This is a genomic window from Demequina silvatica (genome assembly GCF_000971215.1).
Lineage (GTDB): Bacteria > Actinomycetota > Actinomycetes > Actinomycetales > Demequinaceae > Demequina > Demequina silvatica.
In genome coordinates this window covers 56420-114090 of the sequence record NZ_BBMA01000008.1, presented here as the reverse complement: position 1 = coordinate 114090, position 57671 = coordinate 56420, and the positions used below count along the sequence as shown (strand labels likewise).

The following is a 57671-nucleotide window of genomic DNA, read 5'->3' as shown; positions in this document are numbered from 1 at the left end:
ACCGAGGCGACCGCGGAGCATCGCGCCCGCGAGATCCTGGTCGACGCGATGCAGCGCCAGGCGGCCGCCTCCTCCGCCGAGCACGCGACCGCGTGGGTGGACCTGCCCAGCGAGGAGATGAAGGGCCGGATCATCGGCCGTGAGGGTCGCAACATCCGCGCCTTCGAGGCGCTCACCGGTGTCACCGTGATCGTCGAGGAGGGCGTGAACGCCGTCCAGCTGTCCTGCTTCGATCCGGAGCGCCGCGAGATCGCGCAGGTGATGCTCGCCGCGCTCGTCGAGGACGGGCGGATCCAGCCGCAGCGCGTCGAGGCCGCCTACGCGCGCGCGGTCGCGGGGTCCTTCCAGCGCCACCGTGCCGCCGGGCTCGACGCGCTCACCGAGGCCGGGGTGTCCGGCGTGCCGTCCGAGATCGTCGACGTGCTGGGCCGCCTTCGCCTGCGCACGTCCTACGGCCAGAACGTGCTCGCCCACCTGGTCGAGACCTCCCGGATGGCCGCCGACATCGCCGCCGCGCTGGGCGCCGACGTCGAGCTCGCGCGCCGCGGCGCGCTGTTCCACGACCTGGGCAAGGCCTTCACCCACGAGCAGCAGGGCACGCACGCCGCGCTCGGGGCGGCCTTCCTCGCCGAGCACGGCGAGGAGCCGGCGGTGGTCAACGCCGTCGCCGCCCACCACGACGAGGTGCCGGCCGAGTCGCTCGAGGCCGTGATCGTCCAGGTCGCCGATGCCCTGTCCGCGTCGCGCCCCGGCGCGCGCCGCGAGGACCTCGACTCCTACATCAACCGCATGGAGAACCTCGAGCGGCTGGTGCTCGAGCACCACGGCGTCACCCGCGTGCTGGCCATGGCGGCCGGTCGCGAGGTCCGCGTGATCGTGGAGCCCGAGGAGATCGACGACCAGGGGACCCAGGCGCTGGCGCGTACAATTGCGGAGCACATCACCAAGGACTTCACCTTTCCCGGAGAGATCAAGGTGACCGTGATCCGCGAGCTACGCGCGGACGCCGTCGCCGGATAGCGCATGACTGACACCGCCCTCGCACCCACCTACCTGGTCAAGACCCTCGGGTGCCAGATGAACGTGCACGATTCCGAGCACATGGCCGGCCTCCTCGAGGGCGCCGGCTACAGCGCTGCGCCCGCGGGCGCGGACGTCGCCGACGTGGTGGTGATCAACACCTGCGCCGTGCGCGAGAACGCCGCGACCCGCCTGTACGGCAACCTCGGCCAGCTCGCGTCCGTCAAGGCGCAGCGGCCCGGGATGCAGATCGCGGTGGGCGGCTGCCTCGCCCAGAAGGACCGCGGGGAGATCGTCAACCGTGCCCCGTGGGTGGACGTCGTGTTCGGCACGCACAACATCGACGTGCTGCCGGTGCTGCTCGAGCGCGCCCGCCACAACGCCGAGGCGCAGGTCGAGATCGAGGAGTCGCTCAAGGTCTTCCCGTCGACCCTGCCGTCGCGCCGCGACGCGATCGCCTCCGGCTGGGTGTCGATCTCCGTGGGCTGCAACAACACCTGCACGTTCTGCATCGTGCCGTCGCTGCGCGGCAAGGAGCGCGACCGCCGGCCGGGGGAGATCCTCGCCGAGGTCGAGGCGCTCGTGTCCCAGGGGGCCGTCGAGGTCACGCTGCTGGGCCAGAACGTGAACTCCTACGGCGTCGAGTTCGGCGACCGCGGCGCGTTCGCGAAGCTGCTGCGCGCGTGCGGCGAGATCGAGGGCCTCGAGCGCGTCCGGTTCACCTCGCCCCACCCGGCCGCGTTCACCGACGACGTCATCGAGGCCATGGCGGAGACGCCGAACGTCATGCCCAGCCTCCACATGCCGCTGCAGTCCGGCTCGGACCGGGTGCTCCGCGCGATGCGACGCTCGTACCGCTCCGAGAAGTACCTCGGCATCATCGAGCGCGTGCGCGCCGCGATGCCGGACGCGGCCATCACCACCGACATCATCGTGGGCTTCCCCGGCGAGACCGAGGAGGACTTCCAGGAGACCATGCGCGTGGTCGAGGCCTCCCGCTTCACCTCCGCCTTCACCTTCCAGTACTCGCCGCGCCCCGGCACCCCGGCCTTCGAGCTCGAGCCGCTGCCCAAGGCGGTGGTGCAGGAGCGCTTCGAGCGGCTGCTCGCCCTCCAGGAACGCATCACCCTCGAGGACTCGCAGCGGTTCGTGGGCCGCGAGCTCGAGCTCATGGTCCTCGACGGCGGCGGCCGTAAGGACGGCGACTCCGCCCGCATGAGCGGCCGCGAGCCCGGCAACCGCCTCGTGCACTTCACCGTCCCCGACGGCGCCGACGTCCCGCGCCCCGGCGACATGGTCACGGTCCGCGTCACCCACGGCGCGCCGCACCACCTCATCGCCGACTCCGGCCTCGACGGCGGTCCCTACCGGGTGCGTCGCACCCGCGCGGGCGACGCGTGGGACGCCGCCCAGGCCGGCGATCACGACCACAGCGGGGACTCGTGCGGCACCGGCGCCGGCGCGCCCGCCGGCCCGGTCGCGCTCGGCCTGCCCTCGCTCCGTCGCGGGTGACCATGGACGACGCGCCGGTGATCATCGCGGTCGTCGGCGCCACCGCGACGGGCAAGTCCGCGCTCAGCCTCGAGCTCGCGGAGCTGCTCGACGGCGAGGTGGTCAACGCGGACTCGATGCAGTTCTACCGCGGCATGGACATCGGCACCGCGAAGCTGCCGGGCGCCGAGCGCCGCGGGATCCCGCACCACCAGATGGACATGCTCGACGTCCACGAGGACGCATCGGTGGCCCGCTTCCAGGAGGAGGCGCGCGCGGACATCGCGGCGATCCACGCGCGCGGCCGCCGGGCGATCGTGGTCGGGGGATCGGGGCTGTACCTGCGCGCGCTGCTCGACCGCTTCGAGTTCCCCGGCACCGATCCGGAGCTGCGCGCCGCGCTCGAGGCGCGCGCCGAGGCCGAGGGCCCGGGCGCGCTCCACCGCGAGCTCGTCGCCGCGGACCCGGCGGCGGCCGCGAAGATCCCGCCGCAGAACGTCAAGCGGCTGGTGCGGGCGCTGGAGATCATCGCGCTCACCGGGTCCACCCAGAGCTCCCTGCCGCGCCACGAGTACGCCGCGCCCGCGCTCACCATCGCGCTGGACCTGCCGTACGAGATGCTCGACCCCCGCATCGACGCCCGGGTCGACGCGATGTGGGAGGCCGGGCTGCTGGACGAGGTCCGTTCGCTCGAGGCGCACGGCCTGCGCGACGGCGTCACCGCACGCCGTGCCGTGGGCTACGCGGAGACGCTGCGGCACCTCGCCGGCGAGCTGGACGCCTCCGAGACGCGCGCGCTCATCGCGCAGCACACGCGCCGCCTCGCCCGCAAGCAGGCGCAGTGGTTCCGGCCGGACCCGCGCGTGCGCTGGATCGACGCGCCCCACGACCACGGCGACGTCGCGAGGGCCGCCGCCGACGCATCGTCCCTGGTGCGGGCGGCCGACGCTCACCGTCGGACCCCCTGACTAGGCTGGGCGCATGAGGTTCACCAAGGGCCACGGCACCGAGAACGACTTCGTCCTGCTGTTCGACCCCGACGGGCTGCTCGACCTGACCCCGGACACGGTGCGGTTCCTCAGCGACCGTCGCGCGGGTCTCGGTGGGGACGGCGTGATCCGCGCGGTGCGGGCGGGGGCGCTCGAGGCGGGCGCGGGCGCGGACCCTGAGGCATGGTTCATGGACTACTGGAACTCGGACGGCACCACCTCGGAGATGTGCGGCAACGGCGCGCGCGTGTTCGGCGCGTTCCTCGAGGCCGAGGCGGGGGAGGACCTCGCCGGCGGGCTCGACTTCGCGACGCGCGGCGGCCCCAGGCGCGTGACGTCGCTGGGCGACGGGCGCTACGCGATCGGCATGGGCGAGTACCGGATCGGCGACACGACCGACGGCTTCGACTCGGAGGTCGCCGCGCGCGGGCTCGACCCGGTGCGGCCCGCGCTCAGCGTCGACATGGGCAACCCCCACCACGTGGTCGCCCTGGCGGACACCGCCGAGCTCGAGGCCCTCGACCTCACCGTCGCGCCGCAGGTGCACCCGGTCCCGCCACAGGGGACCAACGTGGAGTTCGCCGTCGCCCTGGGCCATGCGGAGGTGGACGGCGTCAACCGCGGGCGCGTGCGCATGCGCGTGCACGAGCGGGGATCGGGCGAGACCCGGTCGTGCGGCACCGGCGCGTGCGCGGTGGCCCTCGCGATGCGCGCGTGGGGCGGTGCCGGTGCGCCCGACGTGTGGGACGTCGAGGTGCCCGGCGGCGTGGTGACCGTGCGCATCGACGGGGGATCCACGGTGCTCGAGGGGCCCGCGGTGCTGGTCGCGACGGGGACCGTGAGCCTGCCGGGCTGACCGTGCACCCCGTCGAGCCGGGCGAGGACGGCGTCCCGCGGGTGCATCCCGAGGACGCCGCGGAGTGGCACGCGTGGCTGGCCGCGCATCACGCCGCGGCGGCGGGCGTGTGGTCGGTGCGCTGGCGCGGGCCGCGCGCGGCCGCGGAGCTCGACTACGACGGCCTCGTCCGCGGCGCGCTGTGCTTCGGATGGATCGACTCGCGGCCGCAGAAGCTCGACCAGGACCGCACCATGCTCTACTTCTCGCCGCGCCGGCCGGGGTCCGGGTGGGCGCGCCCCAACAAGCTGCGCATCGTCGAGCTCGAACGTGACGGGCTCATGGCTCCGGCGGGCCGGGCGGCGATCGCGCGGGCCAAGGCGGACGGCTCGTGGACGCTCCTCGACGAGGTCGAGGACGCCGTCGAGCCCGGGGACCTGATCGCTGCGCTGGACGCGACCCCGGGAGCCCGCGAGGCGTGGGACGGCTTCCCGCCGTCGGCGCGCAAGGCGCTGCTCCAGTGGATCGTGCAGGCGAAGCGCCCCGAGACGCGCGCGCGGCGCATCGCCGAGACCGCGGACAAGGCGTCGCGCGGGGAGCGCGCCAACGAGTGGCGGCCGCGCGGCTGAGCGGCCCTCAGGCGCTGATGCGCAGGACGCGGAAGCCCTTCGAGCTGCCGATCTTCTCCACCGTGCCCCACCCCTGCGCCGCGATCCAGGCCGCGAGCGAGTCCGCGCCCAGGTTCTTCTGCACCACCAGGAACGCCTCGCCGCCGGGCGCGAGGCGCGGCAGCCACGTCGCGAGCAGCGCATGGAGCGCGTCCTTGCCGATCCTGATGGGCGGGTTGGACCAGACGGTGTCGAACGTCGCGTCCGCAGGAACCTCGTCGGGCAGCGCCGCGGTGACCGTGACGCCGAGCCGCGCCGCGTTGCGGCGCAGCAGGTCCAGCGCGCGCTCGTTGACGTCGACGGCCGTGACGGACGATGCGCCGCGCAGGGCGGCCTCGAGGGCGATGGGGCCCCATCCCGCACCGATGTCGAGGAGCCGGCCGCGCGGCTCGGGGACCTGGCGCAGCAGCACGCGGGTGCCGAGGTCGACATGGCCGGGGGAGAAGATGCCCGGGGCGGTCTCCACCTCGACCTCGCGGCCGGCGAGCGTGACGGTGATGGTGCGGCGCTCGTCCGCGGAGGCGGGGCGCGCGGTGAAGTAGTGGTCCTCGCTCACGCCCCCGAGCGTATCGCCCGCGATCGTGCCCGGGTGCCCGCCGCATCGTCCCTCCACAGCCGCTCGTGGCGGTCGGGACGGGGTGCGACAATGGAGGGGTATGAGCGACACAGCAGCAGACCACCAGGACACGCCCGAGACCAGCCGCGCAGACGCGGTGATCGACCGGGTGCTCTCGCGCGCCGGCACCGCCGTCGCCGAGGGCGGCACCGCCCGCACCGACTACGACGGCGACCAGTACGACCGCGAGGAGCGCGCGGCGTTGCGTCGCGTCCAGAACCTCTCCACCGAGCTCGAGGACATCACCGAGGTCGAGTACCGCCAGCTGCGCCTCGAGAAGGTGGTCCTGGTGGGGCAGTGGTCGCACGGCACCTCCGAGGACGCGGAGATCTCGCTGCGCGAGCTCGCGGCGCTCGCCGAGACCGCCGGCTCCGAGGTGCTCGACGGCGTGCTCCAGCGTCGCCCGCACCCGGACCCCGCCACGTACATCGGCAAGGGCAAGGCGCATGAGGTGCGCGACATCGTCGCCGCCGTGGGCGCGGACACGGTGATCGTGAACGACGACCTCGCGCCCAGCCAGCGGCGCGCGCTCGAGGACGTCGTCAAGGTCAAGGTCATCGACCGCACCGCGCTCATCCTCGACATCTTCGCCCAGCACGCGAAGTCCAAGGAGGGCAAGGCGCAGGTCGAGCTCGCGCAGCTCGAGTACCTGCTGCCGCGCCTGCGCGGCTGGGGCGAGTCGATGTCCCGTCAGGCGGGCGGCCAGGTGGGCGGCGCCGGCGCGGGCATGGGCTCGCGCGGCCCCGGCGAGACCAAGATCGAGCTCGACCGCCGCCGCATCCACACCCGCATGGCCCAGCTGCGCCGCGACATCAAGGCGATGGAGCCGGCGCGCCAGGTCCGCCGCGAGAAGCGCCTCGGGCTGCCCAACGTCGCGATCGTCGGCTACACCAACGCCGGCAAGTCGTCGCTGCTCAACCGCGTCACGGGCGCGGGCGTGCTCGTCGAGAACGCGCTGTTCGCGACCCTCGACCCGACCGTGCGCCGCTCCCAGACCCCGGACGGCCGCGAGTTCACCGTGTCGGACACGGTCGGCTTCGTGCGCGACCTGCCGCACCAGCTGGTCGCCGCGTTCGCCTCGACCCTCGAGGAGGTCGCGCACGCGGACCTCATGCTGCACGTGGTCGACGCCTCGCACCCCGACCCCGAGAGCCAGATCCGCGCGGTCCGCGAGGTCCTCGCGGACGTGCCCGGCGCGGACCAGGTGAAGGAGGTGCTGGTCCTCAACAAGGCCGACATCGCCGATCCCGAGACGCTCATGCGCCTGCGCGCGCGACGCGAGATCACCATCGAGGTGTCCGCGCTCACGGGTGAGGGCATCGAGGAGCTCATGGAGCTCGTCGGCCGCGAGCTGCCACGCCCCGAGGTCACCGTCGACGTGGTGGTCCCGTACACGCGGGGCGACCTCGTGAGCGAGGTGCACCGCCACGGCGAGGTGCTCGCCCAGGCCCACGTGGCCGAGGGGACGCACCTCACCGCGCTCGTCGACGCGGGCCTCGCGGCCCGCCTCGAGGAGGCCGGCGTGCCCTCGGCGTCGCTGTGACGGCGGAGCTCGACGCCTCCCACGATGCGGACGCGCTGCTCGAACGCGCGGTCGGCGCGCTGGGCGGCGAGCCCCGCGAGGGGCAGCTCGCCATGGCGCGCGCCGTCACCGACGCGCTCGCCGGCGACGAGCACGCGCTCGTGCAGGCCGGCACCGGCACCGGGAAGTCGCTCGGCTACCTGGTCCCGGCGGTCGCTCACGCGGTGCGCACCGGGACGCGGGTCGTGGTGTCGACCGCGACGCTCGCGCTGCAGCGGCAGATCTTCACCAAGGACCTGCCCCTCGTGGCGGAGGCGCTCGAGCCGGCGCTGGGCACGCGCGCCCGCATCGCCCTGCTCAAGGGTCGCGGCAACTACCTGTGCGTGCACAAGATGGCCGGCGGCTACCCCGACGAGCCCGACGACACCATGCTGCCCGTGGGCCCGACGAGCGACCTGGGACGGGAGATCGTCCGCCTCAACGAGTGGGCCGAGACCACGGAGACGGGCGACAGGGACGACCTGGTGCCGGGTGTGAGCGGCCGCGCGTGGGCGCAGGTGTCCGTCAACGGGCGTGAGTGCCTCGACCAGAAGTGCCCGGTGCTCGCCGAATGCTTCTCGCAGCGCGTCCGTGAGCAGGCCGCGCAGGCGCACGTCGTGGTGACCAACCATGCCGTGCTGGGCGTCCAGGCCACGGGCCACGACATGATCGGCGAGCACTCCGTGCTGATCGTCGACGAGGCCCACGAGCTCGTGAGCCGCATCACGTCCTCCGCGACCCACGAGCTCACCGTGACCGCCGTCGACCGCGCGGCCCGCGACGCCCGCCGCTGCGGGATCGCCTCCGAGGACCTCGACCGCGCCGCCCGCCACCTCGACGGCGCGCTGGGCGACTGCTCGCCGGGGCGCCTGCGCCTCGGGCTGCCCGACGCGCTGGCCATGGCAGTCGAGGAGGTGCGTGCGGCGGTGCGCGCGTGCGTCTCCGAGATCACCAAGCGCTCCGAGGAGCTCGGCGCCGGCGGCAAGGTGGCCGCAGCGTCGCTCGGAGCCGTCCACGACGTGTGCGAGGAGCTCCAGGGCGAGCACGGGCGCTACGTCATCTGGCTCGCGCCGCGCGACGGTGACTACGACTCCCAGGTCCCCGAGCGCATCGTCGCCGCGCCCCTCGACGTGGCCGGCCTCATCCGCGCCAAGCTGCTCGAGGAGAAGGCGTCCGTCATGACGTCCGCGACCCTCGCGCTCGGCGGGGACTTCGGCGCGATCTCGCGCCACCTGGGCGTCGACCACCCCACCACGCTCGACGCGGGCAGCCCGTTCGACTACCCGCGCCAGGGCATCCTGTACGTCGCGAAGCACCTGCCCAAGCCGGGCATGGGCGGCATCTCCGAGGAGGCTCTCGACGAGCTCGAGGCCCTCATCCGCGCCGCCGGCGGCCGCACGCTGGGTCTGTTCTCCTCGCACAAGGCGGCACAGGCCGCGACCGAGGCGATGCGCGAGCGGCTCGATGTGCCCGTGCTCTACCAGCTCGACGACCAGCTCCCCACGCTGGTGAAGCGGTTCTCCGAGGACGAGCCCACCTGCCTGTTCGGGTCCACATCGCTGTGGCAGGGCATCGACGTGCCGGGCCGCACCGCGAGCCTCGTGGTGATCGACCGCATCCCGTTCCCGCGTCCCGACGAGCCCGTCGCGCAGGCCCGCACCGAGGCCGTCGCGGCGGGCGGTGGCAACGGCTTCATGGCCGTGAGCGCGACGCACGCCGCGCTGCTGCTCGCGCAGGGCGCGGGCCGGCTCATCCGGTCCAGCGCCGACCGAGGGGTGGTCGCCGTCCTCGATCCCCGCCTCGCGACGGCGCGCTACGGCGCCTTCCTCACGCGCTCCATGCCCGACCTGTGGCCCACCACGGACCGCGAGGTCGCGCTGGGCGCCCTCGGGAGGCTCGCGGCGGGCTAGACCCGGCGCAGCACCGAGACGACCTTGCCCATCACGGTCGCGTGCGTGCCGTCGATGGGCGTGTACGCGGGATTGTGGGGCATGAGCCACACCTGGCCGTCCTTGCGGCGGAAGGTCTTCACGGTGGCCTCGTCGTCGAGCAGCGCCGCCACGATGTCGCCGTTCTCCGCGGCGTTCTGACGGCGCACCACCACCCAGTCGCCGTCGCAGATCGCGGCGTCGATCATCGAGTCGCCGGACACCTGCAGCATGAACAGCTCGCCGTCGCCCGTGAGCTGGCGGGGGAGCGCGAACGTGTCCTCGACCTCCTGCTCGGCGAGGATCGGGCCACCGGCCGCGATGCGGCCCACCAGGGGCACCAGGTGGACGTTGTCGGCGGACGATGCGCCGGTCGCGCCGGCAGCGGGCGTCGCCTCGGCAGCGGGTGCGGCGGGTGCGGTCGCGGGCTCCTCGCCCGGCAGCACCACCTCGATCGCGCGGGGCCGGTGCGGGTCGCGGCGCAGGACCCCCTTGGCCTCGAGCGCGGTGAGCTGGTGCTTGACCGAGGACGGGGAGGTGAGGCCCACCGCGTCCCCGATCTCGCGCATCGACGGCGGGTAGCCGCGGTCCAGCACCGTCGCGCGGATGAAGTCGACCACGGCGCGCTGGCGTGCGGTCAGGCCGGTCGCGGGGTCGCGGAGCTCGTGGACGGTCGCCTCGGTGGCGCGTCCGGCGCCCGTCCCGCCTCGCGGCTTCGCTCCCTGCGCCATGGCTGCTTCCTCCCGTGGAGTGGATGTCAGACCCCGGTGGTCTCCTTGGTTCGACGCTAGGGGAATCCCTGGTGGAAATCAAACATATGTTCGAGCGTGTCTTGCCAGCGTCGGAGGCTGGTGCTAGAACTAGAACACACGTTCGATAGAACACCTGTTCGAATCGAGGAGGCAGAGATGAGCATCTACGCACCGCAGACTGCGGAGGCCCAGGCACGGCGCACGCGCGCCGGGAGGGTGGTCGCCGTCCTCGTGCTGCTCGTCGGCGCGGCGATCCTGGGGCCCCAGGCCTTCGCGTCGGACGGCGCGACGGAGCCGGCAGCCGTCGACGTGTACGCCGTCGGGTCGGGGGAGACGCTGTGGGACATCGCCGCCGCGCGCACCGAGGCGGGGGATGACGTCCGCGACACCATGGCCGACATCCAGCACCTCAACGCGATGTCCGACACCGCGCTGATCGCCGGCCAGCAGATCTACGTGCCCGTCTCCTGACCTACGGCGCGGGGCGGCTGTTGGGCGCTCACGGCCCTTCGTGGCAGAGTGAGCGCATGCACTGCCCCTTCTGTCGCAACTCCGACTCGCGCGTGGTGGACTCGCGCACGGCCGACGACGGCTCGTCCATCCGCCGCCGCCGCGAGTGCCCGGCCTGCGGCAAGCGCTTCACCACGGTCGAGACCGCGAGCCTCTCGGTGGTCAAGCGCAACGGCGTGACGGAGCCGTTCAGCCGGGACAAGATCGTGTCCGGTGTGAAGAAGGCCTGCCAGGGCCGCCCCGTGAGCGACGACCAGCTCGCCCTGCTCGCGCAGCGCGTCGAGGAGACCGTGCGCGCGAGCGGTCAGGCCGAGATCAACGCCCAGGACGTCGGCCTCGCGATCCTGCCGCCGCTGCGCGAGCTCGATGAGATCGCCTACCTGCGCTTCGCGAGCGTCTACCAGGGCTTCGACACCCTGGACGACTTCGAGGCCGCGATCGCGCGCCTCCGCGAGGAGGACGCGGCTAGCGCCCGTTCCGAGGCTTCCGGGGCTTCCGAGTAGAGCTGTCGTAGCCGCCCTTCGTGGGCTTCTTGCCGTAGCTCTTCTGGGTGGGCCCACCGTCGCGCGACCGCTCGTCGCGGCCCTTGCCGCGCGAGCCGCCGTAGCCGCCCTGCCGGTCGTCGTAGCGGCGCGGGCCACGGTCGTCGAGCCGCGCCTCGCGCTCGGACAGGCCCCGCTCGCGCGCGGCGAGCGCCGCCTCGCGGTCGGCGAGCTCCCGCTCCCTGCGGGTGAGGCGCTCCTCGGTGCGCTGCTGCGAGGCACGGGCGTCGTCGCCGCGGTCGTCGCGCCGCGGACGGTCGTCCCACTGACGCGCCGGACGGTCCTCCCAGCGACGCTCCTGGCGCTGCCGGTCACCGCGCCCCGCGCGGTCGCCGCGGTCCCCACGTCCCGGGCGGTCGCCGCGACCGGGCCGGTCGTACCTGCCCCGACGCTCGGGACGCTGCGGGCGCGGCTCACGCACCGGCTGCCACGACGGCTCCCTGGCCCCCGTGAGCTCGGTGATCATCGCGAGCGACTCGTCGTCCTCGCCGCGGACCTTGCGGAACGTGACGTCGACGCCGGCCTGCTCGAGCATGCGGTCGGTGGAACGGCGCTGGTGGGGGAGGACCAGCGTGACCACGAGCCCCTCCTCGCCCGCGCGCGCCGTGCGGCCCGAGCGGTGGAGGTAGTCCTTGTGGTCGGCCGGCGGGTCGATCTGCATGACCAGGTCCACGTGGTCCACGTGGATGCCGCGCGCCGCGACGTCCGTCGCGACCAGCACGGGCACGTCGCCCGCGCGGAAGGAGGAGATCGCGAAGTTGCGCTCGGCCTGCGAGCGGTCGCCGTGGATCGCGAGGGCCAGCACGCCGGCCTCGCGCATCTCGTCGGCGATGCGCTCCGTCGCGAGCTTGGTGCGCACGAACACGATGGTGCGCCCCTCGCGTGCGGCGATCCGCGTCGCCAGCTGGTACTTCGCGTGCGGCGGCACGTTGAGCACCACGTGGCGCATGGTGGCCGGCTGGTCGTCGCCGCCGGTGACGTCGTGCGTGACGGGCGCGTTCATGTACTGCTTGACCAGGCGGTCGACGTCGCCGTCGAGGGTCGCGGAGAACAGCAGCCGCTGGCCGCCCTCGGGCACGCCGGCGAGGATCTCGGTGATCTCGTCCATGAAGCCCATGTCGGCCATGTGGTCGGCCTCGTCCATGACGATGAGCTCGAGCTCCGACAGGTCGGCGTGGCCGTTGCGGACCAGGTCCGCCATGCGGCCGGGGGTCGCCACCACCAGGTGGACGCCCCGCTCGAGCGCCTGGATCTGCTTCGACATCGACAGGCCGCCGGCGACCAGCTTGAGCGACACGTGCATCGCGTGCGCGTACGGCTCGAGCGCGTCGGACACCTGCATGCCCAGCTCCCGGGTGGGGACCAGCACGATCGCCTTGGGGCGGCGCTTCTCCGGCCGGGGGCCCGCGGCGAGCCTCACGATCGCGGGCAGGCCGAAGCCGAGCGTCTTGCCCGAGCCCGTGCGGGCCTTGCCCAGCACGTCCCGGCCCGCCAGCGCATCGGCGATGGTCGCGGCCTGGATGGGGAACGCGGTGACGATCCCGTGGCGCTCGAGCGCGTCGACGAGCGCGTCGGGAAGGCCGAGCTCCGCGAACGGGACGGCGTCGGCGAGGTCGGGCGCGGCTATGACAGCACCCGCAGACGCACGGTGCCCGGCATGCTCGACAGGGCCTGGACGGCGTCCTTGTCGAGGCCGGACGCGACGTCCGTCACCACGTAGCCGAGCTCGCCGCGGGTGCCCAGGAGCTGCGCGTCGATGTTGACGTTGTGGGCCGCGAACACCTGGTTGACGGCCGCGAGGACGCCGGGGATGTTCTCGTGCAGGTGGGCGACGCGGTGCGAGCCCTGGACCTGGTCGAGCGACAGCGTGGGCAGGTTCACGCTGAGCGACGTCGAGGCGTGGAACACGTAGTCGCGCAGGCGGGTGGCGACGAAGATGCCGATGTCCCGCTGCGCCTCCTCGGTGGACCCGCCGATGTGCGGGGTGAGGATGACGTTGGGCATGTTCTGGAGCGGCGACTCGAACGGGTCGCCCGTCTTCTTGGGCTCCTCGGGGAACACGTCGAGGGCCGCGCCGCCGATCGCGCCGGACTCGAGGCCCGCCTTGAGCGACTCGAGGTCCACGATGAACCCGCGGGAGAGGTTGAGGAAGATCGCGCCGTCCTTCATGGCGGCGAACTGCTCGGGGCCGAAGAAGCCCTTGTTGCCCGAGCGGCCGTCGACGTGGAGCGTCACCACGTCGGCCTCCGCCAGCAGGGCGTTGAGCGACGGCATCGGGGTGGCGTTGCCCAGCGCGAGCTTCTCCGCGCTGTCGTAGAAGATGACGTTCATGCCGAGCGCCTCGGCGATGACGGACAGCTGCGAGCCGATGTTGCCGTAGCCGACGATGCCCAGGGTGCGGCCGCGGATCTCGTGCGCGCCGGAGGCCGACTTCGACCACACGCCCTCGTGGAGGCTGCGGTTGTGGTCGGGCAGGCGGCGGGTGAGGGAGATCATCTCCGACACGGCCATCTCCACCACCGAGCGGGTGTTGGAGAACGGCGCGTTGAACGCCGCGATGCCCTTGCGCGCCGCGTGCGCGAGGTCGATCTGGTTGGTGCCGATCGAGAACGCGCCCACCCCGATGAGGTCGGGACACGCGTCGATCACCCGCGCCGTGAGCTGGGTCTTCGAGCGGATGCCGAGGAGCTGGACGCCCTGAAGGGCCTCGATGAGCTCGTCCTCGTCCATCGCGCCGCCGTGGTTCTCGACGGAGATGCCGGCGGCCTCGAGGATCTCGGTGGCCTTGGTGGAGAGGTTCTCTAGAAGGAGTGCGCGCACGGGCGTTATCGTCTCGCACTTCTGCGCGCTTCTCCAACTCGGACCGGGTGCGAGGCGTGCGAGCGGGTGCCCGCGGTCATGGCAGAGTGTCCGCATGAGCTCGGCGGGCAGGATGGTGGTGGTGACGCTGATCTGCGCCGCGCTCTTCGTCGCCGGCGCGATGTGGCGCGGCGTCACCTGGTCCGACGTCCGTCACTGGGGCACGCCCCGCAACGTGATCGAGGCCGAGGGGCAGACGGTGCGCATCCCCGTCGCGCAGGGCGACGCCGAGCGCGTCCTGCCGGTGGTGACGGCCACCACCACGGGCTCGTACGACTTCCTGTTCCCCGACGGGGGCGCCGGCGGCGGACCGGTCCGCTACGACCCGTGCCGCGCGCTCTCCTACGTCATCTCGCCGGCCCACATGCCCGACGGCTTCGAGCCGATCATCCACGAGGCCGTCGCGGACGTGTCCTCCGTGACGGGCCTCGCGTTCGAGTACGAGGGGCTCACCGACGAGACCGCGTCCTTCGACCGCGACCTGGTCCAGGGCCGGTACGGCGACCGCTTCGCGCCCATCGTCATCGGCTTCCAGAGCGAGGCGCAGAACCCCGACCTCGCGGGCACGGTGACGGGCCTGGGCGGGTCGAGCGCCGTCCCCGGGGCGTACGGGGACGACCGCTACCTCCGGTCCGGCGTGCTCATCATCGACTGGGAGGACGTCGCGGACATCCGCGACGACGGCGACGACCTCGCGCGCGCCGTGGTCGAGCACGAGCTGGGCCACGTCGTGGGCCTCGCCCACGTGGGCGACAAGCACGAGCTCATGCACGAGTCAAACCTCAGCCTCATCGACTGGGGCCCGGGCGACCTCGCGGGCCTCGCGCTCGCGGGCGCGGGCGGGTGCGAGGGCCGCTAGGGACGATGCGCGGGCCGGGGCCCACGCCGGGGTCGCCGAGGGCGGCCTAGAGGGTGAGGCCCTCCGGCAGCGGCGTGGCGTGCACCACCTCGAGCCGGCGCGTGGGCCGCGTGAGCGCCACGTACAGGTCGCCGGGCCGCTCCGCGATCTCCGCGGGTTCGACCACCACGGCCACGTCGAACTCGAGACCCTTCGACTCGCGCGCCGTGTAGATCTCGATGGTCGGCGAGCCGAGCGCGGTGCGGAGGGACGCGTGCAGCCGCGGCGGGGCGATCACGGCGACCAGGCCGCGGTCGCCCTCGGAGAACGCCGCCTCGTGGCCGCGGGCGATGCGCGCCGCCGTCGCCACCGGGTCCTTGCCGCGGGTGGCGCCCGCAGCATCGTCCAGCTCGCGCGCCGCGCGCAGGTCGCTCACCGGCAGGCGCGCCGCCTTCGCGTACGTCTGCGCAGCGTCGGCCACCGCGGCGGGGATGCGGTAGGAGATGGTGAGCTCGCGGAGCTCCCAGCCGGCCTGGAACAGCGGGTCCATGGTCTCGGGCCACCAGCGCGTGCCGGCCACCGAGGTGGTCTGGGCGACGTCGCCGACGATCGTGAAGGACCGGGTGGGGCAGCGGCGCAGCAGCATCCGCCATGCCATCGGGCTGAGCTCCTGGGCCTCGTCGACCACCACGTGGCCGTAGGTCCACGAGCGGTCGTTGCGCGCGCGCTCCGCGACGGACAGTCGCGCGGTGCCGCCCTTCATGCGGCTCGCCAGCGCCTCCGCGGTCACCATGCCGCCGTCGCCGAACGTCTCGAGCACGTCCTTGGCGTACTGGATCTCCTCCGCCGACGGCTCGTCCGCGCGGCGACCCCGGCCGCCGGGCATCTCGCCGAGCAGCTCCGCCGCCTCGTCGAGCAGCGGCACGTCCGCCTCGGTGAACGGCGCGTGCGGGGGCCGCAGCAGCAGGTCGCGGTCGCCCTCGGGCAGCATGCGGGCCGCGTGGTCGAGCAGGTGCGGCTTCGAGAACAGGTCGCGCAACAGCTGCTCGGGGGTGATGGGCAGCCAGCACAGGTTGATGGCGATGCGCACGTTGCGGTCGTCGCGCACGTCGCGCTCGAGCTCGATCCGGTCCTCGTCCGAGTAGACCTCGAGCTGCTCCACCAGCTGGCGGGTGAGGCGGCCGATCATGTCCTTCGCGAACGAGGCGCGCGCCTCGTTGTGGGGGCGGCCCTCGCGGCGCGCGCGTCCCTGGGCGTCCCTGACGTCCGAGCGGCGGATCACCACGGTGCGGCCGTCGATGCGGATCTCGCGGTCGGCGCGCGGGACGCGCTGGCGCTCGCGGACGGCGTTCTTCACCACGTCGGACATGACCGTGCGGCCCTTGACCTCGGCCGCGCCGTCGCCCTCCACCGCGGTGACGTCGATGCCGGGGACCAGGCCCGCCAGGGTGGTCGACACGGCACCGGTCTCGCCCAGCGACGGGAGCACGTGGTCGATGTAGCGCAGGAAGGTCTTCGAGGGGCCGATGAGGAGCACGCCTCGCGACTCGAGCTGCTCGCGGTGGTGGTAGAGCAGGTAGGCGGCACGGTGGAGCGCGACGGCGGTCTTGCCGGAGCCCGGTCCGCCCTGCACCACCAGCGCGCCGCTCATCGGGGCGCGGATCACGGCGTCCTGCTCGGCCTGGATGGTCGCGACGATGTCGCCCATCCGGCCGGTACGGCGAGCGCCGAGGGCGGCGAGAAGGGCGCCCTCGCCCGCCAGCGCATCGTCCATCCCCATCTCCCGCAACGCCTCGACGTCCAGGACGTCGTCCTCGACGGCGGTGACGCGGCGGCCCTGCGTGGTGAGGTGGCGGCGGTTGACCACGGCGCCCGGGTTGGCGGCGGTGGCGGAGTAGAAGGCGCGCGCGGCGGGGGCGCGCCAGTCGGTGAGCAGCGGGACGTGCTCGGAGTCGGAGAGCCCGATGCGGCCCACGTAGAAGCGCTCGCCGTCGCGCAGGTCGAGACGGCCGAAGCAGAGGCGGTCCTCGACGGCGTCGAGCTGGGCGATGCGGTCCTCGTACAGCGTCGCGAAGGCGTCGCGCTCGGAGCGGTTCTGCGGCGAGCCCGAGGGGCCCTCCCTGCGGATCGCCGCGAGCCTGCCGTCGGCCTCGCCGCGCAGCTCGTCGAGCCGCCCGTAGAGCCCGTCGACCACCTGCTGCTCGGACGTGAGCCCGCTGCGCTCCGCCGTGAGGCCTCGCTCGTTCGCCATCGGCATACCCTCCGCACCCCCTGCGTTGTCCTCAGGGCAGTCCCTCATTATCGCGCAGTCGCGCGACCACCGGAAGCACCACCGCCGCGTGCGGGTTTCGCGGAGGGCGAGAACGGCGGCCGTCGGGGGCCGACGGTGGAAGGATGGATGATCATGGAACGACCTCTGCTGAGCTGGGACCCGGAGGGCGTGCAGGCCTGGGCCGCCGCCGCTCCGAAGGAGGACGCCGTGCTCCTCCACTCGCTGCGCGGCTTCATCGACGCGGGCCGTGCCGGCGCGCTGGTGGCCGACCACATCCTCGAGGAGGGCGACCCCATCCGGGTCGCGACGTTCGACATCGACCAGCTGCTCGACTACCGCTCGCGCCGCCCCGAGATGACGTTCTCCGTCAACCAGTGGACCGCGTACGACGAGCCGCACCTCGCGCTCGACATGGTGCGCGATCAGGAGGGCGCCGCCTTCCTGCTGCTGCACGGCTTCGAGCCGGACATCCAGTGGGAGCGCTACATCGCGACGGTGCGCGAGGCGCACGACCGCCTGGGGGTGAACCTCACCCTGGGATCGCACGGCATCCCCATGGCCGTGCCGCACACGCGCCCGCTCACCGCGACCATCCACGGCACCGATCCGGACCTGCTGCCCGACACCCCCACGATGTTCGGCACGGTCACCGTGCCCGCCTCCGCGCAGAACCTGCTCGAGTACCGGTTCGGCCAGTGGGGGCTGCCGGCCGTCAACGTCGCGGTGCACGTGCCGCACTACCTCGCGCAGTCGTCCTACCCGCAGGCGGCGCAGCGCGCGCTCGAGGGGCTCGAGGACCTCTCCGGGCTCGACCTCGACCCCGGCGCGCTCGACGCCGCCGCGGCTCGCGCGACCGAGGAGATCGACCGCCAGCTCGCGGAGAGCGAGGAGGTCCAGGCGCTGGTCGAGGCGCTCGAGAACCAGTACGACGCGTTCCACGAGGCGCGCGGCCAGGGGCTGCCGATCGAGGGCGGGCTGCCCTCCGCCGACGAGATCGCGGCGGAGTTCGAGAAGTTCCTCGCGCAGGAGCGACGGGATCCCCCCACTCAGCCCTGATTTCTGCCATGCTTGCCCCGGTTGCAAGAACGTAGTGTGCATGAACCTGTCTCACCTGGGTCGGGGAGCGGCATTGCGGCGACAAGGTGGGGCACGGGGCCCCGCCTTCCCGTCCTCCGGGCAAGAAGGTAAGGAATGACAGGCATGGCACAGGGCTCTGTGAAGTGGTTCAACGCGGAGAAGGGTTACGGCTTCATCGCTCAGGACGGTGGCGGCGCGGACGTCTTCGTTCACTACTCGGCGATCGAGACCGACGGCTACCGCTCCCTCGAGGAGGCGCAGCGCGTCGAGTTCGAGGTGACCAACGGCCCGAAGGGCCCGCAGGCGGAGAAGGTCCGCCCGCTCTGAATTCGAGCATCGACGGCCGTCGTCCCGCAAGGGGCGGCGGCCGTCGCCGTCTCCGGGGACGATGCGGGGGCCGGGTACGGTTCAGCCGCGCCAGTCGGTCGCGACACCGGTGGGCAGCGGCGCGGACCCCGCGTACCGCCGCAGCGCGGCGAGATCCAGCGTGCCCCCCGCGACCGCGGCCAGCACCACGTTGCCCCGTCGCCTCCCCTTGAGGACGGCGTGCTCGCCGATCGCGACCACCTCGCCGAACGCCTCGCGCGCGGCCGCCGCGTCCGCCGCCGCGGTCCGGTCGCCGGGACGCGTGCCGACGTTCGCGAGCACCAGGCCGCCCGGGCGCAGCGCGCGCGCCGCGTGCGCCCACCACTCGTCGCCGGCGAGCGCGGGCGGGGTCGTGTCTCCCGCGAACGCGTCGCGCACCACCAGGTCCAGGCTCGCATCGCGCCTGCTCGCGACGGCCTCGAGGCCGTCCTGGGCGCGGATCCGCAGGCGCGGCGCGCGGGGCAGGTCCCACCAGGTGCGCACCAGCTCGGGCAGCGTCGCGTCGACGTCGACCGCGATGTGACCGGAGTCGGGGAGGCGGTGCGCGAGGTGCCGAGGGAAGGCGCAGGCGGCGGCCCCGACGTGCAGTGCGAGCAGGCGCGGCGGGAGACCCCACGCGTCCACGGCGGCGGACAGGTGGCGCATGTACTCGAAGGCGAGCTCGCCCGGATCGGGGTCGAGCGGGGAGCTGGGAACTCCGTTGACCCATAGGAACGTTGTCCCATCGGGCTCGTCTCGCAGCTCGGCGACGCCGGTCGCGATCGGGAACTCGACGCCTCGGGGCACGTCGGGCGCGATCCGGGTCCGCTGGCGTGGCATGGCCTCACCCTAGACGCTCGTCTAGCCCGGGGGACGCGCGACGGATAGACTTGACCATACGGTGCATCAGAAGGAGGGCGAGATGCCGCTGTCGGAATACGAGCAGCGCGTTCTTGAGCAGCTCGAGAGGGATCTCGGCTCGGACGCCAAGCTCGGCTCTGCGATGGCGCGGGCGTCGAGGCCCCGCGGTCGCTACGTGTGGGCCGGGGTCGGCGTCGTCGCCGGTCTCGGGATCGTGGTGACGGGCGCCGTCACCCAGCTGATCGTCGTCGGCGTGGCCGGGTTCGCGGTCATGCTGGCCGCCGCCGTGTGGGCGCTGCTCGCCCCCCGTCCCGTCGGCAGCCGCCCCGTCGCCTCGAGCGGAGGGGACGCCCGTCGTCGCAAGGCCGACAAGGGCTTCATGACCCGCATGGAGGAGCGCTTCGAGCGCCGTCGCGAGCAGGGCGACATCTAAGGTCCGCAGTTCAGTCGCGCCGCAGGGCGCGGGCTCACCCGCGCGAGCGGGCGCCCTTCTCCGCGTCCCGTGCCGCGTTCGCGACCCTGTCCGCCCAGCCGGCGAGGACGTCGGCCGCCACCCCGCTGCCCGCCGGCGCGTAGCGCTGGTCCTCGACCGCGGTGCGGAGGGCCGCGAGGGCGACCCGCGCATCGTCCCCCAGGTCGGGGCCCTCACCCAGGATCGCGAGCTCCGTCTCCGCCGGCGTGAGCGTCTCGTCGCCGGCGCGCGCGCCCAGCCGACGCGTCATCGACGCCCACGCGCTCTCGGCGTCCGTGATCGCGGCGGCGCCCCGGCGCGCCCGCCACCACAGCAGCCCCGTGCCGGCCGCCGCCGTCAGCACCAGGACGGCGACCAGCACCCACGACCCGGCGGTGCCCTGCTCGCCCGCGCCGGCCGCGGGGGCCGCGGACGGCTCGGCCGTCGGCAGCGGCCGCTCGGGCTGCGCGGTGGGCCGGGTGGTGTCGCGCACGTCGGGCACCGGCGGGGTGTCCTGCTGGTCGGGCGTCGCGTACATCGGGCGCTGGCCGGTCTGCACCGCGGGGGTCGGCTCGAAGCGGACCCAGCCGTGCCCGGGGAAGTACAGCTCGGGCCACGCGTGCGCGTCGCGGCCGCGCACCACGTAGCGGCCGTCGGCCTCCGCGCCGCCCAGGTACCCGATCGCCATGCGCGCCGGGATGTCGAGGGTGCGCGACATCACCACCATCGCGGTCGCGAACTGCACGCAGTAGCCGCGGCCGTCCGCGAGGAACGCGGACACCGCGTCGCCGCCCGACGGCGCGACGTCCGTCGAGTACTGGAAGTTGGGGCCGCGCAGGTACTCCTGCAGCAGCAGCGCGGTCTCGTAGCGGTCGGTGGCGGGCGACGTCACCGCCTCGGCGACCTGGCGCACCTTCTCGATGTCGATGCGCTCGTTGAGGTCGAGGTAGCGCGTGGGGACGGCGGAGTCGCCGCCCGAGGCGATGAGCCCGTCCGCGCCGCGCAGCGAGTCCTCGGTGTGGAAGTCGGCCGCCGAGCGCACGGTGTAGGTGAGGCCCACCGTCCCCTCGGGGCGCCCGATCAGCACCTCGTCGGTGGACGGGTCGTAGGTCCACTCGCTCCCGGCGGCGAGCGAACGGGGGCTCGAGGGGATGGGCACGCGCGTCTCCGCCGAGTCGCCGATCGCGATGGTGGCGGTGCTCGGCTCCGCGATCAGCGGGTCGGCGAGATCCTCGGGCCACAGGACGCCGGTGGCGGGCCGCATGTCGCCCTCCGGGTCGCGGTCCCAGCGGGTGCCGTCAAACGTGCCGAACGTGTACACCCGCAGCACGTCCAGCCGGCCGTCGCTCGAGGTGTACGTGAGGACGGGCTCGGAGGACTGCTCGGTCAGGGAGTGACGCAGGTCGATCTCGAGGTCGAGCCGCGACGCGCCGCCGAGCTCGGCGGGCAGCGTGAGGCGCGGCATCGCGCCCCACCCGGGGCCGCCGATGGCGAGCGGGGCGGCGATCAGCGCGACCAGGACCGTCGCCGCGGTCGCCGCGAGCGCGGCGACGGGCGGTGCGGGGGAGGCGCCGTCGCGCGCCCGGGCGCGCCAGGACCCGCGGTCGCTGCGCCGCGACAGGGCGATCACCGCGAGCCACGCGGCAAGCGCGAGCGCGAGCACCGCGGTGGGGACGCGCCGCTCGAGCGTGAGCGCGGGAAGCCAGGGCGCCAGCAGCAGGAAGCCCGCGGAGGCCGCGAAGCCGGCGCCCACCGCGATCGCGTCGATGGCGAGGAACAGCGCGACCACGGCCAGCGTGATGGCGCCCGCGAGGGACGCCTCGACCTCCGCCGGGGCGACGGTGTGCTGGGCGTACCAGACCGCGCGCTCGGCGACCAGGCGGATCCCGTCGAGAGTCTCGCCGCGCGGGAACCAGGACGTGCCGCCGTCCGCGGTCGGGACGTAGGCGACCACGATGAGCCACGCGCCCGCCAGGGCGCCGGCCGCCGTGGGAAGGAAGGGGCGGCCGGTGGCGAGCCGCGCGAGCACCACCACGGCGGCCGTGGCGGCGAGCACGGCGGCCATGGGGCGCAGCCAGTCGCCGAACACCACGAGCCCCGACAGGCCACCCACCCCGAGCCCGGTCGCGAGGGCGATCAGCGGCGTGGCGATGAGGCGCCACCGCCCGCCGTTCACAGCACCTCCTCGGCGAGCAGCCTCGCCCACGCGTCCTCGAGGCGCTCCGGCTCGATGGTGGCGATCGCGCGCCAGCCCGCGGCGGTGAGCGTCTGGACGGTGCGGTCGGCGCGGGAGCGTGCGGACTCCGGGGCCCGCACGATCGCCCACGCCCGCCCCGTCTCGCCCAGCGGCGCGAGGGCGCGCAGCGCCACGGACCCCGACGGCTCGATCACGGCGACCACCACGTCGCGGTGGCCGGGGTCGAGCCGGCCCGCGCCGGCCGCGATGAGCCGGTCGGCCTCCGCGGTGCTGTCGGTGGGGGCCAGGTCGACGGTGGAGTCGAGGATCGTGGCCCGCGCGGACTCCGCGGCGCGGCCGTGGGTGTCGTGCACCGACGTCTCCTGAGCGCCCGCGATGAGCCGCACCGGGTGCCCGGCCTCGACCACGGACAGCGCGACGGAGGCCGCCGCGGTGATGGCCCACTCGAGGCCCGTCGGAGCGGGAGGCAGCCCCAGCAGGATGGTCGCGGCGGTGCGCCCCTGCTGCTCCTCGGACCGCACCACCAGCGTGCCGCGGCGCGCGGACGAGGCCCAGTGCACGCGGCGGAGGTCGTCGCCGTCGCGGTAGTCCCGCAGCGACGCGTCGTCGGCCGCGGGGGTGCGGGCGCCCGCGTGCGCGCGGTCCGCGCTGCCCATGAGCTCGCCCGCGCTCGCGGCGAGGTCCACCACCGCGGGCCACACGGCGACCTCGGCCGCCGGCCCCACCGCGCGGTCGGACCAGGCGAGACCGAACGGGTCGGCTGCGCGGGCGAGCGCCGGGCCCAGCAGCCAGCGGCCGCGCCTCGACGGCTCGAGGCGGTAGCGCAGCTCCACGGTGCCGGCCCTGCGCGAGATCGCGGCGCGCGTCCCTGCGCCGCCCGTGAGCTCCGCGGCGGCCTGCTCGCGCAGCCGCATCGCGCGGGCCAGGGCGCCGCGCACCCCGACGCGCACGGTCACCTGCGCGGGCATGCCGGCGCTCAGGGTCGCGGGCACCACCTCGCGCGCGACGGCATGCACGCGCGCCCGGGTGGTGAGCACCTGCGCCACGATCCACGCGGCCGCGACCGCGGCGGCGGCGAGCACGGTCGCGCCGATGAGCACCAGGGGAGCGGATGCGAAGCCCACGCCCACGAGCAGGAGGGCGCCGCCGCCCGCGGCCAGGCCCACGCCGCGGGGCGTCACCACCGTCTCCGCGTCCTGATCGCGACGCATCGGGGCGGTCACGCGCCTCATCCGCGCGACAGCGCCTCGGGGGCGCGGGCCGCGGGCACCGCGACGCGCGCGAGGATGTCCTGGATCACGGCCTCCGCGGAACGGCCCGCGGCACGCGCCTGCGCCGCGGGGATCACGCGGTGGGCGAGCACCGGGACGGCGAGCGCCTTCACGTCGTCCGGAAGCACGTGGTCCCGACCCGCCATCGCCGCGCGCGCCTTCGCCGCGGCGAGCAGCTGCAGCGACGAGCGCGGCGACGCGCCCAGGCGCAGGTCCGGGCTCTCGCGCGTGCCCCGCACCACGTCCACCAGGTACTGCTTGACGGCGGGCGAGCCGTAGATGCCTCGCACGGTCGCGATCGCGCGCTCGAGGTCCGCGGCCGTCGCGACGGGCCGGACCTCCGCGAGGGGGTCGTGGCCGTCGTGGGCGTCGAGCATCGCGATCTCGTCGTCGGAGCTCGGGTACCCGACCGCGATGCGTGTCATGAAGCGGTCGCGCTGCGCCTCCGGCAGGGGGTAGGTGCCCTCCATGTCGATCGGGTTCTGCGTCGCGACCACCAGGAACGGCGCGGGCAGCGGCCGGGTCTCCCCGTCGACGGTGACGGCGCGCTCCTGCATCGACTCGAGCAGCGCGGCCTGCGTCTTGGGCGACGCGCGGTTGATCTCGTCCGCCACGACGATGTTCGCGAACACCGGGCCCGGACGGAACTCGAAGCGGTGCTCGTCGCCGCGGAACACGCTCACGCCCGTGACGTCGGACGGGAGCAGGTCCGGCGTGAACTGGATGCGGCCCACCGTGGTGTCGAGCGCGCGTCCCAGCGCGCGAGCCAGGGTGGTCTTGCCCACGCCGGGCACGTCCTCGAGCAGCAGGTGTCCCTCCGCGAGGATCGTCGCCAGCGTCGCATCCACCGCCTCGTCGAGACCGGACAGCACTGTCTGGAGCTGCGTGCGCACGCGCAGGGCCAGGTCGGCCACCTCGGCGAGCTGCGCGGCGGTCGGGACGGTCGTCGTCATGGTTCCCCTCTCCCTTGGTCCGAGCCTAGTTGAGCCATCGCGGCCCCGGCGATAGAGATTTCCCTCCACCGCTTCGTCTCTCGGACTACCTGGTGTTTTAGCGGAATCTAGCGAACTTTCTGCCCGTTTTCCGAGACATGTGGAGGGAAGTGGAGTAAAGTGGGGGCATCGGGAGGGACTGGGAGCCTGAGGGGAGGGGCCGATGTCTGAGAGCACGACGTTCGGCCTTGGGCCCACGGGTGTGTTCCTGGGCACCTTCACGCCGCGCCTGGATGACAAGGGGCGGCTGATCCTCCCGGCGAAGTTCCGCGGCCGGCTCGCCTCCGGGCTGGTCGCAACCCGCGGTCTCGACCGCTGCGTGTTCCTGTTCCCGCTGGACGAGTTCGCGCTCATCCACGAACGGCTGCGCCGCGCGCCGCTCGAGAACAAGGCGGCGCGGGATTACCTGCGCAGCTTCCTCGGGCACGCGAGCGACGACATCCCCGACAAGCAGGGCCGGATCCTGCTGTCGCAGCCGCTGCGCCGCTACGCGGGGCTCGAGCGCGACGTCGCCGTGGTGGGCATGGGCTCGCGTGTCGAGATCTGGGACGCGGAGAGGTGGGAGCAGTACCTCGAGGCCGGCGAGGACGCGTATGCGGAGACGGCGGCAGAGATCTTCGACGACATGTAGGAGCGCGTGCCCTGTGGCCTCCTCCCGGATCGCTCTGGCGGACTTCCCCCCGCCAGAGGAGCTCGGAGGGAGACCACGGGGCACGGGCGGCACCGGGAGAGGAGGGACGATGGGCGAGAACGGGAACGATGCGCGTGAGGACGCGGCGTCGCGGCACCGGCCGGTCATGCTCGAGCGCTGCGTCGACCTCCTCGCACCCGCGCTCGACCACGAGGGCGCGGTCGCGATCGACGGCACACTCGGGATGGGCGGCCACACCGAGGGCATCCTCGAGCGCTGCCCGCAGGCGCGCGTGGTCGGCATCGACCGCGACCCGCAGGCGATCGCGCTGGCCTCGGCGCGCCTCGCCCGGTTCGGCGACCGCTTCATCGCGCACCACGCCGAGTACGACGACATCCCCGGAGCCCTCGCGGCGGCCGGCGTCGCCCACGCCGACGGCATCCTGCTCGACCTCGGCGTGAGCTCGCTGCAGATCGACGACGCGGAGCGCGGCTTCTCCTACGCGCAGGACGCCCCGTTGGACATGCGCATGAACCCCGCGGATCCCGTCTCCGCGGCGGACCTGTTGCGCGACGCCGACGAGCGCGAGCTCGCGCGGATCCTGCGCGAGTACGGCGAGGAGCGCTTCGCTTCCAAGATCGCCCGGTCCATCGTGCGCCGCCGCGAGACGGCGCCGCTGACCCGGTCGGCCGAGCTCGTCGACCTCGTGCGCGCCTGCATCCCCGCCGCGACCCGCACGCCGGGCGCCGGCAACCCCGCGAAGCGCACCTTCCAGGCGCTGCGCATCGCCGTCAACCGGGAGCTCGAGGTGCTCGAGCGCGCGATCCCCGCCGCGATCGAGGGCGTCGGCGTCGGAGGGCGCGTGGTGGTGGAGTCGTACCACTCGCTCGAGGACCGCATCGTCAAGCGCGCGTTCGCCGAGGGCGCCGAGACCCAGGCGCCCCCCGGGCTGCCGGTGGTGCCCGAGTCGGCGCAGCCGTACCTCCGCCTCCTCACCCGCGGCGCCGAGAAGGCGTCGCCCGAGGAGGCCGAGTCGAACCCCCGTTCCAAGCCCGTCCGCCTCCGCGCGGCCGAGCGCCTCAAGGCCACCCCGCCCGAGCGTCTGAGGAGGACCGCATGAGCGCCGCACCCCTGCGCCAGCAGCGCGCCTACGCGCCGCGTCCCGAGGCGGCGCCCCGCCGCCAGCTGCGGGCCGTGTCCGCTCCCGACACGCCGCGCTCGCTGGCGCCGTTCGCGCTGCTGTGCATCGGGATCGTGCTCGCCGCGCTCGCCTCGGTGCTGCTCATCAACACGTCCATGGCGGAGGGCGCGTACGAGCGCCGCGACCTCAAGCTCGAGATCGCCGACCTCCACGTCCAGCAGGCCGCGCTCAACGAGACCCTCGACGGCAACGCCTCGCCGGCGAGCCTCGCGGACCGCGCGGCGCGCCTCGGCATGGCTCCCGCGTCCGCGCTCGGCACCGTGTCACTATCGGACGGCATGGTCCTCGAGACAGGGAAGAAGTAGACCGGATGCCTTCGCCCCGCGCGCCCCGCATGGCGGATCCGCGGTTGCGGCAGCGGATCCTCACTGTGGTCCTCCTCGCCGTGATCCTCGTGTTCGCCGCCCGGCTGGTGATGATCCAGGCCGTCAACGCCCAGTCCATCGCCAGCGAGGCCCTCGAGGAGCGGCTCGTCACCCGGGAGCTCTCCGTGCCGCGCGCCGACATCGTCGACCGCGACGGCGTGGTGCTCGCCACCTCCGTCGAGCGCTACAACGTGGGCGTCAACCAGGTGAAGATCCGCGACTTCGTGCGCACCGAGGACGGCGAGATCGTCGCGTCCGGACCCGCCGGCGCCGCGGAGATCCTCGCGCCCATCCTCGACATGGACCCCGACGAGCTGGGCGCCGCGATGGTGGGCGACAGCACGTTCGCGTACCTGGTCAAGGACATCTCGCCCGAGAAGTGGGAGCTCATCGCCGCGGAGAAGATCGTCGGCATCGAGCCCGAGCAGGTCGAGAAGCGCGTCTACCCGAACGATTCGCTCGCGGGCAACGTGGTGGGCTTCATGGGCGGCACCGCCGAGGGCACCGGCACGGTGGGCCTGACCGGCGTCGAGGCCGCCTACGAGGACGTGCTCGAGGGCACGCCGGGCGAGATCAAGTACGAGCGCGACTCGACCGGCGCCTACCTCATCCCCACCGGTGTCCAGGAGGAGACCGCCGCCGTCCCCGGCGAGGACGTGGTCCTCACCGTCGACCAGGACATCCAGTGGTACGCGCAGCAGCGCGCCCAGGAGGCGATCGCGGAGACCGGCGCGAGCCAGGCCACCGTGGTGGTGCAGGACACGCAGACGGGGGAGATCCTCGCGCTGGTGGACTCCGACTCGGTCGACCCGAACGACCCGGCGGCCTCCGACTCCGACGACCGCGGCGCGCGCTCCGTGTCGACCATCTTCGAGCCCGGCTCGACCGCGAAGGTCATCACCATGGCGGCCGCGATCGAGGAGGGCGTCGCGACGCCGCTCACGCACTTCACGGCGCCGTACAAGTACACGACCGCCAACGACCAGACGTTCACCGACTCCCACGAGCACGAGACGCAGAAGCTCACGCTGTCGGGCATCCTCGCGACCTCCTCCAACACCGGCACGGTCCAGGTGGGCGAGCTGATGAGCGCGGCGACCCGCGAGGAGTACCTGCGCAAGTTCGGCTTCGGCGAGACCACCGGGGTGGGCCTCTACGGCGAGTCGGCCGGCATCCTGCGCGACTGGGAGGACTGGGACGGCCGCACCACGTGGGGCGTGACGTTCGGCCAGGGCATCGCGGTCACCGCGCTCCAGGCGACCCAGGTGTTCTCCATCATCGCGAACGAGGGCGTCAAGCTGCAGCCCACCGTGGTGAAGGGCTTCACCGACGCCGACGGCACGTTCACGCCGCGCGAGACGGCGAAGTCCGAGCGGGTGGTGTCGAAGTCCACCGCCAACCAGGTGCTCACCATGCTCGAGGACGTCACCCAGGACGGAGGCACCGGCGTGCTGGCCCGCATCGACGGCTACCGCGTCGCGGGCAAGACCGGAACCGCGCAGGCCGCGGGTGCCGACGGCCGGCTCACGTCGATCGTCGCGTCCTTCATCGGCATCGCCCCGGCCGACGACCCGCGTATCGTCGTGTCCGTCATCCTGCGCGATCCGAAGACCGAGATCTGGGGCGGCACCACCGCCGCCCCCGTGTTCAAGGATGTGGCAACCTTTGCGTTGCAGTCCCTGCGGGTGCCGCCGTCCACGACGGAGCCCACGCTGTACCCGACCACCTGGAAGTGAGAATGCCGGACCTCTCGATGCGTCCCCACCGCGTCGCCGGCGCCCTGCTCAGCGCCATCGAGGCGCGCGTGGGCGCGGACCTGCACGGACCCGACGTGCGCGTGACCGGGGCCACCGTCGACTCCCGCGACGCCCGCCCGGGCGACCTGTTCTGCGCGCTGCCCGGCGAGAACGTCCACGGCGCGCGGTTCGCCGCGCAGGCCGTCGCGAACGGCGCGGCCGCCATCATCACCGACCACGAGGGCGCCGAGCTCTCGCTGGCCACCGGCGTGCCCGTGCTGGTGGTCACCCACCCGCGCCGCTCGGCGGCGCTCGCCGCCGCGGAGGTCTACGCCGACCCGTCCCGCGACGTCCCGCTGGTGGGCATCACCGGCACCAACGGCAAGACCACCACGTCCTTCCTGGTGGAGGGCGCGCTGCGCACCGTCCACGAGAAGGTGGGCCTGCTCGGCACCGTCGAGATGCGGATCGGCGACGAGTCCGCGCCCGCCGCCCGCACCACCACCGAGGCGCCCATGCTCCAGGGCCTGCTCGCGCGCATGCGCGAGGCCGGCGTGGGCGCGGCCGTCGCGGAGGCCTCGTCGCAGGCGATCGCGCTGGACCGGGTCACCGCCACCCGCTTCGCGGTGGTGCTGTTCACCAACCTCTCGTACGAGCACCTCGACTTCCACCACACCATGGAGGAGTACTTCGAGGAGAAGGCGCGCATCTTCACGCCCGAGTTCGCGGACCGCGCCGTGGTGCTCATCGACGACGAGTGGGGCCAGCGGCTGGTCGACGAGGTCTTCGTACCCGTCGAGACGGTCTCCACCCGCCCCGGGTCGCCCCGCGGCGACTGGAACGCGGTCGAGGCGTGGCCCACCGAGCGTGGCGGCATGCGGTTCGTGCTCGTCGCCCCCGACGCCTCGCGCCACGACGTCGACATCCCGCTGCCCGGCCTCATCAACGTCTCGAACGCGACCGGCGCGATCGTGGCGGCGCACGCGATGGGCGTCCCGCTGGCGGACGCGATCCGCGGCGTCGAGACCGCGCGCCCCGTGCCCGGCCGCACCGAGATCGTCACCACGCGCGACGCGGACACCCCCATGACGGTGGTCGACTACGCGCACACGCCCGACGGCATCGCGAGCGTCCTCGACGCGATGCGGCTCGTCACCCCCGGTCGTATCTTCATCGTGTTCGGCTGCGACGGGCTGCGGGACGACTCGAAGCGGCCGGGCCTCGGCACCGCCGCCGCGACGCATGCCGACGTGGTGATCGTCACCGACGAGAACCCCCGCACCGAGCCGCCCGAGCACATCCGCTCCCGGATCCTCGAGGGCGTCGACGCCGAGCGGCCGGACCGCCGCGACGTGCTCGAGATCTCGCCGCGCGCCGCCGCCGTCCAGGCGGCCGTGCGCATGGCCGGGCCCGAGGACACCATCATCGCCACCGGCAAGGGCCACGAGACCACGCAGGAGATCGACGGAGTGCACCACCCCTACACCGACGCGGGGGCCTTCCTCGACGCCCTGGCCGCCGTGCGCGAGGAGCGCGCGTGAGGCCCGTCACCGCCCAGTGGGTGGCGAACGCCGTGGGCGGCACGCTCGCCGCGGACGTCGACACGCTCGTCACGGGCGTCGAGAAGGACTCGCGCGCCATCGAGCCCGGCCACCTCTACGTCGCGTTCGTGGGGGAGCGGGTCGATGGCCACGACTACGTCCCGCAGGCCGTGGCCGCGGGCGCCGCGCTGTGCCTCGTGTCGGAGCCGGTGGACGCGCCGCACGTGCTGGTCGCGGACGTCCAGGCGGCGCTCGGCCTGCTCGCGCGCGCCTACCTCGCGCTGCTGCGCTCGGAGGGCCAGATCACCGTGATCGGCATCACGGGCTCCAACGGCAAGACCACCACCAAGGACCTGCTCGCGCAGTCCCTGCCCGACGTGGTCGCGCCGGTAGGCAGCTTCAACAACGAGATCGGCATGCCGCTCACGGTGCTGCGCGCCGACTCGACCACCCGCCACCTGGTCCTCGAGATGGGCGCCAGCGGGCTGGGCCACATCGCCTACCTCACCGACATCGCGCCGCTCGACGTCGCCGTCGCGCTCACCGTCGGCACCGCCCACATGGGGGAGTACGCGTCGCCCGACGACGTTGCGGTCGCGAAGAGCGAGATCGTGAAGGGCCTGGTCCCCGGCGGGGTCGCCGTGGTGAACGGGGACGATGCGCGGGTCGCCCCCATGGCCGCGCTGGCGGAGCGCTCGGTCACCTTCGGCGTGGGCCACGGCGACGTCGCCGCGCGCGGCGTCACCACCGAGCGCGGCCGCGCGTCGCTCGAGGTGGTGCTCGCCGGCGAGCCGCCGCGCGAGCTGCCGCGCCGCACGCTGTCGCTCGTGGGCGAGCACCACGTCACCAACGCGCTCGCCGCGCTCGCCGTGTGCCTCGAATGCGGGTTGGACCCCGACGAGGCGTGGCGGCGCGTGGCCGCCGCCGGGCCGGTCTCCGCGCACCGCATGGCCGTCACCGAGCGCCCCGACGGCGTCACCGTGATCGACGACGCGTACAACGCGTCCATCGAGTCCGTGCGCGCCGCGCTGCGCGCGCTCAAGCTCGTCGCCGAGGGCGGCCGCAGCATCGCGGTGCTCGGCGCGATCCTCGAGCTGGGGGACGCGTCGACGGAGATCCACGACTCGATCGGCACCGACGTGGTGCGCCTGCGGATCGACCGCACCATCATCGTCGGCGAGGGCGCGCGGGCCGCGTACGTCGGCGCGGTGCGCGAGGGGTCGTGGGGCGACGAGGCCGCCTACGTCGATACAATCGCCGAGGCGCGCGCGCTCCTCGAGGAGACGCTGCGGCCGGGGGACACGGTCCTCGTCAAGGCGTCCCACGGCTCCGGCCTGTGGGAGCTCGCCGATCAGCTCGTGGGAGGAGTCGGATGAAGGCGGTCGTGTTCGCGGCAGGGCTCGGAGTCCTGCTGTCACTCCTGGCGACCCCGGTGTTCATCCGGTACCTCACCCACCGCCAGTTCGGCCAGTTCATCCGCCAGGACGGTCCGGCGAGCCACCACGTCAAGCGCGGCACCCCCACCATGGGAGGCGTCGTCATCATCCTCGCCGCCGTCCTCGCGTGGCTGGGAGGCAACCTCCTCGTCGGCAGGGCGCCCAGCGCATCGTCCATGCTCGTCGTCTTCCTCATGGTGGGGCTCGGCCTGGTCGGCTTCCTCGACGACGCGATCAAGATCTCGCGCGAGCGCTCGCTGGGCCTCAAGGCACGTTGGAAGTTCCTGGGCCAGGGCGTGGTCGGCATCTCGTTCGGCATCCTCGCGCTCCAGTTCCCCGACGCGAACGGGGTGACCCCCGCGTCGTCCGCCGTGTCCTTCCTGCGCGACACGAACCTGGACTTCGCGATCTGGGGACCCACGATCGGCCTCATCCTGTTCGTGATCTGGTCCAACCTGCTCATCACGGCGTGGTCCAACGCGGTCAACCTCACCGACGGTCTCGACGGCCTCGCCAGCGGCACCGCGGTGATCTTCTTCGCCGCGTACGTGCTCATCGGGCTGTGGCAGATCAACCAGGCCTGCGGCGCCCCCGGCGCCGGCTCCACCTGCTACGAGGTCCGCGACCCGTGGGACCTCGCGATCCTCGCCGGCGCGATCGCCGGCGCCTGCCTGGGCTTCCTGTGGTGGAACGCGAGCCCCGCGAAGATCTTCATGGGCGACACCGGCTCGCTCGCGCTCGGCGGCGCGATCGCCGGCATGACCATGGTGACGCGGACGGAGCTGCTCGGCGTGATCGTCGGCGGCCTGTTCGTGCTGGTGGTGGCGAGCTCGGTCCTGCAGATCGGCTGGTTCAAGATCTCGGGCGGCAAGCGGCTGTTCAAGATGGCCCCCCTGCACCATCACTTCGAGCTGATGGGCTGGGGCGAGGTCACCATCGTGGTCCGGTTCTGGATCATCGCGGCGATGTTCACCGGGCTCGGCGTCGGGATCTTCTACGCGGAGTGGGTGGCATCGCTGTGACGGACCTGACGACCCTCGAGGGCCGTCGCGTGCTCGTCCTCGGGGTCGGCATCGCCGGCACCTCCGCGGCCGAGGTGACGCGCGAGCTCGGCGGGACCGCGGTCACCGTCGACGCCAACGGGGCCGCCGACCACCGCGACGTGACCGAGGTGGACCTCGCGACGTTCGACGTGGTGATGGCCTCGCCCGGCTTCGCGCCGCACTCCGACGCCGTGCGCGCGTGCGAGGCCGCCGGCCTGGAGATCTGGTCCGAGATGGAGTTCGCGTGGCGCGTGCGGCGCCCCGGCATCCCGTGGGTGATGGTCACCGGCACCAACGGCAAGACCACCACCACGCAGATGGTGGGTGCGATCGCCCGCGCGGGCGGCCTCGACGTGCGGGTCTGCGGCAACATGGGCATCCCCGTGATCCACGCCGCCCGCGAGGAGTCCGACCTGGTCGCGGTCGAGATCGCGAGCCTCCAGCTGCACTTCGCGCACACCATCTCCCCGCACGCGGCCGTGTGCCTCAACGCCGACGACGACCACACGGACTGGCACGGCAGCCTCGAGGCGTACCGCGCCGACAAGGCGAAGGTGTACCAGCACGTCCAGGTGGCGTGCGTGTACCCGGCGGCCGACGCGCTGGTCGAGTCGATGGTCGCGGACGCCGAGGTGGTCGAGGGGGCGCGCGCGATCGGCGTGACGCTCGGCTCGCCCGCCCCGTCGCAGCTGGGCGTGGTCGAGGGCCTGCTGGTGGACCGCGCCTTCGTGCCCGACCGCCACCGCGAGGCCGCGGAGCTGGGCGAGGTCGACGACCTCGCGCACCTGGTCGCCGGCGACGTGCCGCCGTACCTCGCCACCAACGCGCTGGCCGCGGCCGCGCTGTGCCGCGCCGTGGGCGTGCCGCCCGAGGCGGTGAGGGACGGGCTGCGCGCGTTCCGGCTCGACCACCATCGCACCGCCTGGGTGCGCGACCTCGACGGCGTCGCCTACGTCGACGACTCGAAGGCCACCAACGCCCACGCCGTCGAGGCGGCCTTCGGCGGGCGCGCGGACCGTTCGGTGGTGTGGATCGCCGGCGGGGTCGCCAAGGGCCAGGAGTTCTCCGCGCTGGTGCGCGCGATCGCGGGCCGCGTGCGGGCCGCGGTGCTCATCGGCGTGGACCAGGAGCCGCTCGCGACGGCCCTCGCGACACACGCGCCCGAGATACCCGTGGTGGCCGTGCCTCCGGGGGAGGATGTGATGAGCCGGGCGGCCCAGGCGGCCCGGGGGCTCGCGGAGCCGGGGGACACGGTGCTCCTGTCACCCGCGTGCGCATCGTTCGATCAGTTCCGCAGCTATGCGGACAGAGGAGAGGCGTTCACCAGGGCGGTGGAGGCGTGGGACCGCTAGGAGGTGGCATGACGGCGACTGCGGCACGGCCGGAGAGCACCGTCAGCGCCTGGCGGTCCCCTCTCACCTCGTACTACCTGCTCGCCTCCGCGACGGGGATCCTGGTGCTCGTGGGGCTCGCCGTGGTGCTGTCGAGCTCGTCGATCGCGTCCATCCGCACGTCGGAGGGCAACGCGTACGCGGGCTTCCTCACGCAGCTCATCGCGCTCGTGGTGGGCATGGCCGCGCTGATCGTCGGCTCGCGCCTGCCCATCACGTTCTGGCGACGCATCGCGCCGCTGGTGCTGTACGCGTCCATGGGCCTGCTGGTGCTCGTGTTCTTCGCCGGCGAGGCCGTGGGCGGCAACCAGGCGTGGATCCGCATCGCGGGCTTCAGCCTGCAGCCGTCGGAGATCGCGAAGCTGGGCCTCGCCCTCTACCTGGGCGTGGTGCTGTCGCGCTTCCGCGACCGCCTCACCAACCCCAAGCACATCCTGATGCCCGGCGGGCTGATGGCCGCGATCGTGCTCGCGCTGGTGCTGCTCGGTCGCGACATGGGCACCGCGATGGTGCTCGTGGTGGTGGTCGCGGTCGCGTTCTGGGTCGCGGGCGTGCCCGCGCGCTTCTTCGGGATCGCGGCCGCGGTGGGCGGCGCCGGGATCGTCGCGCTCATCTTCTCCGCGCAGTCCCGAGTCGACCGCATCCACCAGTGGGCCACCGGGTCCTGCACGGACACCGCCGAGTGCTGGCAGCAGACCCACGGCACGTGGGCGCTCGCCTCGGGCGGTCTGTGGGGCCTCGGGCCCGGCATGAGCCGCGAGAAGTGGGGCTGGCTGCCGGCCTCCGACAACGACTACATCTTCGCGATCATCGGCGAGGAGTTCGGCCTGCTGGGCACGCTGCTCATCCTCGCCGCCTTCGCGATGATCCTCATCGCGGTCACCCGCATCGTGACCCGCAGCACCGACCGGTTCGTGCAGATCGCGGGCGGCGCGATCGGCGCGTGGATCGTGGTGCAGGCCGTCATCAACATCGCGGTGGTCCTCGAGTTCCTGCCCGTCACGGGCGTGCCGCTGCCGCTCGTCTCCTCCGGAGGTTCGTCCCTCATCATGTCGCTGGCCGCCATGGGTGCCCTGCTCGCCTTCGCCCGCAACGAGCCCGGGGCCCCCGAGGCCCTCGCGGCGCGACCCTCCGTGGTGCGCCGCTCGCTCGCCGTGCTGTCGCGGGGGCGCCGTGGCTAGCCTGCTGCTCGCCGGCGGCGGCACCGCCGGGCATGTCAACCCGCTGCTCGCGACGGCCGCGACCCTGCTGGAGCGCGGCCACGACGTCACCGCGGTGGGCACCGCGGACGGCCTCGAGGCGGACCTGGTGCCGCGCGCGGGGGTCGACCTGGTCGAGATCGAGAAGGTGCCGTTCCCGCGCCGTCCCGACGCCGCCGCGCTGCGGTTCCCCGGGCGGCTGCGCCGCGCGATCCGCGCGTGCGAGGACGCGATCGACCGTGTGGGGGCCGATGCGGTGGTCGGGTTCGGCGGCTACGTGTCCACGCCCGTGTACCTGGCGGCGCGCCGCCGCGGGCTGCCCATCGTGGTGCACGAGGCCAACGCGAAGCCCGGCATCGCGAACAAGCTGGGCGCGCGCCTCACCGAGCGCGTCGCCGTGACGTTCCCCGGCACGCCGCTACGCCACGCGACCGTCACCGGCCTGCCTCTGCGGCCCGAGATCGAGGTGCTCGCGCGCACGCTCGCCGACCCCGACAGCCGCGCCCGCGCGGCCGCGCAGGCCCGCGAGTCGCGCGGGTGGGCGCCCGACGCCCACGTGCTGCTGGTGTTCGGCGGCTCGCTGGGCGCGGCGAGCCTCAACGCCGCGCTCGCGCAGGCGATCGGGACGCTCGTGTCGCACGGCGTGCACGTCATCCACCTCACGGGCAAGGGCAAGACCGAGGAGGCCTACCGCGCCCTCGCCGAGCTGCCCGCCCGCAGCCGCGCCATGTACGCGGTCTCCGAGTACGCGCACGACATGGCCGCCGCCTTCGCCGCCGCCGATGCCGTGGTGTGCCGCTCGGGCGCCGCGACGGTCTGCGAGATCGGGGCGCTCGGCCTGCCCGCGCTGTACGTCCCGCTGCCGCACGGCAACGGCGAGCAGGCGCTCAACGCCGCCTCCGCCGTCGAGGCGGGCGCCGCGGTGGTGATCCGCGACGCGGACCTGACCCCCGGCTCGCTCACGCTCCAGGCGGAGAGCATGCTGCTCGACGCTGACTCGCGCGCCGCGATGCGGGCCGCCGCGCGCGACATCGGCATCGCCGACGGAGCCGCGCGCCTCGCCGACCTGATCGAGGGCGCGCTGTGAGCGAGCGGATCCACTTCATCGGCGTGGGCGGCTCCGGCATGTCCGCCGTCGCGCGCCTCATCGCCGCCCGGGGCTACACCGTCTCCGGTACCAACCTCACCGAGACCGCCTACTTCGACGCGCTGCGCGAGGCCGGCATGGACGTCCAGCTGGGTCACGACGCCGCGCTGGTCGACGGCGCCGCCGCCGTGGTGGTCTCGACCGCCGTGCGCGAGACCAACGTCGAGCTGGCGCGCGCCCGCGAGCTCGGCATCCCCGTGTGGCACCGCTCCGAGGCGCTCGTGCGCGCGCTCGAGGGCCAGCGGCTCATCGCTGTCGCCGGCTCGCACGGCAAGACCACCACGTCCGCGATGGTCGCCCACGCGCTGCACGCGAGCGGCGTCGACGCGGGCTTCGCGGTGGGCGCGCGCGTGTTCGGCATCGAGGGCGCCGTCGCGGGCGGCTACGCCGGAACATCCGGCATCTCCGTGCTCGAGGCCGACGAGTCCGACGGTTCCTTCCTGCGCTACCGCCCCGAGGTCGCGATCCTGCTCAACATCGAGCCCGACCACCTCGACTTCCACGGCACCGTCGAGAACCTCCATCGCGCGTTCGCGGACTTCGCCGCGCAGTCGCGCACGGTGGTCGCGTGCGTGGACGATGCGGTGGTCAGGGGCCTTGTCGCTGACGCGCGGGCGCGGGGCGCCCGGGTGCTCACCTACGGCTCCGTCGGGTCGGGCGCCGACGCGGAGGTGGGGCCGGACGGCATCGCCTTCGAGGGGCGCACGGTGCCGCTCGCGGTGAGCGCGCCGGGCCACCACAACCGGCTCAACGCGACCGCCGCGTGGCTCGCCGCGCTCGAGGTGGGCGCGGACGCCGAGGCGGCCGCCGCATCGTTCTCCTCCTTCGCGGGGACCGGGCGCCGGTACCAGCTGCGCGGCGAGGCCGCGGGCGTGAGGGTCATCGACGACTACGCCCACCACCCGACCGAGGTCGCGGCGCTGCTCAAGGCGGCGCGCGACGGGGGAGCGGGGCGCATGGTGGTGCTGTTCCAGCCGGCGCTGTTCACGCGCACGCGCGACCACGCCGAGAACTTCGGGCGCGCGCTGTCCGTCGCCGACGCGGCGGTGGTGCTCGCGCCGGTGCACGGCGACCGCGAGGACCCGATCCCCGGCGTGTCGTCGGCGTCGATCGCGGCGCACGCGGTCATGCCCGAGGGCTCGACGCTCACGCTCGCCGAGGATCTCGAGGACGCCGCCCGGCTGGCCGCGGACGCGGCGCGGCCCGGCGACACGGTGTTCACGGTGGGCTCGGGCACGGTCACGCTGGCGGCCGACTGGATCCTCGCGCGGCTCGCGGAGCGCGATGTCTGAGGTCAGGCGCCCGCCGCGACCCTCGGCCCCCGTCAAGCGGGCGCCCGCGGCCCCGCCGGCCGCCCCCGCGGCCCCGCCCAGCGCTCCGTCCCCGCGCGTGGAGCGCCCGCGTACCGGCCCGGTCCCCGCCGGTCAGGTCGCGGCCGGCCGCCCCCGCTCGAGCGGGGTGCCCGTGACCGCGGAGACGGACGAGCTCGCGCGCGCCTGGCGCCGCGACGGCGCCGCCCGGCGACCCGCGGCGTCGACCGCGCCGACGCCCGACGTGTCGCGCCGTTCGCGCCTGGGCGGGCGGCTGCGTCGCCACGGCGCCCGCGGCGCGGAGGTGGCCGCCGAGCAGCTCGGCAACGTCACCCTGCGGCTCCAGACCCGGCTCAAGGAGCGCGCAGCGGCGCAGCGCCGGCTCTCGGCGATCGTGTGGGCGAGGCGCGCCGGCTACGTGCTGATCGCCGCCGTGCTCGCGTGGGTGGTGCTCGCGTCGCCCGTGCTCGCGCTCGACCCGGAGCAGGTGGAGGTCACCGGCTTCGGCACCGTGGTCGAGCCCGCGGACGTCGCCGAGGTGGTCGCGGCCCACGAGGGCCAGTCGCTCGCGACGCTGCCCTCGTCGCGCCTGGCCGACGAGCTGCGCGAGGTGCCCGGCGTGCGCGACGCCACCGTGGAGCGGGTGTGGCCGCGCGGCCTGGTGATCGAGCTCGTGTCGCGCGAGCCGGTCGCCGCGGTTCCGGCGGACGGCGGCTTCGACCTGCTCGACTCGGAGGCGACCCGCGTGGGCCACGTCGCGGAGGAGCCCGACCTGCTGCCCGTGGTCACGGTGCCGGTGGGCAAGGGCAACGAGCGGATCCTCGAGGCCGCGCTCGGGGTGGTGAACCAGCTGCCCGTCAAGCTCCGCAACCGCGTCGAGGACATCAGCGCGACGTCGGAGAACACCGTGACGTTCGTGCTGCGCAACGGGCCGGTGGTGGACTGGGGGAGCGCGGAGGATTCGGCGCTCAAGGCGCGCGTCCTGCAGGTGCTGCTCAAGTCCGACGAGGCCGCGGACGTCACCGAGATCGACGTCTCCGCGCCCACCCTGCCGACCACCAAGTCGGCCTGAGCGCGGACGGCGCGCCGCGCATCGTCCCCGCGCCGATAATTCTTCGCGACACGCGCGCGTGTCGGAGGCGGGTTCGGGCCGCGCGCCCGTACCTTCGTCAGTGAACGACTTGACATAACTATAACCCTCAACTTGAGGGTTAAGGTTGAAGGGACAGGCACATGGCCGCACCGCAGAACTACATCACGCACATCAAGGTCGTCGGCGTGGGCGGTGGCGGCGTCAACGCCGTGAACCGCATGATCGACGTCGGCCTCAAGGGCGCCGAGTTCATCGCGATCAACACCGACGCGCAGGCCCTGCTCATGTCCGACGCGGACGTGAAGCTCGACATCGGCCGCGAGCTGACCCGCGGCCTGGGCGCCGGCGCCGACCCCGAGGTGGGCAAGAAGGCGGCCGAGGACCACGAGGACGAGATCGCGGAGGCGCTGCGCGGCGCCGACATGGTGTTCGTCACCGCGGGCGAGGGCGGCGGCACCGGCACGGGCGGCGCGCCCGTGGTGGCCCGCATCGCGCGCTCGCTCGGCGCGCTGACCGTCGGCGTGGTGACCCGCCCGTTCGGCTTCGAGGGCCGCCGCCGCGCGGACCAGGCCGAGAACGGCATCGCGACGCTGCGCGACGAGGTCGACACCCTCATCGTCATCCCCAACGACCGCCTCCTCGACATCTCGGACTCCTCGCTGAGCGTGCTGGGCGCCTTCGCCGCCGCGGACCAGGTGCTCCAGGGCGGCGTGCAGGGCATCACCGACCTCATCACCACGCCCGGCCTCATCAACGTCGACTTCAACGACGTGAAGTCCGTGATGCAGGGCGCCGGCACCGCGCTCATGGGCGTGGCGAGCGCCCGCGGCGAGTCCCGCGCGCTCGAGGCCGCGGAGGGCGCGATCGCGTCGCCGCTGCTCGAGGCGTCGATCGAGGGCGCGCACGGCGTGCTGCTGTCGATCTCCGGCGGTTCCAACCTGGGTATCAAGGAGGTCGAGACCGCGGCCCGCCTGGTGCGCGAGGCGGCCCACCCCGAGGCGAACATCATCTTCGGAACGGTCATCGACGACTCGCTGGGCGACGAGCTCCGCATCACGGTCATCGCCGCCGGCTTCGACGGCGGCGCGCCGACCCACCGCACCCACGCGGGCGCGCTCGGCTCGATCGAGTCGGCGCCCGCGCCCAAGGCGGAGGCGCTCGAGCCCATCGACGCGCCGGTCGAGGCGGACGTGATCCCGGCGGCGCCCGTCGCGAAGGACCCCGCGCCGGCCACCGACGCGATCCCCGTGACGCCGCCGGCCCGCCCCGCGGCCGACGCGCTCGACGTGCCCGACTTCCTCCGGTAGGAGGGGGTGCTCGACGCCGGGCTGCCGGTCCGCGCGTTCTTCACCACGCGCGCCGGCGGCTCCTCGGCGGCGCCGTACGACTCGCTCAACGTCGCCACCCACGTGGGCGACAGCCCGGAGGCGGTCGCGCTCAACCGCGCGACCGTCTCCGCGCTCGCGGGCGCGCCCGTGTCCTTCCTCCACGCCGAGCACGGCATCCGCGTCGCCGAGGTGACGGTGCCGGGGGAGGACCCGCCGGTCGCGGACGTGCTGGTCACCCGCACCCCGGGCGTCGCGATCGGCGCGATCGCCGCGGACTGCGTGCCCGTGCTGCTGCACGACGCCGCCACCGGCGCCGTCGCCGCCGTGCATGCCGGGCGCGAGGGCGTCCGGATGGGCGCCGTCGACGCGGCCGTGGCCGCTCTCCTCGACCTGCGCACGCCCGCGCAGCGGCGCGACCGTCGCGGCATGGCGGCGAGCATCGGTCCCGCGATCTGCGGCCGCTGCTACGAGGTGCCCGAGGAGATGCGGGACCAGGTCGCGTCCCGCCACCCGACCGCGCGCTCTGTCACGCGCGCGGGCACCCCGGCGCTCGACCTGCCGCGCGCGATCGAGACGCGGCTGGGGGAGCTGGGCGTCGCCGACGTGCTCCGGCACCGCGCGTGCACCCTCGAGGACCCGACACTGTTCTCCCATCGCCGCGACGGCGTCACGGGAAGGCACGTGGGCGTGATCGTCTGCGGCGTGTCGGTCCGCTGACCAGGGCGATCACGGCCCTACCGTGAAGACGTTGTCCAGCACCACGACCAGGGGGTCATGATGAGCGCACTGCGCAAGGCGATCCAGTACCTCGGCTTCGACGTGAACGAGCAGGAGGAGTACGGCTACGCCGACCGCGAGCCCGAGCTCGCGCCCGTGACCAACCTGCACGACGTCTCCGAGGTCAAGCAGCACGGCCCCAAGTCGGCGCCCGTCAGGGCGGTGCGCGCGCCCCGCGAGTCCGCCGCGCCCGCGCACGACCTGCGCCGCATCCAGACCATCAAGCCGCGCAGCTACAACGACGCGCGACTGATCGGCGAGGCGTTCCGTCAGGGCGTGCCCGTCATCATGAACCTCACCGAGATGACCGACGCGGACGCCAAGCGCCTCGTCGACTTCTCCGCGGGCCTGTCCTTCGGTCTCCACGGCTCGATCGAGCGCGTCACCACCTCGGTGTTCCTGCTGTCGCCCGCGCACGTGGAGATCGGCATCGACGAGGAGCCCCAGCAGGACCAGGCGTTCTACAACCAGGCCTGACCCTCGCGGTAGGCTCGACGCGTGTCCTTCATCCTTGGCGCGCTCCAGTTCGTGCTGTTCCTGTTCATGATGGCGCTGCTCGCGCGCATCGTCATCAGCCTCGTGCTCGTGTTCGCGCGCGACTGGCGCCCCACGGGCGCGGCGCTGGTCGCGGTCGAGGGCGTGCTCACCGCGACCGACCCGCCCATCAAGGCGGTGCGCCGCGTGGTGCCGCCGCTGTCGCTCGGCCAGGTGCGCATCGACCTCGCGTTCCTCATCGTGTTCCTCGCGGTCTCGCTGCTCTACCAGGGCGTGGGCTACGTGGCCTTGGGCGTCTGATCCCGCGCTCTCAAGTGCGTGCCGATACACATGTCGGTACAGTGACGAAATATCCGTACGGCCGGTACACCGGCCCCTATACCGCGTGAGGTGGAAGTCGATATGGCATTGCTCACCGCCGAGGACGTCCTCAACAAGGCCTTCTCCAAGACCAAGTACCGCGAGGGCTTCGACCAGGACGAGGTGGACGACTTCCTCGACGAGGTCGCCGCCACGATCGCCCAGCTCACCCAGGAGCGCGACGAACTCGCCGCGCAGCTCGAGCAGGGCGGAGGCGCGCCCGCCGCGGCGCCCGCCCCCGAGCCGACGCCCGAGACCGGCCTGCTCCAGGCCGCGACCGACCCGACGCCCCCGACCCCGACCGGCATGCTCGCCATGGCGCAGAAGCTGCACGACGAGTACGTGCAGGCCGGCGAGGAGGAGAAGGAGCGCCTGATCGAGGAGGGCAAGGCGAAGGCCGAGTCCATCGTCGAGCGCGCCGAGACCGACGCCGCGGCCCGCATGGACGAGCTCAACTCGGAGCGCTCGCTGCTCGAGTCGAAGATCGACGACCTGCGCCGCTTCGAGCGCGACTACCGCGCCCGCCTCAAGTCCTACCTGTCCAACCTGCTCGACGACCTCGACCACGCCGAGGGCACCGCGCCCGCGCCGGTCGCGACGTTCGTGGGCGAGGACACCATGGGTGACGCGACCGTGGACGTCACGGACGAGGCCCCCGCCGATGACGAGGCGGCGGTCGAGGAGACCGGCTCCGAGGAGTCCGCGGAGGAGTCCGCCGAGGAGGGCGAGGAGCAGCAGGAGGACGGCGAGGAGCCGCACCCGTTCGCTCCCGTCACCGGCATGACGCCCAAGCTGGCGGAGCAGCCGTACCAGCCGCAGTCGACCCAGTTCGGCACGCCGTACACGCCGCAGAGCCCGTGGGGCAAGCCGGCCGAGGGCGACGAGAACAAGCAGGACTGACGCTCGCGACACGCAGGGCGCCGCGCCGCAGGGCGCGGCGCTTTGCTATGTGCTCCCAGGGGGACTACCCTCCTTTCACCAGGCAGAGACGAGGACGATCATGAGCAGCACCGATGTGACCATCGTGGTGGTGGATCCCGCCGAGCTGAAGCCGGCGGATGCCAAGCAGCTTCCCGTGCGTGAAGGCGACGAGGCCTGGAAGATCGCGGACCTCCGTCAGATCGTCGAGGTGCTCAACAGCGACGTCGAGCGCCTCGTCACGGAGCTGGGCGTGACCGAGCACGAGCTCGACGACCTCCTGCACACGTCCGAGGGCGCGGGCGACGACCAGGCGGACGCCGGGTCGACCGCTCTCGAGCGCGAGCAGGAGATGTCGATCGTCAACAACACGCGCGACATGCTCGAGCAGAGCGTCGACGCGCTGCGCCGCATCAAGAAGGGCAACTACGGCGTGTGCCAGTCCTGCGGCCAGGGCATCGGGCGGGCTCGCCTCATGGCGTTCCCGCGCGCGAACCTGTGCGTGACGTGCAAGCAGCGCGAGGAGCGCCGTTGACCTGGAGGCCGGCGTTCTGGCTGTTCGCCGCGGGCGTGGTCGCGCTCGATCAGCTCACCAAGCAGTGGGCTCTCGAGGCGCTCGAACCGTACGTCGAGCATCCGGTCATCGGTGACCTCCTGTCGATCCAGCTGGTCTTCAACTCCGGGGCGGCGTTCAGCCTCGGCGACGAGTCCACCTGGATCCTCACCATCATCGCGCTGGTCGTCACCGCGGGCATCGTGGTGTACGGCCGGCGTGCCCAGGCACGTTGGGCCGCGGCCGTGTTCGGCATCGCGCTCGGCGGCGCCGTGGGCAACCTCATCGACCGCCTGTTCCGCGAGCCTTCCTTCGGCGAGGGCCACGTGGTCGACATGATCAACTACGCCGACCAGTTCGTGGGCAACGTCGCGGACATCGCGATCGTGGGCGCCGCGATCTGGATCGTCATCGCCGGGCTCATGTCGAAGCCGATCCTGGTGTCGGGGGACGATGCGGCGGCCGGGTCCGCGGAGACGTCCGGCGAGGCGCCGGGAGACGCCGCGGAGCCCTCCACCGACGACGCGTCGCGCCGTGGCTGACACCCGTTACCTGCCGGTTCCCGACGCGCTCGTGGGCGAGCGCGCCGACGCGGCGCTCGCCCGCATGCTGGGCATGTCGCGCACCAAGGCCGCGGAGATCCTCGACGGCGACCACGTCATGCTCGAGGGCCGGACGGTGGGGCGGTCCGACCGCCTCGCCGACGGCATCCTCGCGGTCGACATCCCCGACGAGCGTCCGGCCGCGCCCGAGCCGCCCATCCCGGGCGGGCTCACGGTCGCCTACGAGGACGAGGACGTCGTGGTGGTGGACAAGCCCATCGGCGTCGCCGCGCACCCGTCGCCCGGCTGGACCGGGCCCACCGTGGTCGGCGCGCTCACGGGCGCCGGCTACCGGCTCGCGGAGGCGGGGCCGCCCGAGCGGCAGGGGATCGTGCACCGGCTCGACGTCGGCACGTCCGGCCTCATGGTGGTGGCGCGGACCGTGCCCGCGTACTCGTTCCTCAAGCGCGCCTTCAAGGAGCGCGCGGTCGAGAAGATCTACCACGCGGTCGCCCAGGGCCACCTGGACCCGACGGCGGGCACCATCGACGCGCCCATCGGCCGTCACCCCAGCTCGGATTGGAAGTTCGCGGTGGTGGAGGGCGGCAAGCCGTCCGTGACCCACTACGAGGTGCTCGAGATGTTCCCCAGCGCCTCGCTGCTGGAGATCCACCTCGAGACGGGCCGCACCCATCAGATCCGCGTGCACATGGCCGCCATGCGCCACCCGCTCGCGGGCGACCTCACGTACGGCGCGGATCCGACGCTCGCGAAGAGGCTGAACCTCACGCGCCAGTGGCTGCACGCGCACGAACTGGCGTTCGAGCACCCGACCCGGGGCGGCGAGGTGCGCGTGACGTCGACGTACCCCGATGACCTTACCGCGGCGCTGGAGGTCCTGCGTGGCTGAGCTGCGCGTCGAGACGGTGCGCACCCCCGCGCAGCTCGAGGACGCGATGCGGGTGCGCTTCGCGGTGTTCGTCGACGAGCAGGGCGTCGCGGCGGACTCCGAGCGCGATGCGCAGGACGACGACCCCCGCACCGTGCACGTGGTCGCCTACGCCGCGGACGGCGACGTGCTCGGCACCGGCCGCCTACTCGCGCCCCACACCGACGACTTCCACGCCGACCACGGCGCGATGGACTCGGCGAACCCGCACATCGGCCGCCTCGCGGTCACCGCCGCGTCGCGCGGCACGGGTGCGGGGCGGGCGCTCATGGAGGCGCTGGAGGCGGAGGCGCTCGCGCGTCATGGGGTCGACGGCCGCGTGCGGGTCGAGCTCAGCGCTCAGGATCAGGCGATGCCGTTCTACGCGCGGCTCGGCTACGTCGCGCATGGCGACGGCTATCTCGACGAGGGCATCCCGCACCACGACGCCTACAAGGACCTGCTCGAGTCCTAGGAGAGGGCGTCGAGCAGCGCGAGGCTCGCGGCGACGATCGCCTCCCGCGCCTGGTCGTCGCCGAGCGCGGGCTCACCGTCGCCCGGCTGCGCGCCGTACGAGCCGAACTGCGCGTGCACCGCGCCCTCGACCTGCGTGAACACCGCGGACGCCGGCAGGTCCGCCGCCGAGTCCTCGATGTCGGACGGCGTCGCGAGCCCGTCGTTCGAGCCCGACACGGAGGCCACGGCGCCTGCGAAGCCGGACATGTCGCCGGCGGGGTAAGACGCCCACAGCAGCAGCCCGTCGGCGCCGTCCGCGTCCGCGTCGAGCGCCGCGACGGTGCCGCCGAGCGAGTGGCCGCCGACCGCCCACACGCCTCCGCGCTCGTCGGCGATCGGCCCCGACGCACCCACCGTCAGGAAGGCGATGCCGAGCGGCTCCTTGACGATCACCACCGGGTGGCCCGCCTCGGCGACCTCCCGCAGATGCGCGGCGTACGCGCGCGGGTCCACGCGCGCGCCGGGATAGAACACCAGCCCGGCACCGGTCGCGCCCGCGGCGGGCTCCATCTCGATCCTGGTCGCCGTCTCCGTCACGGTGACCGTGCCGTCCGACGCCATCGCCGCGAGAGCGGGCTCCGTGGCGGAGAACGGCCGCAGCCACGCGAGCAGCGCGATCCACGCGAGGGTGGCGAGGATCCCCGCCACCCGGGCGAGGAGCAGCACCGCGCCGCCTGCGCGACGGGCGCGGCGCCAGCGCCACAGCGTGAGCGCGCCGAGCACCGCGGTGACGGCGAGCAGTACGGCGTACGTCGGGTGCCCGTGCACCACCCCGCCCCACGACGTTGCCGCGAGGATCGCCGGCACCACCACCGCGAGCCCGGCCAGCACGCGGATGGTCCAGGCCTCCCAGGCGGGGGAGGTGCGGGGAGCGTCGGGTGCGGCGGCGGATGTCATGGCAGGCAACCTAGCCGATCGCGGCGAGCGCCTTGCGGATCCGCTGCTCGCTCACCGGGCCGTCCGTGCCGAGCCGCTGCGCGAACAGCGACACGCGCAGCTCCTCGAGCATCCAGCGCACGGAGTCCAGCGCCGCCGCGGACTCGGGGCTGATGCGGCCCTTCGCATGCGCGGCCCGCACGGCGTCGTAGGCCTCGACGGACTGGCCCACCTGCCACGCGAGCTGTGCGTCCTTCGCCGGGTCCGCCTGCGCCTTCTCGAGCCGGTGCGCGGCGGCCTTGAGATAGCGCGCGAGGTGGGGGAGGCGGTCGGGAGGCGTGGCACGGACGAAGCCGTCCCCTACGAGCGCCGCGGACTGCTCCCGCAGCTCCTGGAGCGTGGACAGCAGCGCCAGCGAGGTCGCGCCGCGCACCGCGACGTCGAGCTCGCGGGCCGCGGCGAGGGCGGCGGCGGCCTGACGGGCGACGTCGAGGACCCGGTCCTCCAGCTGGCCACGGACACGGTCGCGCACCGCCTCGTACGAGGCGCGGTCGCGCACCGCGCCCGCATCGGGCGTGAGGGTCGCGACGGCCGCCGCCTGCAGGTCGTCCACCAGCGCGTCCGTCGAGCGGTACGGCGACGCGCCGAGCGCGAGCGACTCGGCGGGGGACCAGCGGGTGGTGACGCGCTTTGTCGCGAGCCCCACCTCGGTGACGAGCAGCCGCCGGACGCCGCGCGCGTGCGCCGCATCACGCTCGGAGGCGTCCGCGAGCACGCGGAGCGCGGCCCGGGGTCCCTCCTCCACGATCGCGGGGTAGCCGCGCGCGACCACGCCGTGCACCGTGCCTTCGACCTCGTCGGGCAGCGCGTCCAGGTCGGGCCAGGTGGTGAGCGCGTCGACCTCGGCGACGGCGGCGCTCGAGGGGCGCGCCGGCGAGGAGCCCGCCCCGCCCGAGGCCGCGGCGACGGCCGCGGGAGACCCGGCCCGGGCATCGTCCCGCCGGCCGCGCGAGGCGGCGTCGGCGGCGCGCTGCACGGCGGTCCGCACCGCGGCCTGCGCCTGCGGCGCGAGGGAGCGCTGGAGCAGGAGCAGGTCGTGGGACTCGTCGAGGATGCGCTGGCCGCGGCCGCTCGGCTCGACCACGCGGAACGTCATGCGCAGGTGCGCGGGCAGCCGCTCCTCGAGGCCGTCCCACGCGTCCGCGGGGATGTCGACGTCGCGGAGGTCGCGCACCGCGCGCGCGAAGGCGTCGCGGAACGGCTCGGCCATGTCGGCGGCGCGGACCACGTCCTCCCACGCGGGCAGGTGCTCGCCCATCCACGCGACGATGTCACGGGCGGCGTCGGGCGCGGGCACCAGGAGCCGTCGTACCGACTTGGGCAGCGCCCGGATGGTCGCGGTGACCAGCTCGGGCAGCATGCCGGGCACCAGCCAGTCGAAGCCGTCGGGGATGACGCGGGCCAGGACGCCGACGGGCACGTGCACCGTGACGCCGTCCGCGGCGGTGCCGGGCTCGAACTGATAGGTGAGGGGCAGCTCGAGGTCGAGCTGGGGCCACCGCTCGGGGAACTGCGACGGGTCCACGGCGGCGTGCTCGGGCACCAGCTCGTCGAGCGTGAGGGTGAGCAGCTCGGGGTCCTCGCGGCGCGCACCCTGCCACCAGCGGTCGAAGTGCCGCGCGGACACGATGGTCTCGGGAAGGCGCGCGTCGTAGAACGCGTAGAGGGTCTCCTCGTCGGCGATGACGCCGCGGGTGCGGGCGCGCGCCTCGACCTCGGCGGCCTCCTCAAGGACGCGCTGGTTGCGCCGCCAGAAGCCGTGGTGCGTGGTCCATTCGCCCTGGACCAGGGCGTGGCGGATGAACAGGTCGCGCGCTCCCTCGGCGTCGACCTTGGCCCACAGCACGGGACGGTCGGCGACGATCGGCACGCCGTACAGCAGCACCTTCTCCGTGGCCATCGCGGCGCCGCGCTTGGTGCTCCAGTGCGGCTCCGAGTACGTGCGCTTGGCGAGGTCGCCCGCGAGCTCCTCCGCCCAGGCCGGGTCGATCCGCGCGACGTCGCGCGCCCACAGCCGACTGGTCTCCACCAGCTCCGCCGCCATCACGAACTCCGGCGGCTTCTTCGACAGCGGCGATCCGGGGTTGATCGCGAAGCGGATGCCGCGTGCGCCGATGAACTCGTTCGATGCCCGCTTGCGCGCCCGCCGCATCTCCTTGGCGCGCGCCTCGCCCTTGAGGTGGGTGAAGGAGCTCGCCTTGAGCTGGAGCACGTCCTGCGCTCCCACCTGCGACAGCAGGCCAGCGAGGATCGACCGGTGGATCGCGTCGTCGTCCCACACGTGGCGCAGCGCGCCCGATCCCTCGGGGTCCTCGACCGGGGAGGGCTTGCGGTACGCCATCGCGATGTCGAGGGACTTGGCCGCCTCCCGCAGCTGCTGGACCAGGTCCTGCCACTCGCGCACGCGCAGGAAGTTGAGCATCTCCGCCTTGCACAGACGGCGGAACTGGTTGCCCGACAGCGCGTGCTGGCGCTCGCGGACGTGCTCCCAGAGGTTGAGGTACGCGAGCAGGTCCGAGGACGGGTCCGCGAAGCGGCGGTGGAGCAGGTCCGCCTCCTCGCGCCGCTCGGCGGGGCGCTCGCGCGGGTCCTGGATGCTGAGCGCGGCGGCGATGACGGCGACCTCGCGCGCGACGCCGTGACGGGCGCCCTCGACGATCATCCGCGCCTGCCGCGGGTCGATCGGGAGACGCGAGAGCTGGCGGCCCACGTCGGTGAGCACCGTGCGGCCGTCGCGCGTGGTGATCGCGCCCAGCTCGCTCAGCAGCTGCACGCCGTCGCGGATCGCGCGCGTGTCCGGCGGCTCGACGAACGGGAAGCGCGCGACGTCCTCGGGGCTCTCGACCACGCCCACGGAGATCATCTGCAGCAGCACGCTCGCGAGCGAGGTCCTCAGGATCTCGGGCTCGGTGAACGCAGGGCGGGTCTCGAAGTCCTCCTCGGAGTACAGCCGGATCGCGATGCCGTCCGCGAGGCGTCCCGCGCGCCCCGAGCGCTGGCGCGCGGACGCCTGCGAGATGGGCTCGATGGGCAGGCGTTGGACCTTGGTGGCCTTCGAGTAGCGCGAGATGCGCGCGGTGCCCGGGTCGACCACGTAGTGGATGCCGGGCACGGTGAGCGACGTCTCGGCGACGTTGGTGGCGAGCACGATGCGCCGGGCCGTGTGCCGCTCGAACACCCGGTGCTGCTCGGCGGCCGAGAGGCGCGAGTACAGCGGCAGGATCTCGACGCGCCGGGGGTGACGCGGGTCGCGCGCGCGCTCGCCCAGGTGGGCCTCGAGGCCGTCCGCAGTGTCGCGGATCTCGCGCTCGCCCGAGAGGAACACCAGGACGTCGCCCGTGCCCCACGTCATGAGCTCGTCGCACGCCTCGACGATCCCCGTGACCAGGTCCTTCTCCTCGCCCTTGGTCTCGCCCTCGAGCGGTCGGTAGAGGATCTCCACCGGGTAGGTACGGCCGGTGACCTCGACCACCGGGGCGCGCCTGGCGTCGTCCTCCGGCGCGTCCACGGGCAGCGGGCCGCCCTGTGCGAAGTGCCGCGCGAACCGCTCGGAGTCGATGGTCGCGGACGTGATGACGACCTTGAGGTCGGGGCGGCGCGGCAGCAGGTTGGTGAGGTAGCCGAGCAGGAAGTCGATGTTGAGGCTGCGCTCGTGGGCCTCGTCGATGATGAGCGTGTCGTAGGCGAGCAGGTCGGGGTCGCGCTGGATCTGGGCGAGCAGGATGCCGTCCGTCATCACCTTGACCAGCGTGTCCTCGGAGCTCTGATCCGTGAAACGCACCTGGTAGCCGACGATCCCGCCGAGCTCCGTGCCCAGCTCCTCCGCGATGCGCTCCGCGACGGATCGCGCGGCGATCCGGCGGGGCTGCGTGTGCCCGATCTGGCCGGCGCGGCCGCGGCCCAGCTCGAGGCAGATCTTGGGCAGCTGCGTGGTCTTGCCCGAGCCGGTCTCGCCCGCGACGATCACCACCTGGTGGTCGCGGATCGCGGCGGCGATGTCCTCGCGGCGCGCGGAGACGGGCAGCTCGGCTGGGTAGGCGATGGGTGGCACCTCGACGGCGGCGCGGCGGGCGGACGCCGCCTCCAGCGCGCGGCGGCTGACCCGGGGACGATGCGCCGGCTGGGTGGGCGCGCCGTCGCGCCTGCCGCGTCCGCGCCGGTTCCGCCGGGGCCTGGTCTCCTCGCTCACCCGGACATTCTCCCAAGTCCCGCCGACACTCCCGACCGGGCCGCCGCATCGTCCCCCCAGAAGTGGGGGATGATCGCGCGACCGTCGGTCGCTACCGTGGGGCGGACGCGTGCAGGGGCGCGCGCGGGATGGGGGAGTCGTGGCCGGATGGCGCGGTGCGTGGGTGCTCGTGGCGGTGCTGGCGGTGGGCGGATGCTCCGGGTCGGGAGGCGGCGAGGCGACGCCTGCGGCGAGCGCGACGGCCGCGGTCGCGGGTGACGGCCTCGCGGCGGTGACGGACCGCTGGTGCCTCGCGGAGCCGGGACTTCGCGAGGACGTCTGCGTGACCGTCGACCTCCCGACAGTGGTGGCCGACGCGTCGCCCGACGCGATCAGCTACGTCTACCTGGACGGCGACGATCCGCGCGAGCTCACGGCGGGCGACTACGCGATCTCCCCGAACCGGGAGGAGTGCTGGGAGGCGTCCGTCGACGCGTACCCGTCCACGAACGCCGCCATGTTCCTGTACTGCCCGGGCGGCGCCGCTTCGGGTCTCGACTGGGTCGATTCCCCTTCGAATCTCGAGGGCGCGTTCCTCGGGGTGGACGTCGCGGACGTCCTCGCGATGGACCGCCTGTACCTCGTGGGCGAGCAGGCCGAGGCAGATGTGTACCCCTACCTGCGCGAGCCCTCCTGAGCCGCGGCGACACCCGGACTCGACCCGCGCATCGTCCCGTCGCTGTCGGTGGGGGCTCCTAGAATCGTCTCCATGCCCGGCAAGGATTTCGTCCACCTCCACGTCCACACCGAGTACTCGATGCTGGACGGAGCGGCGAAGATCGGCGACCTGTTCAAGGAGGCCGAGCGGCTGGGCCAGTCCGCGATGGCCACCACGGACCACGGCTACCTGTTCGGCGCGTACGAGTTCTGGAACAAGGCGCAGGCCACCGGCGTCAAGCCGATCATCGGCCTCGAGGCGTACCTCACGCCTGGTACCGCGCGGGGTGACCGCACGCGTGTGCGGTGGGGCGAACGCGGCCAGGAGAACGACGACGTCAGCTCGGGCGGCGCCTACACTCACGCGACCATGTGGGCCCGCGACACCGGTGGCATGCACAACCTGTTCCGCCTCGCGTCCTACGCGTCCCTCGAGGGCCACTTCTACAAGGCCCGCATGGACCGCGACCTGCTGCAGCGGTTCTCCAAGGGCATCATCGCGACCACCGGCTGCCCGTCGGGCGAGGTGCAGACGCGGCTGCGGCTGGGCCAGTACGACGAGGCGCTGCGGGCGGCGGCGGAGTTCCAGGACATCTTCGGCAAGGACTCGTACTACGTCGAGCTGATGGACCACGGCCTCGACATCGAGAAGCGAGTGTTCGAGGACCTCATCCGCATCTCGAAGGCGATCGGCGCGCCGCTGGTCGCGACGAACGACCTCCACTACACCAAGAAGGAGGACTCGGTCTCGCACGAGGCGCTCCTGTGCGTGCAGTCGGGCTCGACGCTGAGCGAGCCCACGTACGACCAGGGCGGCAAGCGCTTCGCGTTCTCCGGCGACGGCTACTACGTGAAGTCCGCCGAGGAGATGTGGAAGATCTGGGGCGACTACCCGGAGGCGCTCACCAACACGCTCGCGATCGCGGAGCAGTGCGAGGTGGAGTTCAACACCAAGGCCGACTACATGCCGGTGTTCGACTGCCCGCCGGGGGAGGACGAGCACTCGTGGTTCGTCAAGGAGGTCCAGAAGGGCCTTCACCTACGCTTCGGCGAGGAGATCCCCGCACACGTGCAGGAGCGCGCGAACTACGAGATCGAGGTCATCGCGGGCAAGGGCTACCCCGGGTACTTCCTGGTGGTCGCCGACTTCATCCAGTGGGCCAAGGACAACGGCATCCGCGTGGGGCCGGGGCGTGGCTCCGGGGCCGGCTCGATGGCCGCATACGCGATGAAGATCACCGACATCGACCCGATCGAGCACCAGCTGTACTTCGAGCGCTTCCTCAACCCGGAGCGCGAGTCCAAGCCCGACTTCGATGTGGACTTCGACGAGCGCAGGCGCGGCGAGGTCATCCAGTACGTCACCGACAAGTACGGCCAGGACCGCGTGTCGATGATCGTCACGTACGGCACCATCAAGGCCAAGCAGGCGCTCAAGGACTCGACGCGCGTGCTCGGCAAGCCCTATTCGCTCGGTGAGACGCTCACCAAGGCGTACCCCGAGGCGATCATGGGCAAGGACATGCCGCTGATCGGCGTCACCGACTCCGCGCACCCCCGCCACCACGAGGGCCAGGACTTCCGTGCCGTGCTGGAGACGGACCCCGAGGCGCAGCAGGTGTTCGAGCTCGCGCAGGGCCTCGAGGGTCTGAAGCGCCAGTGGGGCGTGCACGCCGCCGGAGTCATCATGTCCTCCGACCCGCTGATCGACATCATCCCGATCATGCGCCGCGAGCAGGACGGCGCGGTCATCACGCAGTTCGACTACCCGACGTGCGAGACGCTCGGCCTGGTCAAGATGGACTTCTTGGGGCTCCGCAACCTCACGATCCTCGATGACGCTCTCGAGAACATCGTCGACAACGGCAAGGAGCCATTGGTCCTCGAGGACCTGCCGCTGCACGACGAAGGCGCGTTCGAGCTGCTGGGCCGCGGCGACACGCTGGGCGTGTTCCAGCTCGACGGCACGGCCATGCGCCAGCTCCTGCGCCAGATGCGACCCGACACGTTCGAGGACATCTCGGCCGTGCTCGCGCTGTACCGCCCGGGCCCGATGGGCATGAACTCCCACACGAACTACGCGGAGCGCAAGAACGGGCGCCAGCCGATCGCGCCCATCCACCCCGAGCTGGACGAGCCGCTCAAGGAGGTCCTAGGGATCACCTATGGCCTGATCGTGTACCAGGAGCAGGTGCAGCGCATCGCGCAGATCGTCGCCGACTACACCCTGGGTGCCGCCGACCTGCTGCGTCGCGCGATGGGTAAGAAGAAGAAGGAGATCCTCGACAAGGAGTTCGAGCCCTTCGAGGCCGGCATGAAGGCCAACGGGTACTCCGACGCCGCCATCAAGGCGTTGTGGGACACCCTGCTGCCGTTCGCCGACTACGCCTTCAACAAGGCGCACACCGCGGCGTACGGTGTGCTGTCCTTCTGGACGGCGTACCTCAAGGCGCACTACCCGACCGAGTTCATGGCGGCCCTGCTCACCTCGGTGGGCACGGACAAGGACAAGTCCGCGCTGTACCTCGCGGAGTGCCGCCGCATGGGCATCACCGTGCTGCCGCCGGACGTCAACGAGTCCAAGGCGACCTTCGCGGCCGTCGGAGACGACGTCCGCTTCGGGCTCACCGCGGTGCGCAACGTGGGCGCGAACGTGGTCGCCGAGATCGTCAAGGCGCGCACCGAGCAGGGCGCCTTCACGTCCTTCGCCGACTTCCTCGACAAGGTCTCCGCGACCGTGTGCAACAAGCGCACCATCGACTCGCTCATCAAGGCCGGCGCGTTCGACTCGATGGGCTACTCGCGCCGCGCGCTCAACGCGATCCACGAGCAGGCCATCGACTCCGTGATCGGCGTCAAGCGTCAGGAGGCGACCGGGCAGTTCGACCTGTTCGCCGACGCCGCCGACCTGGGCGGGGGAGTGACGGTCGAGGTGCCCACGCTCGAGGAGTGGGACAAGAAGACCAAGCTCAACCTCGAGCGCGACATGCTGGGCCTGTACGTGTCCGACCACCCGCTGTCGGGCCTCGACCACGTGATCCGCTCCGAGGCGTCGCACCAGATCCTCAACGCGACGCCCGCCAACGGCGTCAAGGAGAACGACCAGATCAAGCTCGCCGGCCTGGTCACCCGCGTGGACCGCCGCATCGCGAAGTCCGGCAACCCCTACGCGATCGTCGCGCTCGAGGACATGACCGGCGAGACCGAGGTCTCGTTCTTCGGCAAGGTCTACGAGACGTACGCGCGGGACCTCGCGGACGATGCCGTGCTCGCCATCAAGGTCCGGTGCCGTGAGCGCGGCGACGGCGGGCTCCAGTTCTCCGCTGTCGAGGTGAACGTGCCGAACCTCAACGTCACGGACACGTCGCCGGTGGCCATCACGGTGCCGGCGTCGCGCGTGACGCCGCCGCTGGTGGAGCAGGTCAAGGGGATCCTGCGCTCGCACCCCGGCGCGATCGAGGTGCGGATGGTGCTCACCGGTCCCGACAAGCCGCTCACCATGCGGCTGGGGGACGAATTCCGGGTGTCGCGCTCGTCCGCGCTGATCGGCGACCTCAAGGCCGCGCTGGGCCCCAACTGCCTCTCGGGCGCGTAACGCGACCGGAATTGGTATCTGGTGGTCGGTTCCGGGAGATCGCCGCGCGGCAGCGGTAGGTGGTTGTCGGTGGCGGCGTTCGCGGGCGTGCGACCCTGAGCCCATGACCCCGATCGCCTGGCAGCGCCTCGAGGGCGCCGCGCTCGCGGCCGCCGCGTTGGCGGGCGCGGTCGCGCTCGACGCCTGGTGGTGGCCGCTCGCGCTGTTCCTCGCGTTCGACCTGAGCGCGCTCGGGTACCTGCGTGGGCCGCGGGCGGGGGCGTTCGCGTACAACCTGGTCCACTCGTACTGGGGTCCGGCGGCGCTCGGCGCGTGGGCCATCGCGGCCCAGGTGTGGGACGTCCCCGGCGACGTGCGGTGGATCCTGATCGGCGCATCGTCCTGGCTGTTCCATGTGGGCGTGGACCGTGCGCTGGGCTACGGGCTCAAGCTCGACGACCACTTCCAGCACACCCACCTGGGGTGGATCGGGCGTCGCGGCGAGGAGCGCGGTCACTAGACTCGGCACGTGCTCTCTCGGATCGACCTCCGCGGCCAGGACCTGTCCGCCCGTGAACTGCTGTCCATCGTGCCCCGCGCCGACGTCAACGTCGGCGACGCGCTCGCCGTGGTGGAGCCCATCATCGAGGACGTGCGCGTCCGCGGCGAGGCCGCGCTCAAGGAGCTCGGCGAGCGGTTCGACGGCGTGGTGCCCGCGCACCTGCGCGTCCCGGCGCACGAGATCGAGCAGGCGCTCGCGACCCTCGACCCCGCGGTCCGTGACGGCCTCGAAGAGGCGATCGATCGCGTCGGCCGGTTCCACCGTGCCACGGTCCCGCCGCCGGTCGACGTCGAGCTCGCGCCCGGCGCGGTGGTGTCGCAGCGGTGGATCCCCGTGGGCCGCGTGGGCCTGTACGTCCCCGGCGGCCTCGCGGTGTACCCGAGCTCCGTGGTGATGAACGTGGTCACGGCGCAGGCCGCCGGCGTGCCGTCCATCGCGGTGACCAGCCCTCCGCAGAAGGCGTTCGGAGGGCTTCCGCACCCGACCATCCTCGCGGCGTGCGCGCTGCTCGGCGTCACCGAGGTGTACACCGTGGGCGGCGCCCAGGCGATCGGCATGCTCGCGCACGGCGTCGAGGGCCTGTGCGACCCCGTGGACGTCATCACGGGTCCCGGCAACGTGTACGTCGCCGCCGCCAAGCGCGCGGTCAACGGTCTGGTGGGGATCGACTCCGAGGCCGGGCCCACCGAGATCGCCGTGATCGCCGACTCGACTGCGACTCCGCGCTGGGTCGCCGCCGACCTCCTCAGCCAGGCGGAGCACGACCCGATGGCAGGCTCCGTCCTCATCACCGACTCCGAGGAGCTCGCCGAGGCCGTCGAGCGCGAGCTCGGCGCCCTCGCGGATGCGACCAAGCACCTCGCCCGCACCAAGGAGGCGCTGACCGGGCGCCAGAGCGCGGTCATCCTCACGGACGGCATCGACCAGTCGATCGCGGTCGCGGACGCCTACGGCGCCGAGCACCTCGAGATCCACACCGCCGACGCCCGCGCGGTCGCGACGCGCATCCGCAACGCGGGCGCGATCTTCGTGGGCGAGCACTCGCCCGTGCCGCTCGGCGACTACCTCGCGGGCTCCAACCACGTGCTGCCCACCGGTGGCACCGCGCGCTTCGCGTCGGGCCTCGGGGTGACCGCCTTCCTCAAGGCGGTGTCCTTCATCGACTACAGCTCCGAGGCGCTCGGCGCGGTGGGCGAGAAGGTGGTCGCGCTCGCCGAGGCCGAGGATCTGCCCGCCCACGGCGCCGCCATCCGCGCGCGGCTCGAAAAGTAGGACGGCCCCGTCCACCGACACGCGGTGTCGGTTTTGTCACCGGATGTACGCGGCGGGTCCGCACGCCTGTCATGATCCTCTCACCGCCACTGTCGGCGGCCTAGCACTGAGGGGACCCATGACCACCTTCGCCGGCGCCTCCGCGCGCCCGTCGGGGCGCCTGATCGCGAGCATCGTCGCGCTCGCCGCGGCCCTGACCTTCCTTGTCCCGGCGGCCGCGCGCGCCGCCGACACGCCCGTCAACTCGGTTCAGCCGAGCTTCGACGGTATCTACCGCGTCGGCGAGACCGTCACGGCCGACCCCGGTACCTGGACCCCGACGCCCGACTCGTACGACTTCGAGTGGATCATCGGCGACGTCACCGTCGCTACCGGAGAGACGTACACGATCGACGCCGCCGCCGCGGGCTGGGACAGCGGCCTGCAGCTCAAGGTGACCGCACACCTCGCCGACGCCACCTCCGGCGTCGCGTGGTCGGAGCCGTTCCACATCGAGGACGGCGTGCTGCCTCCCTTCACCACCTCGATCACGGGCACGCTCGTGGTCGGGAAGACCCTCACCGCGGCAGTCCCCGCCGCGGGCGACGTCGCCGTGCAGTGGCGCCGCGACGGCAAGAACATCGTCGGCGCGACCGGCGCGACCTACACGCTGAAGACCGCGGACGCAGGCCACATCGTCTCGGTGCGCGTCGCTCGCAGCGCGCCCGGCTACCTCACCGCCGTCTCGATCGCGAAGGCGTCCGCGGCGGTGAAGAACGTGTTCGCGACCACCTACGCGCCGACCATCGCGGGCACCCGCGCGGTCGGCAAGACCCTGACCGCCAACGTCAAGGCGTGGACCCCGGTCGCGACGTTCTCGTACCAGTGGAAGCGCGACGGCGTCGCGATCCCGGGCGCGACCGGCCGCACCTACGCGCTCACCGCGAAGGACCTCGAGGGCCGCATCGCCGTCACGGTCACCGGCCGCAAGAGCGGCTACGCGGCCGCGTCACGGACCTCGGGCACCACGGGCGAGGTCGCCAAGGGCACCATCGTCGCGCCGACCCCGACCATCGCGGGCACCGTCCGCGCGGGCTCGACGCTCACCGCCCGCACGGGCACCCTCAAGCCCTCGACCGTCGCCAAGAAGTACCAGTGGCTGCGCGACGGCAACCCGATCGCGGGCGCCACCAAGGCGACGTACGCGCTCAAGAACGTCGACGCAGGCAAGCGCATCGCGGTCAAGGTGACCTACTCGAAGTCCGCGTTCACCACGCTCTCGAAGAGGTCCGCCGCGACCGTCACGGTCAAGGCGCGCCCCGAGGTCGCCGTGAAGAACGGGTACTACCAGGTGGGCGTCGACATCAAGCCCGGCACCTACTACCGCACCGGTTCGGGCGTCTGCTACTGGGAGCGCCTGTCGCGCAAGTCGCACGACTACCTCAACGGCTCGAACATCGGCCTGGGCCGGTCGTACGTGACGATCACGTCCACCGACAAGTGGTTCTACACCGAGGACTGCGGCGGCTGGACCCGCTTCGACGGCACCGGCGCCAACGTGGGCTCCGTCACGGCCAAGACCGGCACCTACGCGGTGGGTACGGACATCAAGCCCGGCACGTACAGCGGCTCGAACGTGACGGGGTTCACCCTCTACGGGTCGCCGACCGAGATGTGCATCATCATCGTGGAGTCGGAGCCGCTGGGCACCATGGACGTCGCCTCGGTGCTCGAGTACTACTACCCGGGCGACCGGGTGACCGTCACGGTCGACAAGGGAGAGTGGCTCTCGTCCTTCGGCTGCGGGAAGCTCACCCGCTCCAGCTGACCATCACCACGGGAGGGGCGTCGCGCGAGCGGCGCCCCTTTCGCGTCCCC

General features: G+C 73.2%; 50 protein-coding genes (1 of these 50 cut by a window edge). 39 read left to right on the top strand and 11 right to left on the bottom strand.

Annotation, left to right across the window (positions count from 1 at the left end):
* The 5 genes in view from rny to AOM05_RS11785 are tightly spaced (at most 13 nt apart) and all read left to right on the top strand, a layout consistent with a single transcriptional unit that may run on beyond the window.
* Positions 1-1020, top strand: partial view of a ribonuclease Y gene (gene rny / locus AOM05_RS11805; RefSeq protein WP_062522479.1) — the 3' portion only. Its footprint begins 441 nt before the window's first position; only the last 1020 of its 1461 coding nucleotides appear in the window; its start codon lies beyond the left edge, outside the window; the stop codon is at positions 1018-1020.
* 3 nt (positions 1021-1023) lie between these two features.
* A complete protein-coding gene (miaB, locus tag AOM05_RS11800; RefSeq protein WP_062522477.1) occupies positions 1024-2532 on the top strand; it encodes a tRNA (N6-isopentenyl adenosine(37)-C2)-methylthiotransferase MiaB in 1509 nt (502 codons plus the stop codon).
* A 2-nt stretch (positions 2533-2534) separates the two neighbouring features.
* Positions 2535-3479 (top strand): tRNA (adenosine(37)-N6)-dimethylallyltransferase MiaA, encoded by a 945-nt coding sequence (miaA, locus tag AOM05_RS11795; protein ID WP_062522475.1) that lies wholly within the window; start codon positions 2535-2537, stop codon positions 3477-3479.
* A gap of 13 nt (positions 3480-3492) precedes the next feature.
* Entirely contained in the window at positions 3493-4356 is an 864-nt protein-coding gene (gene dapF / locus AOM05_RS11790; RefSeq protein WP_062522473.1) for a diaminopimelate epimerase, read from the top strand.
* A gap of 2 nt (positions 4357-4358) precedes the next feature.
* A complete protein-coding gene (locus tag AOM05_RS11785; RefSeq protein ID WP_062522471.1) occupies positions 4359-4964 on the top strand; it encodes a YdeI/OmpD-associated family protein in 606 nt (201 codons plus the stop codon).
* Between the two features lie 7 nt (positions 4965-4971).
* Here AOM05_RS11785 and AOM05_RS11780 read toward each other — a convergent pair whose 3' ends face one another.
* On the bottom strand, positions 4972-5559 hold the full coding sequence (locus AOM05_RS11780) for a class I SAM-dependent methyltransferase (protein WP_062522470.1): 588 nt from the start codon (positions 5557-5559) through the stop codon (positions 4972-4974).
* Between the two features lie 100 nt (positions 5560-5659).
* On the opposite strand from AOM05_RS11780, the gene hflX reads away from it, so the two are divergent.
* Both hflX and AOM05_RS11770 read left to right on the top strand, forming a co-directional pair.
* Positions 5660-7162 carry a GTPase HflX gene (gene hflX / locus AOM05_RS11775; RefSeq protein ID WP_062522468.1) on the top strand — a complete coding sequence of 501 codons (1503 nt, stop codon included), beginning with the start codon at positions 5660-5662 and terminating at the stop codon, positions 7160-7162.
* The gene (locus AOM05_RS11770) at positions 7159-9090 is read left to right on the top strand and encodes an ATP-dependent DNA helicase (RefSeq protein ID WP_062522467.1); all 1932 of its coding nucleotides are present in this window, start codon (positions 7159-7161) and stop codon (positions 9088-9090) included. The genes hflX and AOM05_RS11770 overlap by 4 nt, the downstream gene beginning before the upstream one ends.
* Here AOM05_RS11770 and lexA read toward each other — a convergent pair.
* Positions 9087-9839, bottom strand: coding sequence for a transcriptional repressor LexA (gene lexA / locus AOM05_RS11765; RefSeq protein WP_062522465.1), 753 nt, complete (start codon positions 9837-9839; stop codon positions 9087-9089). The two genes, AOM05_RS11770 and lexA, sit on opposite strands and share 4 nt — an antisense overlap.
* Positions 9840-10016: 177 nt before the next feature.
* Here lexA and AOM05_RS11760 point away from each other — a divergent pair, with 177 nt between their 5' ends.
* Positions 10017-10331 (top strand): LysM peptidoglycan-binding domain-containing protein, encoded by a 315-nt coding sequence (locus AOM05_RS11760; RefSeq protein WP_062522463.1) that lies wholly within the window; start codon positions 10017-10019, stop codon positions 10329-10331.
* Between the two features lie 56 nt (positions 10332-10387).
* Positions 10388-10873 carry a transcriptional regulator NrdR gene (gene nrdR, locus AOM05_RS11755; protein ID WP_062522460.1) on the top strand — a complete coding sequence of 162 codons (486 nt, stop codon included), beginning with the start codon at positions 10388-10390 and terminating at the stop codon, positions 10871-10873.
* Here nrdR and AOM05_RS14655 read toward each other — a convergent pair.
* Together AOM05_RS14655 and serA are read right to left on the bottom strand one after the other, a co-directional pair.
* A complete protein-coding gene (locus AOM05_RS14655) occupies positions 10836-12434 on the bottom strand; it encodes a DEAD/DEAH box helicase (protein WP_228373290.1) in 1599 nt (532 codons plus the stop codon). The two genes, nrdR and AOM05_RS14655, sit on opposite strands and share 38 nt — an antisense overlap.
* Before the next feature lie 101 nt (positions 12435-12535).
* On the bottom strand, positions 12536-13741 hold the full coding sequence (serA, locus tag AOM05_RS14650; RefSeq protein WP_062522528.1) for a phosphoglycerate dehydrogenase: 1206 nt from the start codon (positions 13739-13741) through the stop codon (positions 12536-12538).
* 85 nt (positions 13742-13826) lie between these two features.
* Here serA and AOM05_RS11740 point away from each other — a divergent pair, with 85 nt between their 5' ends.
* A complete protein-coding gene (locus AOM05_RS11740; RefSeq protein ID WP_062522456.1) occupies positions 13827-14630 on the top strand; it encodes a hypothetical protein in 804 nt (267 codons plus the stop codon).
* Positions 14631-14676: 46 nt separating this feature from the next.
* Here the strand turns inward: AOM05_RS11740 and AOM05_RS11735 are convergent, their stop codons facing one another.
* Positions 14677-16860, bottom strand: coding sequence for a HelD family protein (locus tag AOM05_RS11735; protein WP_062522455.1), 2184 nt, complete (start codon positions 16858-16860; stop codon positions 14677-14679).
* Positions 16861-17013: 153 nt separating this feature from the next.
* Here AOM05_RS11735 and AOM05_RS11730 point away from each other — a divergent pair, with 153 nt between their 5' ends.
* Complete coding sequence (locus AOM05_RS11730; protein WP_062522527.1) at positions 17014-17937, top strand: PAC2 family protein; 924 nt, start codon at positions 17014-17016, stop codon at positions 17935-17937.
* 144 nt (positions 17938-18081) lie between these two features.
* Entirely contained in the window at positions 18082-18285 is a 204-nt protein-coding gene (locus AOM05_RS11725) for a cold-shock protein (RefSeq protein WP_062294355.1), read from the top strand.
* Between the two features lie 81 nt (positions 18286-18366).
* On the opposite strand, the gene AOM05_RS11720 is transcribed toward AOM05_RS11725, so the two are convergent.
* Complete coding sequence (locus AOM05_RS11720) at positions 18367-19143, bottom strand: spermidine synthase (protein ID WP_062522453.1); 777 nt, start codon at positions 19141-19143, stop codon at positions 18367-18369.
* A gap of 82 nt (positions 19144-19225) precedes the next feature.
* On the opposite strand from AOM05_RS11720, the gene AOM05_RS11715 reads away from it, so the two are divergent.
* The gene (locus AOM05_RS11715; RefSeq protein WP_062522525.1) at positions 19226-19597 is read left to right on the top strand and encodes an SCO2097 family morphological protein; all 372 of its coding nucleotides are present in this window, start codon (positions 19226-19228) and stop codon (positions 19595-19597) included.
* Positions 19598-19631: 34 nt separating this feature from the next.
* Here AOM05_RS11715 and AOM05_RS11710 read toward each other — a convergent pair whose 3' ends face one another.
* The 3 genes from AOM05_RS11710 to AOM05_RS11700 are packed head-to-tail and all read right to left on the bottom strand — an operon-like array spanning position 19632 to position 24036.
* Positions 19632-21791 carry a transglutaminase TgpA family protein gene (locus tag AOM05_RS11710; RefSeq protein WP_062522451.1) on the bottom strand — a complete coding sequence of 720 codons (2160 nt, stop codon included), beginning with the start codon at positions 21789-21791 and terminating at the stop codon, positions 19632-19634.
* Positions 21788-23035, bottom strand: coding sequence for a DUF58 domain-containing protein (locus tag AOM05_RS11705; RefSeq protein WP_062522449.1), 1248 nt, complete (start codon positions 23033-23035; stop codon positions 21788-21790). The genes AOM05_RS11710 and AOM05_RS11705 overlap by 4 nt, the downstream gene beginning before the upstream one ends.
* 5 nt (positions 23036-23040) lie before the next feature.
* Complete coding sequence (locus tag AOM05_RS11700) at positions 23041-24036, bottom strand: AAA family ATPase (RefSeq protein ID WP_062522447.1); 996 nt, start codon at positions 24034-24036, stop codon at positions 23041-23043.
* Positions 24037-24277: 241 nt separating this feature from the next.
* Between AOM05_RS11700 and mraZ the strand changes: the two genes are divergently transcribed.
* The 21 genes from mraZ to AOM05_RS11595 all read left to right on the top strand — a co-directional run bounded on the left by mraZ (position 24278) and on the right by AOM05_RS11595 (position 44544).
* On the top strand, positions 24278-24706 hold the full coding sequence (gene mraZ, locus AOM05_RS11695) for a division/cell wall cluster transcriptional repressor MraZ (protein ID WP_062522445.1): 429 nt from the start codon (positions 24278-24280) through the stop codon (positions 24704-24706).
* Positions 24707-24815: 109 nt separating this feature from the next.
* Positions 24816-25826 carry a 16S rRNA (cytosine(1402)-N(4))-methyltransferase RsmH gene (gene rsmH / locus AOM05_RS11690; RefSeq protein WP_062522443.1) on the top strand — a complete coding sequence of 337 codons (1011 nt, stop codon included), beginning with the start codon at positions 24816-24818 and terminating at the stop codon, positions 25824-25826.
* Positions 25823-26212, top strand: a complete 390-nt coding sequence (gene ftsL, locus AOM05_RS14310) for a cell division protein FtsL (RefSeq protein WP_062522437.1) — start codon at positions 25823-25825, stop codon at positions 26210-26212. Before rsmH ends, ftsL begins: the two co-directional genes overlap by 4 nt.
* 5 nt (positions 26213-26217) lie before the next feature.
* A complete protein-coding gene (locus AOM05_RS11680; protein ID WP_228373288.1) occupies positions 26218-28008 on the top strand; it encodes a peptidoglycan D,D-transpeptidase FtsI family protein in 1791 nt (596 codons plus the stop codon).
* A 2-nt stretch (positions 28009-28010) separates the two neighbouring features.
* On the top strand, positions 28011-29549 hold the full coding sequence (locus tag AOM05_RS11675) for a UDP-N-acetylmuramoyl-L-alanyl-D-glutamate--2,6-diaminopimelate ligase (RefSeq protein ID WP_156165166.1): 1539 nt from the start codon (positions 28011-28013) through the stop codon (positions 29547-29549).
* Entirely contained in the window at positions 29546-30925 is a 1380-nt protein-coding gene (locus AOM05_RS11670; protein ID WP_062522432.1) for a UDP-N-acetylmuramoyl-tripeptide--D-alanyl-D-alanine ligase, read from the top strand. The genes AOM05_RS11675 and AOM05_RS11670 overlap by 4 nt, the downstream gene beginning before the upstream one ends.
* Positions 30922-32007 carry a phospho-N-acetylmuramoyl-pentapeptide-transferase gene (mraY, locus tag AOM05_RS11665; RefSeq protein ID WP_062522430.1) on the top strand — a complete coding sequence of 362 codons (1086 nt, stop codon included), beginning with the start codon at positions 30922-30924 and terminating at the stop codon, positions 32005-32007. The genes AOM05_RS11670 and mraY overlap by 4 nt, the downstream gene beginning before the upstream one ends.
* Positions 32004-33380 carry a UDP-N-acetylmuramoyl-L-alanine--D-glutamate ligase gene (gene murD / locus AOM05_RS11660; RefSeq protein WP_062522427.1) on the top strand — a complete coding sequence of 459 codons (1377 nt, stop codon included), beginning with the start codon at positions 32004-32006 and terminating at the stop codon, positions 33378-33380. Before mraY ends, murD begins: the two co-directional genes overlap by 4 nt.
* A gap of 8 nt (positions 33381-33388) precedes the next feature.
* Positions 33389-34600, top strand: coding sequence for an FtsW/RodA/SpoVE family cell cycle protein (locus AOM05_RS11655; protein ID WP_062522425.1), 1212 nt, complete (start codon positions 33389-33391; stop codon positions 34598-34600).
* Complete coding sequence (locus AOM05_RS11650; RefSeq protein ID WP_228373287.1) at positions 34593-35705, top strand: UDP-N-acetylglucosamine--N-acetylmuramyl-(pentapeptide) pyrophosphoryl-undecaprenol N-acetylglucosamine transferase; 1113 nt, start codon at positions 34593-34595, stop codon at positions 35703-35705. Before AOM05_RS11655 ends, AOM05_RS11650 begins: the two co-directional genes overlap by 8 nt.
* On the top strand, positions 35702-37057 hold the full coding sequence (gene murC, locus AOM05_RS11645) for a UDP-N-acetylmuramate--L-alanine ligase (RefSeq protein ID WP_062522423.1): 1356 nt from the start codon (positions 35702-35704) through the stop codon (positions 37055-37057). Before AOM05_RS11650 ends, murC begins: the two co-directional genes overlap by 4 nt.
* Before the next feature lie 172 nt (positions 37058-37229).
* On the top strand, positions 37230-38147 hold the full coding sequence (locus AOM05_RS11640; RefSeq protein WP_062522421.1) for a cell division protein FtsQ/DivIB: 918 nt from the start codon (positions 37230-37232) through the stop codon (positions 38145-38147).
* 161 nt (positions 38148-38308) lie between these two features.
* Positions 38309-39475 (top strand): cell division protein FtsZ, encoded by a 1167-nt coding sequence (gene ftsZ, locus AOM05_RS11635; protein WP_062522420.1) that lies wholly within the window; start codon positions 38309-38311, stop codon positions 39473-39475.
* Between the two features lie 6 nt (positions 39476-39481).
* Positions 39482-40213, top strand: a complete 732-nt coding sequence (locus AOM05_RS11630; protein ID WP_062522418.1) for a purine nucleoside phosphorylase YfiH/LACC1 family protein — start codon at positions 39482-39484, stop codon at positions 40211-40213.
* A gap of 57 nt (positions 40214-40270) precedes the next feature.
* Positions 40271-40750 (top strand): cell division protein SepF, encoded by a 480-nt coding sequence (locus tag AOM05_RS11625; RefSeq protein WP_062522417.1) that lies wholly within the window; start codon positions 40271-40273, stop codon positions 40748-40750.
* Between the two features lie 21 nt (positions 40751-40771).
* Complete coding sequence (locus AOM05_RS11620; RefSeq protein ID WP_082097488.1) at positions 40772-41068, top strand: YggT family protein; 297 nt, start codon at positions 40772-40774, stop codon at positions 41066-41068.
* Positions 41069-41170: 102 nt separating this feature from the next.
* Positions 41171-42028 (top strand): DivIVA domain-containing protein, encoded by an 858-nt coding sequence (locus AOM05_RS14645; protein WP_156165164.1) that lies wholly within the window; start codon positions 41171-41173, stop codon positions 42026-42028.
* A gap of 100 nt (positions 42029-42128) precedes the next feature.
* On the top strand, positions 42129-42581 hold the full coding sequence (locus tag AOM05_RS11610) for a TraR/DksA family transcriptional regulator (RefSeq protein WP_082097487.1): 453 nt from the start codon (positions 42129-42131) through the stop codon (positions 42579-42581).
* The gene (lspA, locus tag AOM05_RS14025) at positions 42578-43141 is read left to right on the top strand and encodes a signal peptidase II (protein WP_169746754.1); all 564 of its coding nucleotides are present in this window, start codon (positions 42578-42580) and stop codon (positions 43139-43141) included. The genes AOM05_RS11610 and lspA overlap by 4 nt, the downstream gene beginning before the upstream one ends.
* Positions 43134-44051 carry an RluA family pseudouridine synthase gene (locus AOM05_RS11600; RefSeq protein WP_062522415.1) on the top strand — a complete coding sequence of 306 codons (918 nt, stop codon included), beginning with the start codon at positions 43134-43136 and terminating at the stop codon, positions 44049-44051. The genes lspA and AOM05_RS11600 overlap by 8 nt, the downstream gene beginning before the upstream one ends.
* Positions 44044-44544 carry a GNAT family N-acetyltransferase gene (locus tag AOM05_RS11595; RefSeq protein WP_228373286.1) on the top strand — a complete coding sequence of 167 codons (501 nt, stop codon included), beginning with the start codon at positions 44044-44046 and terminating at the stop codon, positions 44542-44544. Before AOM05_RS11600 ends, AOM05_RS11595 begins: the two co-directional genes overlap by 8 nt.
* On the opposite strand, the gene AOM05_RS11590 is transcribed toward AOM05_RS11595, so the two are convergent.
* Positions 44541-45482, bottom strand: coding sequence for an alpha/beta hydrolase (locus AOM05_RS11590; protein WP_062522411.1), 942 nt, complete (start codon positions 45480-45482; stop codon positions 44541-44543). The genes AOM05_RS11595 and AOM05_RS11590 overlap by 4 nt on opposite strands.
* A 10-nt stretch (positions 45483-45492) precedes the next feature.
* A complete protein-coding gene (hrpA, locus tag AOM05_RS11585) occupies positions 45493-49710 on the bottom strand; it encodes an ATP-dependent RNA helicase HrpA (protein WP_062522409.1) in 4218 nt (1405 codons plus the stop codon).
* Positions 49711-49849: 139 nt separating this feature from the next.
* Here hrpA and AOM05_RS14510 point away from each other — a divergent pair, with 139 nt between their 5' ends.
* The 5 genes from AOM05_RS14510 (at position 49850) to AOM05_RS11560 (ending at position 57621) form a co-directional block, all read left to right on the top strand.
* Positions 49850-50386: a hypothetical protein gene (locus AOM05_RS14510; RefSeq protein WP_062522408.1), complete on the top strand. Its 537-nt coding sequence runs from the start codon at positions 49850-49852 to the stop codon at positions 50384-50386.
* Positions 50387-50458: 72 nt separating this feature from the next.
* The gene (gene dnaE, locus AOM05_RS11575) at positions 50459-54001 is read left to right on the top strand and encodes a DNA polymerase III subunit alpha (RefSeq protein ID WP_062522406.1); all 3543 of its coding nucleotides are present in this window, start codon (positions 50459-50461) and stop codon (positions 53999-54001) included.
* A 103-nt stretch (positions 54002-54104) separates the two neighbouring features.
* Positions 54105-54500, top strand: coding sequence for a DUF4260 family protein (locus tag AOM05_RS11570; protein ID WP_062522404.1), 396 nt, complete (start codon positions 54105-54107; stop codon positions 54498-54500).
* Positions 54501-54509: 9 nt separating this feature from the next.
* A complete protein-coding gene (gene hisD / locus AOM05_RS11565) occupies positions 54510-55814 on the top strand; it encodes a histidinol dehydrogenase (RefSeq protein ID WP_062522402.1) in 1305 nt (434 codons plus the stop codon).
* Positions 55815-55932: 118 nt separating this feature from the next.
* The gene (locus tag AOM05_RS11560) at positions 55933-57621 is read left to right on the top strand and encodes an Rv1352/Rv1906c domain-containing protein (protein ID WP_062522400.1); all 1689 of its coding nucleotides are present in this window, start codon (positions 55933-55935) and stop codon (positions 57619-57621) included.
* The last annotated feature ends 50 nt before the right edge of the window (positions 57622-57671 follow it).

Bases quoted from the DNA above. Each gene is read 5' to 3' on its own strand.
- AOM05_RS11735 (WP_062522455.1), bottom strand. From the start codon at position 16,860: ATGGCGAACGAGCGAGGCCTCACGGCGGAGCGCAGCGGGCTCACGTCC.
- AOM05_RS11720 (WP_062522453.1), bottom strand. From the start codon at position 19,143: ATGCCACGCCAGCGGACCCGGATCGCGCCCGACGTGCCCCGAGGCGTC.
- AOM05_RS11760 (WP_062522463.1), top strand. From the start codon at position 10,017: ATGAGCATCTACGCACCGCAGACTGCGGAGGCCCAGGCACGGCGCACG.
- ftsZ (WP_062522420.1), top strand. From the start codon at position 38,309: ATGGCCGCACCGCAGAACTACATCACGCACATCAAGGTCGTCGGCGTG.
- hflX (WP_062522468.1), top strand. From the start codon at position 5,660: ATGAGCGACACAGCAGCAGACCACCAGGACACGCCCGAGACCAGCCGC.
- rsmH (WP_062522443.1), top strand. From the start codon at position 24,816: ATGGGCGAGAACGGGAACGATGCGCGTGAGGACGCGGCGTCGCGGCAC.
- AOM05_RS11560 (WP_062522400.1), top strand. From the start codon at position 55,933: ATGACCACCTTCGCCGGCGCCTCCGCGCGCCCGTCGGGGCGCCTGATC.
- AOM05_RS11680 (WP_228373288.1), top strand. From the start codon at position 26,218: ATGCCTTCGCCCCGCGCGCCCCGCATGGCGGATCCGCGGTTGCGGCAG.
- nrdR (WP_062522460.1), top strand. From the start codon at position 10,388: ATGCACTGCCCCTTCTGTCGCAACTCCGACTCGCGCGTGGTGGACTCG.
- AOM05_RS11675 (WP_156165166.1), top strand. From the start codon at position 28,011: ATGCCGGACCTCTCGATGCGTCCCCACCGCGTCGCCGGCGCCCTGCTC.
- AOM05_RS11590 (WP_062522411.1), bottom strand. From the start codon at position 45,482: ATGACATCCGCCGCCGCACCCGACGCTCCCCGCACCTCCCCCGCCTGG.
- mraY (WP_062522430.1), top strand. From the start codon at position 30,922: ATGAAGGCGGTCGTGTTCGCGGCAGGGCTCGGAGTCCTGCTGTCACTC.
- AOM05_RS11610 (WP_082097487.1), top strand. From the start codon at position 42,129: ATGAGCAGCACCGATGTGACCATCGTGGTGGTGGATCCCGCCGAGCTG.
- lexA (WP_062522465.1), bottom strand. From the start codon at position 9,839: ATGGCGCAGGGAGCGAAGCCGCGAGGCGGGACGGGCGCCGGACGCGCC.
- AOM05_RS11655 (WP_062522425.1), top strand. From the start codon at position 33,389: ATGACGGCGACTGCGGCACGGCCGGAGAGCACCGTCAGCGCCTGGCGG.
- AOM05_RS11725 (WP_062294355.1), top strand. From the start codon at position 18,082: ATGGCACAGGGCTCTGTGAAGTGGTTCAACGCGGAGAAGGGTTACGGC.
- AOM05_RS11570 (WP_062522404.1), top strand. From the start codon at position 54,105: ATGACCCCGATCGCCTGGCAGCGCCTCGAGGGCGCCGCGCTCGCGGCC.
- miaA (WP_062522475.1), top strand. From the start codon at position 2,535: ATGGACGACGCGCCGGTGATCATCGCGGTCGTCGGCGCCACCGCGACG.
- AOM05_RS11700 (WP_062522447.1), bottom strand. From the start codon at position 24,036: ATGACGACGACCGTCCCGACCGCCGCGCAGCTCGCCGAGGTGGCCGAC.
- dnaE (WP_062522406.1), top strand. From the start codon at position 50,459: ATGCCCGGCAAGGATTTCGTCCACCTCCACGTCCACACCGAGTACTCG.
- ftsL (WP_062522437.1), top strand. From the start codon at position 25,823: ATGAGCGCCGCACCCCTGCGCCAGCAGCGCGCCTACGCGCCGCGTCCC.
- AOM05_RS11625 (WP_062522417.1), top strand. From the start codon at position 40,271: ATGATGAGCGCACTGCGCAAGGCGATCCAGTACCTCGGCTTCGACGTG.
- AOM05_RS14645 (WP_156165164.1), top strand. From the start codon at position 41,171: ATGGCATTGCTCACCGCCGAGGACGTCCTCAACAAGGCCTTCTCCAAG.
- miaB (WP_062522477.1), top strand. From the start codon at position 1,024: ATGACTGACACCGCCCTCGCACCCACCTACCTGGTCAAGACCCTCGGG.
- AOM05_RS11740 (WP_062522456.1), top strand. From the start codon at position 13,827: ATGAGCTCGGCGGGCAGGATGGTGGTGGTGACGCTGATCTGCGCCGCG.
- dapF (WP_062522473.1), top strand. From the start codon at position 3,493: ATGAGGTTCACCAAGGGCCACGGCACCGAGAACGACTTCGTCCTGCTG.
- AOM05_RS11715 (WP_062522525.1), top strand. From the start codon at position 19,226: ATGCCGCTGTCGGAATACGAGCAGCGCGTTCTTGAGCAGCTCGAGAGG.
- AOM05_RS11730 (WP_062522527.1), top strand. From the start codon at position 17,014: ATGGAACGACCTCTGCTGAGCTGGGACCCGGAGGGCGTGCAGGCCTGG.